The organism is Massilimicrobiota sp. An105 (assembly GCF_002161155.1).
GTDB lineage: Bacteria > Bacillota_I > Bacilli_A > Erysipelotrichales > Coprobacillaceae > Allocoprobacillus > Allocoprobacillus merdigallinarum.
In genome coordinates this window covers 1-57,671 of sequence record NZ_NFLY01000012.1, presented here as the reverse complement: position 1 = coordinate 57,671, position 57,671 = coordinate 1, and the positions used below count along the sequence as shown (strand labels likewise).

Below are 57,671 nucleotides of genomic sequence, written 5' to 3'. Positions count from 1 at the left end.
ATTAACATTACTACGTTTAAGTAAATCTACACATTGAGCAGCATCTTTACGTTTTGTATCTTTAGCAGAAACAACAAAAATTGTTCCATCAACAGCATTTCCTACTGGTATTGCATCTGAAATAGAACCGATAGGTGCACAGTCAATAATGATAAAATCAAAATTTTGTTTTAAAACTTTCATATATTCTTTAAAAGTGTCTGAACTTAATAACTCAGAAGGATTAGGAACATGAATACCAGCTGTTAGTACATAGAGTAATCCAGAAAAAGATTGGTCATTAATTGTTTGGAAATATTCATCATTAAAACGATGTGTTTTTCCAAATTCAATAAGGGCATCAGTAAGACCATGTGAATTGGATAATCTCATATATTTATGTAACATTGTTTTTCTCAAATCACAATCAATAATAAGAACTTTTTTATACTTTGTTGCAAATATATATGCTAAATTCATTGATGTTGTAGATTTGGCTTCTCCTGATTGAGAAGACGTAATTGCAACTGATTTAATAGGATTATCAACATTTGAGAATTCAATGTTTGTACGAATATGTCTAAAAATTTCTGTATAATCAAATTGTGATTGTTTTTTTGATTTTTCTAAAATATTTAAAGTTTTACGATATTTTTTCTTTTGAGCCATAAATTATCTCCTTTTGAATAACTTTTTGAAAAATGATTGGTTGACTTGAATCATTTCCACGCTTTCATTTTGTAATATGTGTAATGGGTTATCATACATTAACGTTTTCAATGTTTGATAATCATATTTTTTTGAAAGTAATTGATAAATTTCCTGTAAACAAGGAATACGATGACCTTGACTGCGATGAGTATCCGTTGCAATAATATGAATCAAACCATTATTCAATAATTGATAAGCATTATTTTTAACAGTTTTTCCATGTACACCTAATAGACTTGATGCATTGACTTGAATCACATAACCACTATCAATCCACTGTTCAATTCTTTGTAAATCAATACCATGAGGGAAATATCTTTCAGCATGAGCTATAATTGGTGTATAACCCTTGATATCAATCTCATAAAGATAATCTTCAACTTCATATTCTTTCCCAATTTCTTTTCTAACATCAAATTCAACGAGAAGGTATGATGTATTTTCAATAGGTATAAACAGTTGTTGATTTATTGAATTGATATAATCATGATTTAAGAATAATTCACAACCTTCATAAACTTCGATATTTTCATTTTGAGCTAAGGCTTTGAGCTTAGCTATTCTTTCTTTAAAATGTTGGATGTCTGTTTCATTATGCGTACCAGGTACAACATGAGGTGTTGCTACTATTGTACAGATGTTATTCTCTTTAGCCATTTGTAAGGCTTTTATTGCTTCATCTTGTGTTGGAATACCATCGTCAATACCCCAGGCATAATGACCATGAATATCAATAAATTGCATTTTAGTTATCAAAATAAGGAATAGAACCTAAACAAGGAATACCTAAGTATTTTTCAGCTTCTTCCCTATTATGAATATGAGTATCAAGCATAAATTTAATAAAAAGATATCCAACACTTAAGAAAGCACCAATAAGTGCACCAATAACTAAATTCATTTTTAAATTAGGAGATACAGGTGTATCTGCAATCTGTGCCTGATCAATCGTTGAAATATTGTTAATATTTAATGTTTCCTTAGCTTCTTTTTTAAAAGTTGCAACTAATTCATCTACAATATTTTTACTTAATTCTGGGTCAGTTGTAGTAGCTGAAATACTAATAATTTGTGTATTAGTTTGGTTAGAAATAGTGACACTATTACTTACTTCAGCAGTAGTCATACCTAAACTTTCAGCAACCTGACTTTGAATATTATTACCTTTTAACATTTCAATGTAGTTATTGACCATCAAATTGTTAGCATTGATTTGTGTGTAGTCAACCATACCTTCAGTGACTTCAGGTTTTGGATAGATACTGGCAACTGATTGATATTTTCTGTCAATAAAAAAGACTGTCAAAACTCCAGCAACAATCGTTGTAACTAAAGTACTAATAATAATGAGTTTGTATTGCGCTTTTAGTAAAGCAAATAATTCCCCTAAGTTAATTTCAATTTCATCTTCATTTTTCATCATTTCTTGTTCAGTCATAGAGACCTCCTTATTTGTTGTTAAAAAATTAGAAATATGTGTCATTTATCACAAAATTCTTGATTTATTGTCATATAAATGTTATTTTATGACTAGTCATGGATTTTGTGTGACCAGTTATATTTCAATATGTATTATGCTTGATTCATAAAAAAAAATCAAGTGATTATCAAATGTTTTCAACATATTGTAAAAATTGGTGAAAAAACATAAGTCCTGATGCAAAAATGGAAGGAAAGGGATGATTATGGAGCGTATAGGGGATAAATATCAACTACTTGTTCGTAGAATTATTCTGATAGTGGTAGATATTATGAGTGTATTGTTAAGCTACTATGGGTCAATGATGTTATATGACTATAATATGATGTCATGGACATTTGTGTATGAAACAATGCCAATAGTAGTATTGTTGATGCTTATCAGTCTTGGCATATTTACTTTTATGAAACTATATAGTAGTCTATGGCAATTTGCATCAATCAATGAACTTATGAATATTGTCATTTCTACACTATTCAGTACGTGTGCTTTGATAGTTATCAATATGATAACAAATGCTCATTTACCAGTCAGTGTTATATGTGGTTATTTTATGATGAGCACATTATTGGTGGGAGGAACACGTTTTAGTTATCGCTTTTTAAGATTGTATGCCAGTCGCCATGATTTATTTGGAAGAACTGACGTACAAAATAAACGAGTTATGGTTGTTGGAGCTGGTTCGGCTGGCGAAAAAATATTAAGAGAAACATTGAATACAAAAAATTTACATAAAACAATTGTTTGTTTTATTGATGATGATCCTCATAAAATAGGAAGAAGAATACATGGTGTTCCTATTGTTGGGGATAGAAATACTATTTTGGATCATGTTTCAAAATATAAAATTGATGAAATATATATTGCTTTACCTTCAATTGATAAAAAAGAAGTAGCAAAGATATTAAATATTTGTAAGGAAACAAAATGTAAATTAAAAAGATTACCTGGTATCTATCAGTTTATTAATGATGAAATTATCTTGAATAAATTAAAAGATGTGGAAGTACAGGATTTACTTGGTAGAGATCCAATCAAAGTTAATCTAGATGAAATTATGTCTTATGTTACAAATCGTGTTATTATGATTACAGGTGGAGGCGGATCTATTGGTAGTGAGCTATGCAGACAAATTGCAGAAAGATCACCTAAACAATTGATTATTGTCGATATCTATGAAAATAATGCGTATGATATTCAATTGGAGTTAAAACGTAAATATCCAAAATTAGATTTACAAACTATGATAGCATCATTACGAGATGTTGGTAAAATGAATGATTTATTTGAAACATATCATCCTGATATTGTCTATCATGCAGCAGCACATAAACATGTTCCATTAATGGAAGATGCACCACATGAAGCTATAAAAAACAATGTTTTTGGAACATTGAATGTAGTGAAAGCTTGTGATCAGTATCATGTTAAGAAATTTATTTTGATTTCAACAGATAAAGCTGTAAATCCAACAAATATTATGGGAGCATCAAAAAGAATATGTGAAATGATTGTTCAAGCTTATGATCAATTATCAAAAACAGAATATGTTGCTGTTCGATTTGGAAATGTTTTAGGATCTAATGGTTCTGTTATCCCATTATTTAAAAAACAGATACAAAATGGTGGACCAGTGACAGTCACACATCCTGATATTATCAGATATTTTATGACAATTCCTGAAGCTGTGTCTCTTGTCTTACAGGCTGGAGCATATGCAAAAGGTGGAGAAATCTTTGTCTTAGATATGGGTAAACCTGTAAAGATATTGGATATGGCAAGAAATCTTATTAAATTATCCGGGTATGAACCTGATGTGGATATTAAAATTCAATTTACGGGATTGCGTCCTGGAGAAAAACTTTATGAAGAAATGTTAATGAAAGAAGAAGGAATGCAAACAACACCAAATAAATTGATTCATATTGGGCATCCTATTGAAATGGATATTCCTTTATTCTTAAAGGAATTAGATGAATTAAAGACAATTGCTTATGATGAAGACAGTGATATGAGAAGTGCTGTTAAACATATTGTGAGTACATATCATTATGAAAATGGAAAACAAAGAGTGAAAAGAAAAATGAAACAAGATGCTGTTTTATCTTAAAAAAGATTATTCATCAATAATCGTCGCATTGTCGCGTTATTGAAGTAATATTTGAGAACTATCTTATATAGTATGCTTTAGAGATTTATATCAAGTATAGATAATTAAAATGTAAAAAGTAGTATGAATGATATAATCCCAATAAAGTAGACACACGAAATAATTAAAATTATCCCATCGATGTGAAACTACAAAGGTGGGATTTTATTATGGGAAGAAAAGCAAAATATACAAAGGAACAAAAGGTGCAGACTTGTGAAGATTATTTAAATGGAAAAAAACAACTCGTCAAATTGCTGTTGAATTAAATATGAGTAAAAATGGAAGTGACATAGTTTTAAACTGGGTCAAAAGTTATCGTGCAAATGGACATTCAATTTTTGATAACAAAAGTACAAACAATAAGTACTCCAAAGAGTTTAAGGAGATGGTTGTTCAAGAATATCTGCAAGGTCTTGGATCTACTTATGATTTAGCTGTTAAATATGGAATACCTGAACATAGTACTGTTTTAAATTGGATAAACAAGTATAATAGTCATAGAGAACTTAAGGATTATATTCCTAAACCGGAGGTTTATATGGCTAACACTTTAAAAGTAAGTAGGGAAAAGAAAATCGAAATCGTAAAATACTGTATAGATCACAACCATGATTATAAAGGGACAGCTGAATTTTATGGAGGAAATTATGCTCAGATATATAACTGGGTCAAAAAATATGAATCCAAAGGTGGAGGTGGTCTAGAAGATAGACGTGGTAAACGTAAATCTAGGGAACAATTGACTGATTTGGAAAAAGCACAACAAAGAATAGCTGAACTTGAAAGAATCAACAGGCGACAAGAAATGGGGCTAGAACTATTAAAAAAAGACGAAGCCTTCGAAAGAACCTGTTTAGCGAGTCTTCCGAAGGCTAAAAGAATTTATCTTATAAGAAAACAAAAGATAAAAGATTATTCGCTAATACAATCATTACATAGTAATCGCAACTGGCCAATAAATGAGATGTGTTCGATTATGAATATCAGTAGAAGTGCTTATTACAAGTGGCTACAATCATCACCATCTCCAAAACAAATTGATAAACAACACGAGGATGAAAGAATTACAGCTAGAATAAAGGAAATATCTAATTCAAATAATTCTCTTTTTGGAACTATGACCATGTACTACACACTAAGAAATGAAGGATATGGATGCGGTCATAATAGAGTTTATCGATTGATGTGTATCAATGATATCAAATCTTCTTATAGACGTAGACCCAGATATAAATACATCAAATCAAATGCAGAACATACTGCAGAAAATATTCTAAACAGAGATTTCAACACAACTGGTCCGAATCAAAAATGGTGTACGGATGTCACAGAAATTAAAGTTCCTGTGACTGGAGAAAAACTATTTATATCACCTATGATTGATCTATATGACAGATTTCCAGTCTCTTTAGAAGTATCCGATAAAAATGATACAATTTTAGTTAATCAGACATTAGATAATGCTCATGGTGCATATCCAGAAGCGACACCACTCATACATTCGGATAGAGGATTTGCCTATACAAGACAAGTATACAAATCTAAACTGGATGAATATGGTATGTCACAATCCATGTCTCGTGTTTCAAAATGCATTGATAATGGAGTATGTGAAGGTTTCCAAGGGCAATTTAAAGATATGTTGTTTATCTTATATCTAAACATATCTTCAAAGGATGAAATGAGAGAAGCCATCAAAGGGACATTAAATTATTATGTCAAGCATTATCCTCAAAAAAGGGCTAAAGGGTAAGAATTGTGGGTAAGTACAAAAAGAATCTTTAGAACAAAACGAAATTACGCAATATCCAATTATTCCAGCAGCAAAGTATGTAAGATACTGGAATGAAATTAAAACAAAGAAAATATGACAAAAAGAAATGATTATTGAAGAAATAAAAAACTACCCAAACCAATATAGAATGGGTTGTTGATCGATGAGATTTTTAAATATTTCCTTTGTCTACTTGACTAGGGATATATCAGGGTAACCTACTTTTTTTATTTAAGTAAAAAAGTTAGTAGATATTGAAAAATATTGACAAATTCATATAATATTTTATAATATTTCCTAGATTAAATAGGTATGTTGGGGTATTATGCTATCAGTGAGTTTTTGCTCATAATCTTAATCTTTTGATTAGGTAGATGGTATATTTGTCTTATGCTGGTTATTTATAGCGTATTAATTATATTAATATTCTGTTTAGCATGAAAATGATTTATAGGTGATGTGTGACATTATGGGAGGACTCATGGGGAAATTATTGATTGTTGGTGCTGGTGGACATGGAAGATGTTCTGCTGAAATCGCAAGAAGGATGAATAAATTTGATAAAATCTCTTTTATTGATGATAACTTATTAGAAGCAATAGGAAAAATTGATGAATTGGAGAAATTTGTTGGAGAGTATCAATGTGCTTTTGTAGCTATCGGAAATAATAAATTAAGAGAAAAAATATGTCATAATGTTAGAAAATTAGGATTTGAGTTAGTAAACTTAATTGATCCTTTATCTTTTCAATCTATTGATGCATCTTATGGAGAGGGGTGCATATTTTTCCCGTTTAGTGTTGTTGAATCCAATTCTAAATTAGGTGACGGTGTTATTGTTTGTGCAAATGTAGTGATAAATCATGATGCTATTGTTAATTCTTACTCTCTAATTAATTCAAATTCGACGATAAGGCCTAATGCTTGTTTGGGACAAAAAGTAAAAATTGGTAGTAATTATTTAGTTAAATTTGGAGAGATTATTAATGATGATGAGGAAGTGGGGAAATTTTGATGTATAGAAATTATATTAAAAGAATGATAGATCTTATTTTAAGTAGCATAGGAATTGTTGTTTTAATTCCGTTTTGGATAGTAATAGGAATAGCAATAAAAATGGATGATCCAGGACCGATATTTTTTAAACAAAAAAGAATTGCAAAAGATAAAAATGGAGAAAAACAATTTTTTCAAATATATAAATATAGAAGTATGAAAATGTGTACTCCTCATGATACACCTACACATTTATTAGAAAATCCTGAACAATATATAACAAGAGTTGGAGGATTTTTAAGAAAAACAAGTTTAGATGAACTACCTCAAATCTTTAATATATGGAAAGGTGAAATGTCAATTATTGGACCTAGACCAGCATTGTGGAATCAAGATGATTTATATGAAGAAAGAGCAAAGTACAATGCTAATGATGTTCTTCCAGGATTAACAGGTTGGGCTCAAATCAATGGTAGAGATGAATTAGAAATAGATGTTAAAGCTAAACTTGACGGTGTGTATGTAAAAAAATGTAGCTTTGTAATGGATGTAAAATGTTTTCTTGGAACTATATTTAGTGTTTTGAAAAGCGATGGTGTTGTTGAAGGTGGAACCGGAATGATGAATAAAAGCGAGGTGAATAAGTAATGAAAAAGGTACTTATTACGGGAGCAAATTCTTATATAGGTGTAAATGTTGAAAAATGGCTAGCCCAATGGCCGGATAAATATCATGTAGAAACAATAGATATGATTGATGGCAATTGGAAAAATAAAAGCTTTGAAGGTTATGATTGTATTTATCATGTAGTTGGAATTGCTCATTCTGACAATGGGAAAATTAGTGTAGAAAAAGAAGAATTATATAGATCGGTTAATACTGATTTAACATTGGAAGTTGCAAAAAAAGCAGAAAAAGAAGGAGTTAAACAATTCATATTCATGTCATCTGCTATAATCTATGGAAAAAGTGCACCATTAGGTAAAACTAAGATGATTACTAAAGATACTGTGCCAACTCCAGACAATTGCTATTCTGATTCTAAATGGCAAGCTGAGTTAGGATTGAGAAATATAGGTGGGAATATGAAAATTTGTATTCTTCGTCCACCAATGATTTATGGTAAAGGTAGCAAAGGAAATTATCCTATTCTTGCTAAATTAGCAAGAAAACTTCCTATATTTCCTAAGGTAAATAATTGTAGAAGTATGCTTTATATTGAAAATTTATGTGAATTTGTTAGATTGTTGATTGATAATGAAGAGTTTGGAATATTTTGGCCACAGAATAGCGAGTACAGCAATACGAGTGAACTTGTAAAGATGATTGCTGAGGTACATGGAAAGAAGATTAGGATTGTTCGTGGTTTCGGTTGGGCACTAAGAATTATGAGATATGTAACTGGACTCGTTGATAAGGCATTTGGTAGTTTGAGTTACGAAGCTGGAATGAGTGAATATAAGGATAAAAGCGGTAAGGCTGTGAACTATAGAAAAGTAGGGCTGGAAGAGAGCATTAGAAGGACGGAGATATAATATGGAAAGATACAGCGTATTAATGTCTGTATATGCAAAAGAACATGTGGATTATTTGAAAATGTCGATTGATAGTATTTTAAATCAAACTATTCGGCCTGATCAAGTTGTAATAGTTAAGGATGGTCCGCTAACAGATGCGTTAGAGCACACAATAGAAAATTATAAGAAGCAATACAATGATATTTTTACTATAGTTAAATTGGAAGAAAATGGTGGATTGGCAAAAGCATTGAATACTGGCCTTCAATATTGTAGAAATGAACTTATTGCAAGAATGGATACAGATGATATATCCTTGCCAGAACGTTGTGAAAAACAGTTATTAGCATTTGAAAAAAATAATGATTTGTGTATGGTTGGAACTCAAATTAATGAGTTTGTAGATGACCCAAAGTGTGTTGTTTCCTCAAGAATAGTTCCTACAACATTTAATGAAATAAAGCGTTTTGCTAGACGAAGAAGTCCTTTTAATCACCCTACTGTAATGTTTAAAAAATCGAAGATATTGGAACTGGGCGGATACAATGAATACGGAAGAAAAGAAGATTTAGATTTATTTATTAGGATGGTAAATCAAAACTACAATTCGATTAATTTGTCTGAATCATTATTACTTTATAGAATAAGTAAAGATAATTTAAAAAGACGAAAGACGTGGAAAAATTGTTCTGAATACATTGCAATTATGTATAAATTCTATAAAAAAGGATATTTGGGATTTAATGACTTAGTGTATGTTATTGTGGGACAGATACTGATGTATATTACCCCAGTTTTTATCACTAAATTATTGAACAATATTTTTTTAAGAAAAAAACCTAACGACAACATATAATCATAGGAAAATCTTATTGATTTTAAGCGTCTTGAGTTGGCATATTATTAAGACATTTATATTAATAGAAAAAAATGTTTACGAAGTAGATAGAAATGAGGAAAATAATGAATATTAATGAAACTTACATATTTCAATCGGACTCACCATTAATCAGTGTGATAATTCCTGTATATAATGTTGAACTTTATTTGGATAGGGCGGTGAAGAGTATACTATCACAAACCTATCAAAATTTAGAAATAATTTTGGTTGATGATGGTTCGACTGATAAATCGCCCCAAATGTGTGACAAATATAAGATGTGTGATAGACGAGTTCGAGTTGTACACAAAGAAAATGGGGGTCTCAGTTCTGCAAGAAATGCTGGATTAGATATTGCAAGAGGAAAATATATATCTTTTTTAGATAGTGATGATTGGGTTGCAAATGACTTATTTGAATATTGCCTATCTCTTATTGAATCAAAGCCAGTAGATATCGTACAATATGCAACTGTAATTACTTCTGTTGTAGGGCAAAGTGTGACAAATCAAGAAAAAATTCGTATATTACGCGGTAAAGATATTCTTGATTATTTGATGATACAATCAACAAAAAGCGATAGATATTATGCTGCTTGGAATTGTCTATATACAAGGGATATTATTGGTGAGCTTAGATTTCCTGTTGGAAGAATTAACGAAGACATTGTATGGAAATATCAGGTTCTAAGTAAAGCTAACATGATGATAGATTCAACTATTGTGAAGCATTATTATTATCGTAATGATGGTTCAATAACTAAATCTGGGCTAAAAAAACGTGATTTTGACTTAATGATAGCTGGGGAAGAAATAAAAAAATTATCATCGTGTGAGACGTATGGTAGAATCAGACAAATGGGTGCAGTAAAGTGTGCTAGAAGTAGTCTGTCTTTACTTTGTAAAATTGCGTATTATGGTATTTCTGATGAACAACTTAAAAAGAAAGAAATAGTTAAGGAACTGACAAAGCGTTTAAGGAAAGATTATTTTGTTTTAATTGTTGCTCCGATGGCTTTTAGTAGAAAAATATTAGCAACGTTGTTTTGTATTAATTATAAGATGACAGAATTAATTGTCTTTTTTGTAAAATGTTTTCAAAGGAGTAGTTGGTTATGAAAAAATTATTGATCGTTGGAGTTTCAAGCATTGTAGGTGGAATAGAAACATTGTTCCACAAGCTTTTTGAAGATGGTAGTGAAGTATTTGATATTACTTTTTTATGCATGGGTGAAAAGTGTGCTTATGCAGATGAATATATAGCAAAAGGGTATCATATAGATGTTATTCCGTCTAGAAAACAAAATCCATTGAGATTTTCTTCTAATGTGAAAACTTATTTTAAGGAGCATCCATGTTTTGACTATGTGTGGATTAATACTTCTTCAACAAGTATGTATCAATTTCAACTATATGGAAAAAAATATACTTCAGCAAAAATTATTACACATTCTCATGGCACTAAGTTTGAGCGTACAGGGAAATGGATTTTTCATTGTGCTAATCACGTTTTGGATATTTTGAACTATCGGAAGGTGATTGATAATACAGATCTATTTTTCTGTTGTTCCAAGGCAGCTGGGATTGCTCTATTTGGTAAGAAAAAAGAAAAGGATTTAATTATTATAAATAATGGCATCTCATGTGATCGTTTTGCGTTCCAAAAATCTTATGCAGACAATATTCGAAGAGAATTTGAAATAGATGATACGACTTTGTTAATAGGTGTAGTTGGCCGTTTATCAACACAAAAAAACCCTTTAAGAGTTGTGGAAATATTTAATACTGTGTTACTAAAAGAACCAAACGCAAAACTTTTATTCGTGGGAACAGGTGATTTAACATCTCGCGTTAAGGAAAGTGTTGCTCAGAAAGGAATTGAGGAGCATGTGATTTTTGCAGGATTGCGTTCGGATGTAAATCAAATTTACTCAGCATTGGATGTTTTGCTTATGCCCTCATTGTTCGAAGGCCTTCCATTAACTGCAATCGAGGCACAATGTGCGGGAGTGCCATGTGTTTTGTCTAGTGAAATCACAGACGAGGTTGCTGTTACGGATATTGTCCAATTTGTTGATTTAAAGTCCAATGATGATTTATGGGCTGAATTTGTTGTAAATAGTAAAAATGAGTTTGCTCGGGATAATTATTGCAATATACTAAAAGTAGCAGGATATGATTATTCAAATACAAAAAATATGATAGAGAGGTTGCTTGGGTGAAAGATGTATTGTATATGACTAATTCGATCAATCATAAAAAAGTAGATAATAGAGTACGTTTAGGAATCTGGTTTTTGTTTTTGGAAATTTCAATGTGTGTAGTAAACAATCATAAAGCACTGTTTATTGCTGATTATTATGTTTTCATAGTTCTTTATATTGCTGCAGAGTTATTTCGTAGAAGATTTAGGCTAGTGGTAAACAAGATGTTTATTCCGTTGTTTGTGATGCTAACAATGTCGGTTTTATTTATTAATAGTATAGATAGAGGAACATTACTGAGTTATGTTATATGGATTATGTTCATGATAATAGGATTGAATTCTAAACTAAATAGTAGAGAAATATGTCTTTTGAAGTGGGCATTTATTGTGGGATCCGCCATTATGGCTTATTTTGTAATTACACAGCAGCATCATTTTTATTACCCTGGTTCTTACCGATTTACAATACAGATGTTCAATAATATGGAAATTGACCCTAATTACCTTTCTGCATTTATGTATATTGGAGCTGTTTTTGCACTTGACTTCATATTGAATCAGAAAGTAAAAAAATATAAAATTGTTTTTATTTTACTCGAATTAATTATCTTGTTCGCAATCTTTATGGCAAGTTCACGAGCTGTTTTCGTTGCACTGTTGATAGCTGTGTTTGGTGTTGTGACAAATAGTAAAGGGAAGTTTAGAACACCGATACTTATATTATTGATAATAGTTTTTATTGCAATACTTCCAAACGTGCTTTCAGAAGAGTCGATAGCGCGCTTTGATTTTTCTTCTTTAAGAGATGAATCCAATGCTAAGAGGTTGAGCCATTGGGGGGCAGCTTTGCTTGCGTTTGTCAAGAATCCTATTTTGGGATATGGAGCAACGCATACCATGGATATTCTTACTCGCTATGCCGGGCATGTGAGTGATGCTCATAATACTTTATTTACGTTGTTATTGCATTTTGGTATAGTTGGTTTTGTGCCGATTTGTCTATTGTTTTTAAAGATTATTCGCAATTTAAGAAAGCAAAAACAACATGAAATGTTATTCTATTTCTTTGGCTATATTTTTATTAATCTAATTATTGCGAATCATTTGGGGATTTCCTTTTGGATTCCATTATTGTTGTTTTACCAAATGGGTTTGAAAAAGGAAAATATCCCAAATATTTGAGTATAAGGTTACTGTATGTTTAACTTTAAAATGTAAATTCGTTTAGAGAAGAACAGAAATTATGGAGACGAGGTAATGTGATGAATATGTTAAGTATAATTGTACCAGTATATAATGTTGAAAAATATATTGATCGGTGCATGGAGAATCTTTTACATCAGGAGATTGATAAATATGAAATTTTGCTCATTGATGATGGTTCTACGGACAAAAGTGGCGATATATGTGACAAGTATGCAAAAGAGAATAATTGTGTTCGGGTATTTCACATCGAGAATGGTGGAGTGTCAAATGCAAGAAATTTTGGTATAGAGAAAAGCACGGGTGAATATGTAGCTTTCGTTGATTCGGATGATGGTGTAGCTCCAAATATATTTGCTGAAATGCTAAGATTAGCGCGTGATTGGGATTACGATATTGTACAGTGTAATTTTATTGAATCGAAGTCTGCTCAATCAGAAGTTGTTCAGGTAGTTGAAAAAGATCAGGTTATTGATGGCGGGATTGCTAGCATACGGTATATTTATTATCCCAAGTTGATTCACAACTCTGTTTGTACAAAAATATTCAAAAGATCTATGCTCAAAGAGATTAGATTTGATAATCAATTGAGTGTATCTGAGGATTTGAAATTTACATTTGAGTGTTGCATGCAGAGTAAAAAAATAATGCTTTCTCAGTTAGGTGGGTATATCTATTATATTAGAGATGATTCTGTAACACATCAAATTGTTAACGAAAAGCACTTGGACTGTTTCAAAATGAACGATTGGGCTTTAAAACAAGTCGGAGAATCGAAAGAATTAGTAGATATGATCAATAGTCTTGATCTGTATCAAGCAACGCAAATGTTTTATTCTGTATCCGTTCATAATTCGAATAAAAAATATTTGGATTATATCAAAAAAAGAATTCAAAGTAACCCAATGAAAGTTACTAGTGTGTTCGACAAAATTTTTGTTGCGTTGATAAATTTTAGTGTCCCATTAGCTGTTGTTGTGGCGAAAATATACTATACATTAAAGCATCTCAGAGATGGCAAAAGGACAAATGAAAAGTAGTACAGAAGGGATTGAAAAAATTATGAATGATTGTAAGATTTCTATTATAATTCCTGTTTATAATGTTGAATCATATATAAAACGATGTGTGGATAGTATCATAAATCAGACATATAAGAATATAGAGATAATCTTAGTGGATGATGGTTCAAGGGACAAAAGCGGAGATATATGTGATGAATTGGCCAAAACAGACACAAGGATTAAGGTACTGCATAAAAACAATGGTGGTTTATCAGAGGCTCGGAATTTTGGAGTGGAATGTTCAACCGGAGAGTTCATTACTTTCATCGATTCAGATGATTATGTATCTCATGATTATATAGAATATCTATATTCGTTAGTTTTCAATTGTAATGCTGACATAGCTACCATCTGTTTTTATCGTACTGAGAAGGATATTTTCGAAGGAAAAACAAACGATGCTTTACCTGAATTAACTGAAATGAGTGGTCGAGAGGCTTGCTGCAAACTGTTGGAACAGAAACTGTATTATGTTCCGTTAGTCATTGCTTGTGCGAAATTAATTCGAACGAGCATAGTGAGAAAATATCCATTTCCCGTTGGGAAAAAACATGAGGATGAGGCAACAACAGCAAAATTCTTATATTCTGCTGACAAGGTTGTTGTATCAAATAGGGAGTTGTATGCTTATTATCAAAATCCACACAGTATTACACATACTAAGGGTACTTTAAAAAATAATGATGCCATTTGGGCACTTTATCATCGAGCTCAGTTTTTTGATGCACTTTTGGAAAAAAAGTTGGCAAAAATGTCATATACTTTTCTATTTGATTATTTGGCTCGTGATTCTTTTATGTTTGATAGAAGATGTGATAAAGAAATACACGCTCTTGTAAAAGGGAAACAATTGACTTTTAGAGGAGAGCTATATCGATTAGGCTACAAGATATCTCCAAGGATATACATAGCAATACGACGTTTTTTATGATGATAAAGGAGAGATTAACAATGTGGATAATTAGAATATTGCGAAGCCTTAAATGGCATTTTAAAATCTGGAGTTTGTTTCGAGTGAGAAAAGATCAGGAAAACGTAATAATTATGCTTGCAACACCAACACACGGTAATTTGGGTGATCAGGCAATAGTATATGCAGAACATCAATTTTTGGCAAAAAAAATTCCAAATAAAAAAATTATTGAAATTCCAAATAATTATTATGTTTCGTATCGACATATTGTGAAAAAGTTTGTTCATAACGATGATGTGATAATAATTGATGGAGGAGGAAATTTAGGTACACTTTGGAAACATGAAGATGATAAAATCACATCAATTATAGAAACTTTTTCTGAAAATAAAATTATAGTGTTCCCACAAACTTGTTTTTATGATGGGACAAAAGAAGGGCAGTTACGCAAAGAAAAAAATAGAATAGCATACCAAAAAGCATCAGATTTAACTGTAATGCTTAGAGATAGAGCATCATTTGATTTGTTTCAATCAATTTTTCCGTTTGTCAATGTAGTGTTTGTTCCAGATATAGTACTCTCGTTATCGCCAGCGGTACAACAAAAAAAACGTGATGGGATAATGATGTGCTTTCGCCAAGATAAAGAAAAAAATGTTAGTGAAATTAGTTTACAAAAAATTAAAGATATTTTTAAAGAAAAGAAATGTCGGGAGTTTACAACAATTGTTAATCATGATGTTGGATACAACACAAGAATATCAGAGCTTGAGGAAAAATGGAGTGAACTTGCTGGTGCCGAGCTTTTAATATGCGATAGACTCCATGCTATGGTATTTGCATTAATTACCAAAACACCATGCATTTGTTTCGATAATGTTAGTAAAAAAGTAAGTGGTACGTATGAATGGATAAAAGATGTACCATATATTTGTATCGTTAACACGGTTGATGAGATTGAAGATGCTATAGAAAAATTAGTAGACATGAATAATTATGAATGGAATTTCCAATATCCATTAGAAAAGTTATATGGTGTAGAATGGGATTCTAAGCAATGAAGTTAGATAATCAAAATAAGAAAACTATGCTAAGTTTAGCATCAAGTTTAATAGCAATGATATTGTCTATGGTTATTAGTTTTGTTTTGTCACCATATATTGTAAGTAACTTTGGTGAGGAGGCAAATGGTTTTACACAACTTGCAAATAATTTTATTAATTACGCGACTTTGATTACAGTTGCATTGAATTCTATGGCAGGTAGATTTATTACTGTTGCGTATTGTAAGAAACAGTTTGATGATTGCAGAAAATTTTATTCATCTGTTCTCGTGGGAAATATTATCATTATTGCTGTTTTATTAGTACCCGCTATGTTTTTTTCTATAAAGTTAGACAATTATTTGAATGTTGAAACGGCTGTTGTTAGCCATATAAAGTTATTATTTGCATTGGTATTTGCTAATTTCTTTGTTTCTCAAATCAATGGTGTTTTCTCTATAGCATTTTACGTCAAGAACGTACAATACTTACAAAATATAATTAATATGGTTCGTACAGTAGTAAATGCAGGAGGGTTGATAATTTTATTTACTGCCTTTTCGCCTAAGATTTATTATGTAAGTTTAGTAGCAGTTGTACTGTCGTGTGCTCTGTGCCCTGTATTTTTGATTTATAAGAAAAAAATAATGCCAGATATTTCTTTTGATATAAAATATTTCGATTTAAAGGCAGTATGGGTAATGGTATCATCTGGGGTGTGGAATACAGTTACACAATGCGGAAATTTGCTAATGACGGGATTAGATCTTTTGCTTTGTAATTTGTTTATCAGTCCAGTTCAAATGGGAGTTTTATCCATTGCTAAAACAATACCTAATACAATAATTCAGTTGGGAGCAACAGTAAACACAAATTTTTCACCAAACTTAACCATTGCATATGCAGAAGGGGATAAAAATAAAATAATATCTTCACTTCGTTACGCTATGAAGTGTTCAAGTATATTAACGTGTATTCCTATTGTAATTTTATGTGTTTACGGACTGGAATTTTATTCATTATGGGTTCCATCAATGGATGCATCACAATTAACAGTATTATCGTTCTTATCATGCATGATGCTTATTCCTTTTGCAGGTCCGCAGGTGTTGTTCAATGTATTTACTACTACAAATAGGTTGAAATTAAATTCTATTAGTGTTTTGTTAGGCGGTGTAGTTAATTTTGCAGTCGTTTTTTTATTACTTAAGTACACTGATTTAGGGTTAGTGGCAGTTACGGGGGGAAGTTCAGTAGTGAGCATAATAAGAAATCTTGTGATAACGGTTCCGTATTCAGCAAAATTACTTAATTTGAAATGGTACGTATTCTACCAAGATGTATTACAATCGTGTGTTTTGTCTGTGTTAGTTTTTGTAGTTTGTATGTTGGTAAAAAAAATTATTCAACCTAGTGGATGGTTTTTACTTATATGTTCAATTTTAGTGGCTGGTATTATAAGCGTGATTACTGCATTGATGGTAATACTGAATGCTTCTGAGCGTAAATTACTATGTAAAAAGATATTAAGGAGATGAAAATTATATGGATAAAATTAAAAAGATAGTATTATGTGCAATTCCTACATCAATCTGTAATTTCCGATGTAGATATTGCTATTTGACGCATCGAGATGAATATTATCAAGGAAAACAAGCGGATATTAAGTATTCGCCTGAATATATTGCAAAGGCTTTTTCGAAGGAGCGTATGGGTGGAGTGTGTTACTTTAATTTCTGTGCAGATGGAGAGACTTTGCTTACAAAGGATATTGACAAATACATCTATGAGATTGTCAAACTGGGGCATTATGCCGAGATTGTGACTAATATGACAATAACTCCTGTCTTGGAAAAAATCTTTGAGTGGGATAAGGAGCTTCTTGAAAGAGTTACGTTTAAATGTTCTTTTCATTATTTGCAATTGTTGGAAAAGGGCCTGTTAAATGTTTTTGCAGAGAATGTTAAACGAGCATGGTCATGTGGTTGTTCTGCAAATGTTGAAATTACCCCAGATGATGAGTTGATTCCTTATATTGATGATGTAAAAGAATTTTCAATGGAACACTTTGGTGCGTTACCTCAATTATCAATTGCACGTGACGATAAATCTGAACATGATTTCTTGACTTCAATGACAATAGATGAATATAAAAAGACTTGGGAGCAATTTGACAGTGAATTTTGGAAATTCAAAATGACAATATTTAATGAGAAGAGATATGAATATTGCTACGCAGGTGCGTGGTCAATGCTTGTAAATTTTGCAACCGGAGATACAACGCAATGCTATTGTGGTCGAGTTAGCTATAATGTATATGATGATATATCGAAACCAATCAAGTTTTATGCTATAGGGAAGTGCCGTGAAACTCACTGTTATAATGGACATGCGCTTTTAACACTTGGATGTATCCCAGGATTTACAGATGTGTGCTATGGTGATATTCGTGATAGGGAACGATTAGATGGTACACATTGGATACAACCTAAAATGAAGGCATTTCTGAATTCAAAATGTGAGGAGAGTAATGAGACATTTTCTAAAATGAAAAAGATTGTTAATGAAGGGAATATATATTTTGAAAAGTTTAAAGAAATCCTTCACAAATAATTTCTAATGGGCGCTGGATCTCGCTTGTAAAGTAAAGCAATATCCGAACTTTATTCGGGATTTTTAGTTTTTTTTTGAATAGAGTTTGATGCTAGAATAAAAAATAGACTAGTCAAATGGAAGAAAAGCAATTCATATGGTACAATGTTATAAGCTTAAATCGAAAATTAGAGAGAAGAATATGACAATGAAAAAAAACAGCATTTGCAGATGAATTTAGACAAGGAGTCGTACAATATGTAATTGATCGTCCTGAAGAATCTAAAATTTTTCATTGCTAAACAATTTGGTATAGCTGATAGTATTTCCATAAATGAATCAAAGAAGCTCGATGGCATCATTCATTCTCGTGGTAGTGATAATTACGCTAATGATGAAGCAAAAGGAATTGCTCGTTTAAAAAAAGAACTTAAAGATACCCAAGATTCCTTATATGTCTTAAAAAAGGCTATTGGCATACTTGGAAAATAAATAAGCAAGATTTATATAAACAAGTTAAACAAAAAGCTTTGAATGATAAATCAGTTTCTATTTCCGGTATGCTAAAAAATTAAAATTAAGTAAATCAGGATTTTGTGCTTATTTAAATAGAAAAGTATAAAGAAAAAAATTAGAAAAGCTAAAGCAACAATCCGAATCAAGGAAATATATAATGAATTAAAACAAATATATGGAGCACCTAAAATCACCAAGATACTTCAAAATGAAGGAGAAATAATAAGTGAAAGATATGTAAGTAATATAATGCGTGAAAATAAGATCAAAGCGCATTATATAAAACCATATACTATCACTACAAAAGATTGCGATTATACAAATAAATAAAAAAATATTTTGATTGACCATCAAGCACATGATGCAAAATATTGCTTAGATAATTCCAAAATATAAGATAATTTTTTTGAATTTACTGGGAATGATTTTCTAATAGAGTTTGCTATTTTATTTAATACATTATGACCTATTGTTTGCGTTTAAATCTCCACTCTTGTTCATGTAAAAATAAAGGTAATGCTTGTTTTGTTACACCATGGTAAATACCTTGTAATTAATCTTCTCTGATTTAAGTTGAATATCATTGGATAACTCACTAAACGTTGTCTTACCATCAGTGTTAAGAACTCTATCGTTAGACAGGTTTGCATTCATTTTAACAAATTTAGTCATATAGCACTTATTATCTGTAGGGATAACAGCTAATTTGATATATTTAGGATAGCTGTTTTCCTTATTTGTTGACAACATAACAAAAATGGACTGTTGATCAGTCGACAGTCCAGGTTTATTCGATGTTTTTGCACCAATATATGCTGTATCAGCCTCATAAAACAAACTATCAAGTATATGTTCGCTATTAGACAATGTCATCAATACACGACATTTTCTATATAGTTTAAGTGCGCTCTTATAGTTAATATCAAGCCAAGAAGTAAGTTCTCGTGCTGAGATACCTTTATTAGATGAAAAGAATAAATACATACCGAGTATCAATTTAAATAATGGCAATTTATTACCTTCAAAAATTGTATTAGAAAACAAATAATGTGTACATCCACATTTTTCACAATAGAAACCAGTTGGCCATTTAAGATTAAAGAAAAATGAAATACATGCATCTTCGTCATTACTGTATGTATTGATAATTTCAATCATAGAATCTTTTTTTGGTTTACGTTTATATGTTGCCATGATCATCACCTCTTGATGATATTTTAACATGAAAACGATACGTAAAATCTTTAAGATATAACAATAAATCCTATGTATTGGATTTATTGTGTGATTATGTTCTTTTCATAAAAAGTTTGAAGAACATGTGGGAAGTGGTCAATCAAAAAATATTTTGGATAGAGATTTTAATCCAAAATCACCTAATGAAACGTGGTGCACTGATATAACTTATATTTGGACCAATAATGATGGTTTTTTATATTTAAATAGTGTAATGGATCTTTATTCAAGAAAAATAATAGAATGGACACTAAGTAGAACATTGGAAGTAAGCGAAATATTAGAATGTGTAAAAAGGGCTAAAACAATCAGAAGTAGCGCAGATCCAGTTATTATTCAAAGTGATCGAGGAATACACTATACTTCAAATTATTATAAAGAATTAACTAAGGGATTGGTTTGCAGCTATTCTAGAAAAGGTAATCCTTGGGATAATGCTTGCATCGAATCATATCATTCATTACTTAAGAGAGAATGGTTAAATAGGCTTAACATCCAAGATTATGCACAGGCATATAGATTGGTATTTGAATATCTAGAAGGTTTTTATAATGCCAAAAGGATACATTCACATTGCAATTATCAATCAATTCGTTAACTAAATTTCTTATGTTTAATTAGTCTGAAATATTGACAGGCTACCAGGTATAAAAATATTGCAATATTTTTATACCTATTATATACTTACCATATATTCGTTTTCCGCTAATGAGGAAATCTAGGATAATAATTTAGAAGAATTAAAATCTTTTTACTCGTTTTAATATTTATATTGTAATGTTAATAGTAGCTTTTGTGATAATTAACATTATATTTGAATTTTGTATGATAATCTGATTGATGTGCTATTCTGTAGTAATAACTGCAGAATATTTTAATTATATAGAGGTATAGATATTTGATTTAATATTTGAGATGAACTATAGACAATTATATTTAATCAAAAATAACTTATTTTTCTTGTGATATTTTGTTTGGGCATACTTAAATACGGATGAAATCTTGTATTAGAGTTTTATGTTTTAAATTATATGTTATAAGAAGATAACTAATTTATTTTGTATATTTCATTTATTAAATGATTGTCAATTTATAGTAGTGTTTGTTAAAACGTGATATAAGAATTGTATATTATTTTGTCTAGCTAATAATTTACCTTTATTTAAGGTTTAGCTAGATGAATATTTTTAATAATTATACCATTGTAAAATCGTTATCATTATGCTTCAGTTTATTGAAATATTCAAACTATTATAAAATGATAATGGGTTGTAAAGACTGCATAAATCATGTATGATAGATTTGTTTATAATGAGAAAGGGAAATTAACTATGTTAAAAAAAATAATAAAAAACTTTGTGCAATGGAAAGTAATGTTAATAATTCAAATCATTATTTCAGTTATTTTTACAATTTTTTTAATACAATTAAATGTATTGCCATTATTATATAATGTTTTGATTATTATAGCTGAAATGTTATGTGCATTAGGTGTGTGTTTTCTTATAAAAAATGCTCAAAAAATTCGATTGATAATAGGACATGTATTAAGTATTTTAATTATTATTGTTTTGATTATGGGATGTTTTGTAGTTAATAAAGGACAGAGTACATTAAAGAATGTTACAAGTGATAATGTTCAAACAAATCGTATTTCATTATATGTGTTAGATGAAAGTTCATATAAGGAATTAAGTGATTTGAAAAATCAAAATATTGAAGCTAATGTTAATGATGAACATATGGCTGAAGCAATAGATGCATTAAATAAAGAAGTAAAACTTTCAATTCAAGGTCAAGAAGATTATGTACAGATGTCTAATGATTTATATGATCAAAAGACAGTTGGTATCTATATGAATGAAGCACAATCAGCATTGTTTGATGAAATTCATGAAGATTTTCATGAAAAGACAAGAGTTTTATATACATATGAAATTGAAGAAAAAGTTGAAGATTTTTCAAAAGATGTAAGTGTAACACAAAATACATTCAATGTTTTTATTAGTGGAATAGATACAACAGGTCCTGTTTCTACTGTATCTAGATCAGATGTCAATATGATTGTAACGGTAGATCCAACAAACAAAAAAATATTAATGACGAGTATTCCAAGAGATTATTATGTAACACTTGCAAATATGAGTAAAAAGGATAAATTGACACATGCAGGACTTGCAGGAGTTGAAAACTCAGTTAAGACTTTAGAAAATTTCTTAGATATTGATATTAACTATTATGCAAGAGTGAACTTTACTTCATTAATTCAAATGGTTGATGCACTTGGAGGAATAGAAGTATATTCAGATCAAGATATTCCAAAATTAGGAATTCATGAAGGTGTAAATCAGATGGATGGAAAAAAGGCATTATCTTTTTCTAGAGAAAGATATTCATATAAGAGTGGAGATAATCATCGTGTTCAAAATCAACAAAAAGTATTAGAAGCAATGCTTAATAAAATGATGTCACCAGCAATTATTACAAATTATTCATCTATATTAGAAAATATTAATGGTTCATTTGAAACAAACATGACTTCTCAAGAAATTACAAGTCTATTAAAGATGCAGTTAAGTGATATGGCTAAGTGGGACATCCAACAAATACAGTTAGAAGGACATGGAGCTATGATGACAGGTGGAGCTTATATGCCTAATCATAAATTATACTATATGATTCCTGATCAAAGTAGTGTTGATAAATGTGTATCAATAATTAAAGATATGGAAGATTAGGAGAATTATTATGGATAAATATCTTCATTATATTAAAACATCTATTCTAGCGAAAATAACATTTGTATTATTATTCCTTTTTGTAGTATTAGGATTATTTAGTTTGACACAAATCAGTATATATTTATCAACGATGTTATTTATTGTAAGTTTGATTGTATTTACTGTAATTGTTGTTTTATTAGCTTTAGCACATTATAAGATACCAAAAATAGCACTTGTTTTAGAAATTGTTCTAAATCTATGTTTAGGTGTTGTTATTTTTGGTATCAATAAAGTAAATACTTTTACAGATAAAGTAACTGATGTTAAAGAATTTGAAACAGTTGAAATTGTGGCTTTAAAAGATTCAGATATTACACAAGATCAATCTTTTTCTGATCTTATCTTGGCTTATAGCCAAGATGATAATCAGGCATATAAAAAATCAACAGAAATATTAAAAGAACATTCAAAGTCTGTAAAAAAAGAAAAACCATATCAAAACATGGAAAAAGCTTATAGTGATTTAAAAAATAAAAAAGTTGATCTTTTAGTTTTAACAAATATTGGAAAAAGTGATTTATCAGTAATAGATGAAAACTATAATCAAAATATTAAAGTTATATTATCAAAAGATTATGAAATAGAAGCAGCCAGTACAAAACAAGTAGATATTTCTAAAGAACCATTTACTATTTATTTCCAAGGATCAGACTTGTCTTCTGGAGATAATATCAATTCAACAGGAAGAGGAGATGTTAATATTTTATTAACAGTTAATCCTCAGACAAAAAAAGTCAATATGCAAGTCATACCAAGAGATTTATTTGTTTATATCCCATGTAAAGATGCAAGTAGTAAATTATCTTATAGTGGATGGTGGGGAGGTATTCAATCCTCTATTGCTAGTATTGAAGATGCTTTAGATATTGATATTAATTATTATGCAAAAATTAATTTTGATGGACTGACTGACCTTGTGGATGCTTTAGGTGGAGTTCAAGTCTATAGTCATTATACATATGATGCAGGTGGCTATCATTTTACAAAAGGATATAACGATGTGGATGGTGAAAAAGCTTTAATATTTGCAAGAGCAAGAAAAATGCTTCCTTTAAATGAAAGATCTAGAGGATATCAACAAATGGAGCTTATCAAAGGAATCTTTACAAAATTTGCTCAAGAGCCAACATATGATCATGCTATGAGTGTTATTGATTCTTTAGAAAACAATTTTACAACAAATCTTCCTAAAGAAGATTTTATCAAAGCTTATCAAATTGTAGTTGATTTATTACCTCAACTTCAAACAATGGAAAATCACTCTATTGAGGGAGAATACCAATGGCATTATGATGAAGTCAGAACAAATTATTATCAATATTACTTCTATCCTGCTGATGGTGAATTACAGGCAGTCAAAGAAAGAATTGATAGTGTTTTAAATGAACAATAAAAGAGAATATGTACAACAATCACTATGGAGATTTAATATCTGTAGTGATTTTTTTTATCTTATGAAATGAAGATTTTTGTTGTTTAATCATGAAATTTGTATAATAAGACAAGAAATGCTATATGCATGAGGTTTTTGTTTTATGATAGTAGTATCAAAGATATATCATTGATAATCAAAAATAAAGGAGAAGATTTATATGAAAAAAATAAGTGGAGAAGAATATGATGTTCAACAATTTCAAAATGTCTATAAGGATCATTGTACAAAACATCCTTCATATGACCAATTTAAAGAAAAACTTCATTTAACAGATAAAGAAGCGTAGGAAGTGTGGAATTTACTTACTCAAGGGGTCATGAGATAAGATGAGTTAAATAATGAAGCAGAGAAAATGTTTGATGTGAATGATCGATTTTGGAATAAATATTGCCAGGATGAAGAATAAAGACTTATATGCCAGAATATTTATCAGAATTTAGAAGATGACAAAAAACAGGAATATATCAGAACAGTGGTTAGAAATTCCAATGAATATTATTTACAGTTTGCTGATAAATTGGCAGAATCTCTTAATGTTTTATCTGAAACTGAATTAGCTTTATGGTCAGGTGGAAGAGATTTAAGTGATCAATATATTCATGAGCAAAGACCAGATTATGATTCTTTTTCTAGATTAAAAATGGAAATAGAAGACATTAAAAAACAAATTAGTGCTTATGATCAAGACATCAATAATATTCATCAGCAAATCAGTTTTGCTATCAAAGACATTACTTATCTGACAATCTTACAAAATCGTGTAGAAGATACACTTGCAAATAGTCAAAACATAGGTAAAGTCTTGCAGATGTTAGATAAAAGTCCACAAACTATCCACTATGATAAGGATGATATTTATTTTGATATGTTGGAGAAATGGAATCAGAGTCATGATATGAATGTTTTTCAAAACTATATTATGCAAAGTGAAAATGAATTTTTTTAGTGCATAATCAAAGATAACTATAAAGCAACCTTCATGCAATGGTTGCTTTTTGTTACAAGTTGAGTACAAGATGATCACTCTTATCAGCATATTCTCTACTGACTTGTAAATGTTCATTATTTGTCAATAATATCAATCGTTTCTTATCGCCAATAATTTTAATAGAGACAATGCTATTTTTGTTAACAAGTACAGAATGACTGATTCTATAAAAATCTTTACTTTTGATTTTTCTTTGAAATTCTTTTAATGATGTCATATGTAATATATATTGTTGATTTTGTGTATATGCAAATATTTTTCGATCAACGATTTCAATATAGAGAATGGAAATCAAAGGAATAGGATACATATTATTTTGATCATCGTAGACTTGAATGAGCTGAAAGGATTCTCGTATTTTTATTTTAAAGTTTTTACATATATTTTTATAGTTAGGATGAATAAATAATATAATTTCATTTCTAGAAATATTTCTGTCAAAATTAAAAGTAATTTTCATTTTTTCCCCCTTAAAATGATTTATATCATTTTAAGGGAATTCATGAGTTGTTTGATAAATCTATGAGTTTTTTGCACATTTCATGTTTATTTTACAAATTTTGGATATGGATATACAAAAAATCAAAAGTATTATTGATCAGATACTTTTATTGTCGATTTAGTTTTATAGATTTTGTCTCATATTGTACAAATAGAATAAGAGAATATCAAATAAAGATAAAAAGAAGACATTACTGCTACTAACCAAAGAAGTATATAATTTGGAAGATAAAAAAATGTTTGAAATAATTTCTATAATATAAAAAATTTTAGAAAAAGAATGAGATTAACTTTAGTTGGATTACTAAAATATAGGATATTTGTTAAAATGCTTTTTAAAGTGATTACGCAAAAAAAAACAAAGTACTACTTTGTATTGAACGTTGGTAAATGCCTTGAATTTTACGAATTTAAAATGATTATAAATAAGTGGAAAATAGCCATCAAGCATAAGTCGTTTTTTGGTGATGTTATATATCTACTATTTTTAATACTAAAGTGGGAAAGAAAAAATGTAGACTTCTTCATTTTTTAAAGCTTGTTTTTATTATAAATTTATAGGATGATAATAGCTAATTTATAGTTCGACTTTTATGATGTATAGGAAGGAGTTAAATATGTTTATGGTTCAAAAAAATATGTATTTTACAGTTTCTATACTTTCTTCTCAAAATGAAAAAGTATATGGAAACTTACATAGTTCATTATTAAAAAATAGTCTTGAATTTCATGATTTAACACAATTAGTATTGATAATGGATCAGTTGATAAGGGAATGGCATATTCTTGATTTGGAAAATATGAGAACATTTTTAACACAAAGCCAAAATATTGTAGAGAATTTATCTTATCAACAAATCAATCAAGATAATATAAAAGAGTATTTAAATGCTTTTTTATATTATCCTAAAGAAAGTCAAAATGTATTTTTGATTAAAGTGATGTATTATCAGAATTTTACATGGCAAGGAGAAGTTCAGTGGATTAATCAAGCTGAAACACAGTATTTTAGAAGCACTTTAGAATTATTGAAAATGATTAACTCTATTTTATAGTTTTTAATTATTATTTACATGATAAAATGTGTTATAAGTTTTCAAATAAAAAAACAAAACAGAAGAGCAATGTCATTAGGTTAAAGGGGTATTGGATTTAATGGTTAAGTTAAGGTACTGATTCAATTGAGAGGTAATCCAAAAAAATACAGGTTCGTGGAGATTTGGATTACCTTGATTTATAATCTTAACTTAATGACTTTGATGTACGACTAAGTCTTCAAGTAATTCTTTCATATTCATTATATATTCACGGAGAGTATTTAATATATTGACTTATCCTTTTTTAATACCTCTTTATAGAAAATAATATTATATGATTCATATTAAGAAATTCTTAAGAATAAATTTCTTGATATTTATGATAAAGATCATTATAATGCTATCAAGATAGGAGGGATATAATGAATCCCAAAGTAAAAGTAAGGTTAAGAATTATTGCAATATTAACAACATTAATATGGATGATTGTTATTTTTAGATTTTCAATGGATACGGGTGTTTCATCGCATGAATTGAGTGATTTTTGTGTACAGGTCTTTAATAAAGCTGTTTATCATTTTACAGGTAAAGATTTAAGAATATCTATTACACCTGAACATTATGCATTAATAGAATTGTTTTTTAGAAAACTGGCTCATATGAGTATCTATTTTATATTAAGTATAAACGTTATGATTGTTTTATTTACATTTAATATGAAAATGACATTAAGAATGTTTATATCAGCTTTATTTTGTTTTATTTATGCTTTATCTGATGAATTTCATCAGATGTTTGTAGATGGTAGAGGAGCCAGTTTTACAGACTGTTTAATTGATACAAGTGGAGCATTATTGGGTATCGTTGCAGCATTAATTATTTATTGTATTATGTATACAATCATGACAAAATATCAAAAAAATAAGGGTTTAATTAAAGGTGCATATGAAATTAATTAGGTAAGAATTATGTGATTCTTACCTTTTGTTTTTGTTATTTGACAGCTTGCATAATCAATAATAAAGTTATGAATTATGAAGATAGAAAAGTTGTTTTTATATAAAATAAATAAGTCAATATATAATCTGTTTTGTTCTTGAAAAATAAAATAAATAATTTTATTTTATTGATATATGAATGCTTCAAATGTTCAAATACGGGAAGATAATGAAGTAAAAGGTAAGTGAAAAATAGTGAAATTAATTCTCGGCAGGTAGTTAAAATATTATGTATCTTTCAAAATACATTTCTAAGGTGGTCATACGAGCAGTCACACAGAGATGTGAATTTATAATTTTGCATGCAAAAAGTTGACATTATCGTTCAATAGATTTTATAATAAAATTGAGTTCAAAAAGGGCTTAAAACTAATAAAAATGTAAGATTTTATACAAAAAATCATGTAAAAAATAACGCTCGAAAATGTTCAACTTTATCGTTCATTTTTTACTTTATATTGAGAGGAGTTGGGAAAATGTCATTTGTTACAAAAGATATGTATTTTATAATTGCAATATTTCCACATGAAAAATGTGAAATATGTGGAGATCTGCATAGCCCAGTTTTAAAGGAAAGCGTACAATTTCATGATTTAACAGAGTTAGTCCTTATTATGGACAAAATCATGCAAGATTTTAATATTCCAAAATATGATAAAAAAAATCGAAGCTTTGTCTCAGATTATAAATCAATCAATATTCCATTAGAATATCAAGATTTAAATTCAGGTAATTTTGAAAGATATTTGGATAAATCATTGAAATTTCCGATGGAAAGTCAAAACATTTTTACAGTTAAGGTTATGTATAGACAACATTGTACATGGCAAGGACAAATTGTTTGGATTGGACAAGATAAAGTGCGATTTTTTAGAAGCGATTTGGAGCTTATTGCATTGATTTATTCAACTTACAATGAAGATTATCAGTAATGTTTTCTTTCTTTGATGACTATTGTAGCTGTTTTTTTGATCATTCTATTTATGGGAGTAAAACTGTTAGGTGATAGTCTATAAGTTGTAACAAGTTGAAATATGATTTCTCATTATCAAAGGAGGGTTAATATGTGTATATGATAACTTTAATTGCAGAATTTATCATAAAAGTTATTTGAGTTGATTTGTGTTGACTCTTGTTTTTTTGATATTTGTTTGGTTAATGACATTCACAATGAGCATATATTCTACTCATGTTGTAAAATCTTTCAATATATTCAAATGCCAATTGATATGCTTTTCATAATTTCTAATCTTATAGAATTTTAACCATTCTCTCTTGATTAATGCATGAAATGATTCAAGATATACCCATGGTATCCCTTTTCTTGAATAGCCTCTTATAAATTCTTCTGTCATTTCTTGATATTGTATTGATGTATACTGTACAACTTTTATGAATTCAGGATATTGTGACATGCATGACAACCACTACATAAAGTATTACAGTTTCATGTGATAAGAATGGTTGCTCTGGTGATACTCTTTTTGGACTTGATTAAGTAAAAAAGCTTAATGGAGTCATTCACAAATATGTTGAGCGAACTTAGTTTGGGGCAAGAACTTGGTTAGTGAGAGGTATAACATTTATGAATAGAATAAGTTTGGAATCAGATTGTCAAAAAATCATCAAGTTGTTATATCTTTTGAGTTGGTCAAAAATAGGAAAATGAATAACTAAAATTTAAAATACATTCATTAAATAATCTTTGGTTGAAGTTAGTAGTGTTTTAAATATCAATGATTTAGAGAAAGGTATATCTAATGTATTTAAAGAAAATTATGTGTCATACTTAGCGGGAAACTATATCAAGAGTTGACAAAATAAATCAAAGTTTTTTAAAAGTGCTTTAAAATTATTTATTCGCAGTTATAAAGGAAAATAATTAAACAAAGGGGGAGAAAAATATTTCTGTTAAAAAAAATTTAATTTATCAAATGGGATATCAATTTTTTATGATGATGATTCCTTTTATTTTATCTCCATATTTAGCAAGAGTTTTTGGCCCTGAAAATATTGGAAGAACATCTTTTATATCTAATATTAATAATTATTTTATATTGTTTGCCTCTTTAGGAGTTTCTGTATATGGGAATAGAGAAATTGCATTTGTGAGAAATGATAAAAAAAAGCTTAGTCAAATTTTTATGGATATATTTTTTGTTCATTTTATTGTAGGAAGTCTAATATTCGTCATATATTTATTTTTTTGTTTTTATTACAAAAATGATCAAATTTTATATTTAATAAGTTCATTAAATATTTTAGCAACTATTGTTGATATTAGTTGGTTTTATGCAGGTATTGAAAAATTTAAAATTACTATTTTTAGAAATGTTTTGATGAAAGTATGTTGTATTATACTTATATTTTTATTTGTTCATAGCAATCTCGATATAGGATTATATTTATTTATTAATGCATCCACTTTATTAATAGGTCAACTATTAACATGGATAGCTTTAACCCAATATATAACATTTATTAAACCTGACCATAGAAAAATTTTGTATCATTTAAAACAAATGATAATACTATTTGTACCTATAGTGGCAATGAATATATATCATCAAATGGATAAAACGTTACTAGGTATTATGTCTACAAATGCAGAATTAGGATTTTATGTTTATGCCGAAAGAATTATTGCTATACCGGTTGCATTATTTAGTGTCGTTTCAACAGTTATGATGCCTAGAATATCACATGTTACGCATCAAAAGCAGTATGAGCAGCAGAATCAATATATAAATATAATGTTTAAATTAAATACATTTTTAAGTATAGGTTCTTTTTTTGGATTATTAGCCATAAGTCATATATTTGTTGAACTTTTTTTTGGAATAGATTTTTATAAAGTTTCTGACATAGTTAAATGTTTGTCTTTGACATTACCAATTATTGGTTTTTCTAATGTGATTGGAAATGGATATTTATTACCAAATAAAAAGGATAATATATGGATATTATCTTTAGTTGTAGGTGGAATTGTAAATTTGGTTGCAGATATGTTTTTAATCCGTTATTGGTATGCTCTAGGAGCAGCATGGGGAACTGTACTTGCAGAACTTTCTGTTTTGATTGTTCAATTTATACTATGTAAAAATAATTTTGAATGGAAAGTTGTATTTAAATATATTTTTAGAAATAATATTTCAGGAATAGTTATGTTTTTAATTGTTTATCAAATTTTATTCTATGGAGAGACTTGGCAATTTTTAATTTTATCAGTAAGTATAGGATTTATTGTTTATGCATTTCTTAGTTTTTTAATTTCAAAAATATTAAATAAGGAGGTATAAGATGAAAATAAAGTATAGTTTTATAATACCTGTTTATAATCGTGAAAAATATATAGATAGATGTTTAGATAGTATTCTTAAACAGAAGATATTTAATATTCCTTTTGAAGTTATTATTGTTGATGATGGATCGATTGATCAAACGGAGAAACATATTAGAAATTATTTATCACCTCATATTCACTATTTAAAAATTAAACATAGCGGACCTTATATTGCTAGAAAAATTGGTATAGAGAATGCTAAAGGGGAATATATATTATTTGTTGATTCAGATGACTGTATTACAGAGGAATATTTAAAGATTATAGATCAAAATATTAAAGATTATGATATTTTGGAATTTGGATTTTATAGTAAAGACGCCAAAAAAAATTTTTTACCTTATGACAATGATTCTTCTATTTATTTAAAGCATTTAGTTTCTTCGCGATATAAAGGGTATGGTGGTTCTTTATGCACACGTGCATTTCAATCAAATTTATTTAAAAAGTTTCTTTTAGAAAATTATCATTATTATTATATAGAGGATTATATGCTTCTGGTACATGTTTATCAACATGCTAAAAAAGTTGGGAATATTAAGCAAGTTTTATATCACATTTATCCATCAGATAATTCTCTTACACGATGTCAATTTGATGAGAGAAGATTTTCTACAATAGAGATAGAAGAAAAAATTTTGCAACTTTTAAAAGAATATAATCAACATTATGATATGAAAAAAGAAATTATGTATTCTAAATCTTTTGTATTACAAGAAGTATTAGTTTTGTCTTCGCATTTATATTTAAACAATTATAAGGTTTGGAATAAAAATAAAAATAGATTAAAAACATATGTTCATCAGTATAGTTCTTTTGCAGCGTTTTATTATCTATCTTGGAAGATGAAAATAGGCTATTTCATTTACATAATAAGTCCAACTCTTTTCTTTTTTATCTTTAAGCATTATATATTATTGAGAAAAATTCATCATGAAAAATAAGATACCTTTAATTAGTGTAATTGTCCCTGTATACAACGTTAAAGATTATTTAAAAGATTGTTTAAATTCTATTATATTACAATCTTATAGTCATATGGAAATTTTGCTTATAGATGACGGGAGTACGGATGGTAGTGGTGACATTTGTGATGAATATGCAAAAAAGGATTCTCGAATTAAAGTTTTCCATCAAAAAAATTTGGGTCTATCTGCTGCAAGGAATATGGGATTAAATCATATGAATGGTGAATATCTTACTTTTGTTGATTCTGATGATACTATTTCTAAGTTCTTTTTAGAATTATTATTGAAAGAAATATTAATGTATCAAGTAGATATGGTTGTATGTGATTATTTAAGATATGTTCATGATGATGAAATTATAGATCAATATATTGATTCATATCAATTATTCTTTTTAAGTGGTACCGATGTTTTAAAATCTTTAGGAAAATCATATCATTATTTATTTATACCATCATGGGGAAAATTATATCATAAAGATATATTTAAACATTTACGATTTAAAGAGGGAAAAATACATGAAGATGCTTTTATATTTCATTTGTTATATGAAAATGTGAATAGTATTTGTTGTTTAAATACTAAATTATATTTTTATAGATTATCATATATGAGTATAACGAGAATAAAGGGGATATATTATGATCATTTTGATATTATAGATGCATTAGAAAGTAGACTTCGTTTTTATCAACAAAAACAATGGGGTGAATGTGTAGATGCAACTATTAATGAGATTATTTATAAATTGATGAATGGTTATGATGATGAAAGATGGGATAAAAATTTCATTAAAGAGAAAATAAAATATTACAAAAAGAAGTATTCTAAAAAAAGAAATTTAAGATTATGTATTGAGTTGTTTTTATTTTCTATATCTCCAAATTTAAGAAAATATAGTATTTTACTTTTAAAATATATAAAAAAATTAATACATATTTTTAAAAGGTGAAATTTTGAAATGATATTTCAACAACTTTTGAAGAATACTTTGTTCTTTTCTACAATATCTGTAAGTCCTGTCTTTGGGAATTAACGTTAAAAAATAGTGTTAGTTTTAAGGATGATGAAACGGTGCTCATTTAAAATGATTAAGATAATTAGGTTAGTTATTTGTTATAGATTTTATATATTGATGATTTATAGTACAGAATTGTTTTGAGTTTAATAGAAATGATTATATGTAAGAATTTAAAATATGAGAAATAATATATGACCATTTGTATATGAAAATTGGAGAAGGAATTAAGTTGAATCTCAGTTACTCTCCAATTTTATTATAGAGATTATCTATTCTGATATTGAGTGGTTTTTATTGATTGTAAGTGAACTCAAGCACTTTGAAATTCTTATTTCATATATTAAATGAAAACATTATCATTAAGAATTCTCATCTGGTTTACTTTCTTTGATTTCCATATCAAACTCAATATAATTTGGATCGATTTGTAGATGAGGAATTGGAACAATTGTACGCAATGGGGCATCGATGTTTATATCTTTATTAATGATTGTTTCATCAGGATTCTCATTTTCTTTTGTATAATCAAATTGATCATTTCTGATTTCCTTTTGTTTTTCAAATTCAACTTCTTGAATGTATTCTGTTATCATTTGGTCAAACATTATTTTAGCGTCATCTTTAGCCTTTAATGGTTTACCAATCAATTCTTCCATATCCAGTCCTTTAAATTGACTATTTATTGACATTTTTCATTATCCTCTCATTACTTATACTTAAATATATTATAAACAATCAATGGATAGTAATCAAATATATTGAATATTTCAATAAGAGTTCCTTTGGCTTAGACATCATCACTTGTATAGATGAAACTAATATACTTGTGATAAAACTTTTAATAGTGATATAATAAAAATGATACTGAGGATGTGAGAAAAATGAACTATTATAAAACAGGTGAATTTGCTAAAAAAGCCAGTATATCTATAAGGACAGTTCGCTATTATGATAAAAAAGGATTGTTAAAACCATCATTAATTGATACTAATGGGTACCGTTTATATACTGATAAAGACTTTGAAAAGCTTCAAAAAATATTATCTTTAAAATATTTAGGATTTTCTTTAGATGATATTTTTGCAATGACAGCCAATGATAGTTATTTATCTTTGAAACAGTCCTTAGACTTACAAATGAAATTGATTCAACAAAAAATAGAAACATTGCAATCTATGCAATCTTTTTTACAGGAAGCACAAAATACTCTCATTCACAATGAAAAAATAGAATGGTCCGAGTTTATGAAGAATATCCAAATGGATGAAATGGAAAAAGAACTTGTAGAGCAGTATCGTAATGCGACAAATATAGATATTAGAATGAGGTTGCATGATAAATATTCTATAAATCCAATATCTTGGTTTCGTTGGTTGTTTTCTTATTATTGCTTACATGAAGACAGTTGTGTTTTAGAAATTGGTTGTGGGAATGGTCAATTATGGAAAGAAAATCAAGAATTGATTCAAGGACATATTGTTTTATCAGATATATCACAAGGCATGGTTGATGATGCTAAAAAGAATCTTGAAAATATATCAGATATCAATTATCAATGTTTCGATTGTTTAAATATCCCTTATCCAGATGAATCGTTTGATATAGTGATAGCAAATCATGTTTTTTTCTATTTGAAGGATTTAAATCAGGCATTGAAAGAGATTCAAAGAATTTTAAAACCAGGAGGTTATTTGTATTGCAGTACGTATGGTAGTCAACATATGAAAGAAATTACAGATTTGGTCAAAGAATATAACCCTAAGATTGTATTATCAAATAGACAATTATATGACGTATTTGGATTAGATAACGGTAAAGATATTCTATTGAAATATTTTACTGAAGTTAAACAAGAAAAATATGAAGATCATTTAGAAGTAGATAATATGGATGATATTGCTAATTACATTTTATCTTGTCATGGCAATCAAAGTGAGTATATTTCTAAAGATTATATGGCTTTTAAAAAATTCCTTGATCGTAAATTATCATCACATTCTCATTTCTATATTACAAAAGATGCTGGTATGTTTATTTGTCAAAAATAGGTATTGACCATGACGTAACGTCATGGTTTATATTTTATTTGTAGAAAACGGAGGAAAATGAATATGAAAGGAATTATTTTGGCAGGAGGAAGTGGGACAAGACTTTATCCTCTTACACAAGTGACAAGTAAACAATTATTACCTATTTATGACAAACCAATGATTTATTATCCATTAAGTATCTTGATGAATGCGGGGATTAAAGAAATCTTGATTATTTCTACTCCTGATGATACACCAAGATTTCAGGAGTTATTAGGAGATGGACATCAATTTGGAATTGAATTACAATATAAAGTACAACCTTCTCCTGATGGATTAGCTCAAGCATTTTTATTGGGTGAAGAATTTATTAATGGAGATAGCTGTGCTATGATTTTAGGAGATAACATTTTCCATGGTCATGGACTTACAAAACGCTTAAAACAGGCAGCATCTAAAACTTCTGGAGCGACTGTTTTTGGTTATTATGTGGATGATCCTGAAAGATTTGGGGTTGTTGAATTTGATGAAAATGGAAAAGCTATTTCTATTGAAGAAAAACCAGAACATCCAAAATCAAATTATGCTGTTACTGGTTTATATTTCTATGACAATAAAGTTGTAGAATATGCCAAACAGATTAAACCAAGTGATAGAGGAGAGTTGGAAATCACAGATTTAAATAAAATTTATTTAGAAAATGGTGATTTAGAAGTCACTTTATTAGGGCAAGGCTTTACATGGTTAGATACAGGAACACATGAATCATTAGTAGATGCAACAAACTTTGTAAAGACTGTAGAAACACATTCACATAGAAAGATTGCATGTCTAGAAGAAATTGCTTATCTAAATGGATGGATTTCAAAAGAAGAGTTAGAAAAAGCATGTGAACTTTATAAAAAGAATCAGTATGGAAAATATTTAAAAGATGTATTAGAAGGGAAGTATATTGATTAATGAAAGTTATTGAAACAAAAATACCAGGAGTTTTGATTATTGAAACAGATGTTTTTGGTGATCACAGAGGTTATTTTACAGAAACATATTCTAAACCAAAATACGAAAAGTTAGGAATCACAGTTGATTTTGTACAAGATAATATGTCATTTAGTGCACAAAAAGGAACATTAAGAGGATTACATTGGCAAAACCCTCCTTATGCACAATCAAAACTTGTATCTTGTACAAAAGGAAAAGTGATTGACGTTGCTGTGGATATTAGAAAAGGTAGTCCTACATATGGTGAATGGGTATCTGTTGAATTAAGTGCTGAAAATCATAGACAGTTCTTTATTCCACAGGGATTTGCTCATGGGTTCTTAACTTTAACAGATGATGTGGAATTTAGATATAAAGTGGATAATGTGTATAATAAAGAATCTGAAGGTGGTATGCGTTATGATGATCCTACTGTTCATGTGGATTGGGGAACATTATTAAATGGTATTGAACCTGTATTAAGTGAAAAAGATCAAACAGGACCAACTTTAGAAGAATCAAATAATCAATTTGTATATGAAGGAGAAGAAAAATAATGAAAATATTAGTCACAGGTGGAGCAGGATTTATTGGTGGAAACTTTGTTCATTATATGGTGAATAAATATCCTGAAGATATGATTGTGAATTTAGATTTATTAACTTATGCTGGTAACTTAGAAACATGTAAACCAGTAGAAGGAAAACCTAATTATAAGTTTGTCAAAGGTGATATTGCTGATAGAAAGTTTATCTTTGATTTATTTGAAAAAGAAAAGTTTGATGTTGTTGTGAACTTTGCAGCAGAATCACATGTTGATAGAAGTATTGAAGATCCTGAAAGTTTTGTCAGAACAAATGTTATGGGAACAACAACATTATTAGATGCATGTAATCAATATGGTATCAAAAGATATCATCAGGTATCGACTGATGAAGTCTATGGTGATTTGCCATTAGATAGACCAGACATGTTCTTTACAGAAGAAACACCATTACATACATCTAGTCCATATAGTTCATCTAAAGCAGCAGCAGATTTATTTGTACTAGCATACCATAGAACATATGGTTTACCAGTGACAATCAGCAGATGTTCTAATAACTATGGACCATATCATTTTCCAGAAAAACTTATTCCATTAATGATTTCAAGAGCGTTAGCTGATGAATCATTACCAGTTTATGGAACAGGAGAAAATGTCAGAGACTGGTTACATGTTTATGATCATTGTGTTGCTATTGATTTAATCATTAGAAAAGGAAGAGTTGGAGAAGTCTATAATGTAGGTGGACATAATGAAAGAACAAATCTTCAGGTTGTTAAAACAATCTTAAAAGCATTAGATAAACCAGAATCATTAATCAAGTATGTAGAAGATAGAAAAGGACATGATTTAAGATATGCGATTGATCCAACAAAATTGGAAACAGAACTTGGATGGAAACCAAAATATAATTTTGATACAGGAATTCAACAAACAATTCAATGGTATTTAGATAATAAGGAATGGTGGCAAAACATTCTTTCAGGAGAATATCAAAACTATTTCCAAAAAATGTATGTAGATAAAGGTAGAGTGGAAGAATAATTATTTTTATAAGGAAAAGAGGGTATTTAATCCCTCTTATCTTTTATGAATTATATCATGATTTTAATTTGGAGGGAGTTTAGATGGAGTTTAATTCTGTTCTATTTTTATTTGTATTTTTTCCATTAGTATTTATTAGCTATCAATTTGTCAAAGATAGCTTTAAAAATTTATGGCTATTATTGTTTAGTATGCTTTTTTATTCATGGACAAGTATGAAATGTTTAGCAATAATGCTTATTTTGACGATGATAAATTATTTGATTGGTTTATTTTTAAGCTCAAAATATAGAAAGATATTAGTTGTTTTGGGTATTTTAGTCAATGTAATGAGTCTTGGATATTTTAAATATACAAATTTCTTTATAGATAATATCAATAAATTATTTGGACAACAAATTGAGGCATTGGAAATATTGGTTCCATTAGGAATTTCATTTATTGTTTTTAAATCAATTTCATATTTATTAGATGTTTATTGGGGAAAAGTAGATGCGGAAAAGAATATTATCGATTTTTCACTATTTACTTTATTTTTTCCTCAAGTTTTATCAGGGCCAATTGTTAGATATATAGATATGAAAAATGAGTTAAAACATAGAAAAGAAAATATTGATGATATTAGATATGGAATTATGAGATTTGTTATTGGACTAGCCAAGAAAATATTTATAGCTAATAATCTAGGTATTCTAGTTGATTCAATATGGGCTATACCATCTAATGAATTGAGTACAATAGTGGCTTGGTTGGGAATGTTGGGTTATACACTACAGATTTATTATGATTTTTCTGGTTATAGCGATATGGCAGTAGGCTTAGCTAGTATGTTTGGTTTTCGTTTTAAAGAAAATTTTGATTATCCGTATTTATCAAAATCAATTACAGAATTTTGGAGAAGATGGCACATTTCATTATCTTCATGGTTTAAAGATTATATTTATATTCCTATAGGTGGTAATAGAACTGGAAATGTTTATTTTAACATTTTTGTAGTGTTTTTAATTACAGGAATATGGCATGGGAGTTCATGGCATTTTGTTCTATGGGGATTGTGGAATGGTTTGTTCAATATTTTAGAAAAATTTATTTCTACAAAAGGTTACAAAATGGGTACTGGTAATAAACTTCAAAAAATATGGAGTTGGATTTATACAATGATTGTAGTGAACATCGGATGGATTCTTTTTAGAGCTCCTGGATTAAGTAGTGCAGGTAAATATTTATTATCTGTTCTTAATATTAACTCTAATATAACCAGTGGATATAATTATTTATGGTATTTAGATGATTTTTATATTTTTATTTTTGTTTTAGGATTTTTGTTTTGTGTTCCATTTATTAAAAACAAATATAATGCTATAGCAAAACAAAATAGTACTGTGTCTCTTTTGCTAGAAAATGTAGCTATTTTATTGTTGCTAATTCTTTGCATAATAGGACTTGTATCATCTTCATATAGCTCATTTATTTATTTTAATTTTTAAGGAGGAGATTATATATGAAAAAAGCAATAAATTTTGTTTTGATAGTTGCGATGTTTATAATTCTATTTATTCCGTTATTTTATATAAATACTGTGAGTAATGCGATTTCATTAGCAGAAAACAGAACGCTTGCACAATTTCCTCATATATTTGATGAAAATGGTAATTATAATCATAACACAAAACCAGAATTTACAAGTTGGATTAATGATAATATAGGTTTTAGAGACCAAATGTTAAAATTTAATGCCGAATTTCAATATAAAGTATTTAATAGAATTTCAAGCAATAGTGTTATTTTAGGGAAAGAAGATTGGTTATTTTATAAGGGAGAAGGAAGCATTTCTATAAATGATTATCAGGCTAAATCGTTATTATCAGAAAATGAATTAGATATGATTTTAAAGAACGTTCAAGATTTAAATGATTGGTGCAATGAAAACAATATGGATTTTGTGTTGATGTTAATTCCAAATAAAGAATATATTTACAAGGAATATATACCCGATAGCATAGAAGAAATCAATGAGATAAAAAATATAGATTTAATAGTAAATTATATAAGAGAGAATAGTGATATTAAAGTTGTATATCCAAAAGAAATATTATTAGAAGGGAAAAATAATCATTCTGTCTTTTATAAATATGATACACATTGGAATCATTATGGTGCATATTTGGGATATGTTGATTTAATGAATACATTAAATATGTCTGTAAAATCTTTTGAATCGTACAATCCAAAAGAAGTATCTATAAATAGTGGTGATTTAGGAGGAATGGCAATACTTCAAGATGTATTAAAAAGTTATAAAGATTTACAGGTTTCAGATAGCAGTGAATGTATTTATGATGATCAAATGGGAAATGAATCATATCAAAAATATATAAACAATCAGGGTGAAAAAAATATCTTTTTTATGGGGGATTCTTTTAGAAATGCAATGAAACCTTATTTAAATGATACATTTAATCATTCAAATTACGTGCATAGATCCAGACAAAATTTTGATGATGCAGTTAGAGAAGATACAGATATATTTGTTTATCAAATGGTAGAACGATATGCAACAGGCCTTGTTAATCCCATTATAGATATGAATAATGAATAAATATATAAGAAAGGTAGTGAAAGTGTGAAAGTATTAGTAACTGGAGTTAAAGGACAATTAGGATATGACATTGTTAAAGAATGTCAATCAAGAAATATTGAGGCTATTGGTGTCGATATTGATGAAATGGATATCACAAATGCTTCGCAAGTTCATGATATTATTTGTAATGCACAGGTTGATGCAGTGATTCACTGCGCAGCATGGACAGCTGTAGATAAAGCAGAAGATGAAGTAGACATGTGTAGAAAAGTGAATAAGGATGGTACAGAAAACATTGCAAAAGTCTGTCAGCAATTAGATATTCCTCTTATGTATTTTTCTACTGATTATGTCTTTGATGGTCTAGGTGAAGAACCATGGCATGAATATGACAAAAGAAAACCTTTGAATGTTTATGGACAGACAAAATATGAAGGTGAATTAGTTGTTGAAAAATTGCCAAAGCATTTCATTATTCGTATTTCTTGGGTGTTTGGAGTCAATGGGAACAACTTTATTAAAACAATGTTACGTTTAGGAAAAGAAAGAGGAGAAGTCAGTGTTGTTGATGATCAGATTGGTTCACCAACATATACATATGATTTAGCTAAGTTATGTGTTGATATGATTCAAACGCAAGAATATGGAACATATCATGCAACAAATGAGGGGATCTGTTCATGGTATGAATTTGCTTGTGAAATTTTTAAACAGGCTAATATGAATGTCAAAGTCAATCCTGTAGACTCATCAGCTTTCCCAGTTAAAGCAACAAGACCAAAAAACAGTAGGATGTCTAAAAAAGAATTAGATAAACATGGTTTTAATAGATTACCTGCATGGCAGAATGCATTGAAAAGATATTTAAAGGAAATTTTATAAGGTATATAACAAAAAAGTTATATATCTTTTTTGTTATATATTGACAAAATGTTTCGGGGGGGGGGGAGGATAAATAAGTAAGATATCAAATAAATTAATGATAAAAATTGGAAATAGTATCTTTGATAAAAATGTTGACATTTTGGTTATATTGACATATTATGTTGATTACAAAAGGGAAAAATGATATACTGATTATATCTTAGTCATATAAAGGGAGAGGGAATATATGAAAGAAAATCTTTTTGCAGTATGTTTAATATGTATTGAGATAGCTTTCTTTTATTTACTTTATTATTTTGTCAATTTACCGTTATCTTTATATATTCAACTTGGCGTATTATGGCTAATTATTATGTTTGTAAGTAAACATTATAAAATTCAATCTACTCTTGTATGGGATGAAATTAGAAGTGATTTAAAAGCTTTTATATATTTTGTATTAATTGCTTTTGTTTTTGTATATCCAAAAACATATTTCTATTGGAAAATATTGGGAGTAGGTTTTTTTATGTCTATATTTGCTATTATTTTGAATAGAATGATACGTATTGTGTTTAGAAAACAGTTATCAAGGAAAACATTGATTATTGGGACAGGTAGTGAAGCATATCGTGTTGGGTGTATAGCCAATAATAATCGTTTTGCTTTGACTGAAGTATTGGGGTTTGTGAAAATCGATGATTCTATTGATGAAGAATTAAAAAAAGATTTGAGATATCCTATATATGATTATTATGAATTAAATGAATTATTGGATCAACATGTTGATCAAGTTATTATTGCATTGCCTGAGGCTTCTAAAGAGGAAATAGATGTCATTACAAGACATTTATTTGATAGAGTGCGTTATATTAAGATATTACCTCAATTAAATTTTACAATGACTTTTAATTCTAGAATTGATGATTTTGATGGAGAATTACTTATATCAACATCAAGAGGTAGATTAGGAATCTTTGGTAAAGTGTTAAAACGTATTATTGATGTTTGTGCAGGGTTGTGTGGTTGCTTGTTACTTATCCCATTAACTATATATGTTTCTAAAAAGAATAAGAAAAGCGGCGATACTGATCCAATTTTCTTTAAACAAAAGCGCATTGGTGAAAACGGAAAAGATATATATATTTATAAATATCGCTCAATGGTACCTAATGCTGAAAAAGTCTTAGAAGAATTAATGGAAAAAGATCCTGTTATTAGAGAAGAATATCTAACAAATAAAAAATTAGTTAATGATCCACGTATTACCGAAGTCGGACATTTTTTAAGAAAAACATCTTTAGATGAATTTCCACAGTTTATTAATGTCCTTAAAGGAGATATGAGTCTGGTTGGTCCAAGACCATATTTGCCTAGAGAAAAAGATGATATGGATATCTATTATCATTCTATTATCAAATGCAAACCTGGTATAACAGGAATGTGGCAAGCTAATGGTAGAAGTGATGTTGGTTTTATTGATAGATGTAAATTAGATGATTATTATTATAAAAACTGGAGTATTGGTTTAGATATTATTATTATTTATAAAACAATTAAGAGTGTGATTTATGGAAAAGGTGCTTTATAATATGTATCTATTTCGTAAAGTATGCTCATTTAGGAAAGGGAGATTATTTTGAAAGATATATTTATCATAGGTTCAAAAGGTATACCAGCAAATTATGGTGGTTTTGAAACTTTTGTCGATGAACTTGTTACAAGACAACAAAATAAAGATATTCAATATCATGTAGCATGTCTCAGTGACAATGATAAGGAAACTGAATATCATGGAGCACATTGTTTTAATGTTAAGGTTCCCAATATTGGTCCTGCAAAAGCTGTCTATTATGATGTTGCTGCACTAAAGTATTGTGTTCATTACATTCAACATAACCATATAGATAATGCTATTGTTTATATTCTTGCATGCAGAATTGGACCATTCGTTGGAAAATATGTCAGAAAACTTCATAAATTAAATTGTAAAGTTTATGTCAATCCTGATGGACATGAATGGAAACGAGCAAAATGGAATTACTTTATCAGAAAATACTGGAAACTATCAGAAAAGCTTATGGTCAAACATGCAGACTTATTGATTTGTGATTCTAAGAACATAGAAAAATATATTCAAGAAGATTATAAACAATATTCACCAAAAACAACATTCATTGCTTATGGAGCTGATACTTCTCAATCAGTTTTAAAGGATGATGATGAAAAACTATGGAATTGGTATAACGAAAAACAAGTGAGACCAAAAGAATATTATCTAGTTGTTGGAAGATTCGTGCCCGAAAACAACTATGAAACAATGATCAAAGAATACATGAAAAGTGATACAAATAAGGACTTTGTATTAATTACAAATGTAGAACAAAACAAGTTCTATGAAAGCTTGAAAAATGAAACACATTTTGATCAGGATAAAAGAATCAAGTTTGTCGGAACTGTCTATGATCAACAACTATTGAAGAAAATAAGAGAAAATGCCTATGGATATTTACATGGACATGAAGTAGGAGGAACAAATCCATCTTTACTAGAGGCACTAGCTACAACAGATTTAAATTTATTACTTGATGTAGGATTCAATAAAGAGGTAGGGGATGATGGAGCAGTTTATTGGAATAAAGAAAATGGTAATCTTTCTTCATTGATCAATAAATTAGAGAACATAGAACAATCTGAGCTTAAAGAATTATCAAGAAAAGCCAAGGAAAGAATAGACAATGAATATAGTTGGGATTTGATTGTCAGAAAGTATGAGGAGTTATGGAATGAATAACTTAAATATTCTACATTATACATTTGGTTTACCTCCCAAAGCTACTGGTGGATTACCTTTATATGTTAAAGATTTATCCGAATCACAAAAAAAAGCGGGCCATATTGTAAATATACTATTGCCAAAACAAAGAATTATTGGAAAAGATAAAATATATAAAAAAAATGGGATATATTATATAAATAACAGTTTACCAGTTTCTTCGGTTTTTGGAATGAAAAATCCAAATGATTATATGCGATCTTATTCTAAAGATGCTATATATAGTTTTCTAACATCAGTTCATCCTGATATCATACATATACATACATTGATGGGCTTACCTAAAGAATTTTTGGAGATAGCTAAAGATAAAAACATCAAGATCATATATACTACTCATGATTTCTATGGTCTATGTTTAAAATGTAATTTTATTGATGCAAATGGAAGAGTATGTGAAAATCATGATTGTGTAAAATGTACTAAATGTAATATGATAAATGGATTAGATAATAAAATTCCTTATTTAATAGCAACAAATTTCTACAGAAGATTTAAAAAAAATAAATTAATTAATTTTTTAAAAGTAAAATATCGCAATAGAAATATTGAATATGGGCATAGAAAAACTGTTGACAAACATAAAGTTACATCATTTGAAGTAAGCAAGTTCGAAGAACTACTATCTTACTATAGAACGATGTTTTCTATGATTGATAAATTTCATTTTAATAGTTCTTTAACAAAACAAGTTTTTGAAAGCTATTTATCAAATATTACAGGTAAAGTCATCTCTATTACATTGGAACATATAAAAGATTGTAGAAACTTGAAAAATAAAAAAATTGGTGACAAAATAATTTTTGGATATATAGGACGAACAGAGCCATATAAAGGTTTAGATATGCTGATGAATGCTTTAAAGAAAATTGACGATAAAGGTTATGATTTTGAGTGTTTGCTATATGGAGATGATTTCACACTTTATGATAATTTACTAAATGGAAAAATTAAAAATATGGGGATATATAAAAATAATGAGTTATTAAAAGTTTTTAATTCATTTGATGTATTAATTGTACCCAGTATTTGCAAGGAAACTTTTGGATTTATAGTTCTAGAGGCTTTATCATATGGAACTCCTGTAGTAGTTAGTGAAAATACTGGCAGTAAAGATCTAATTAAACACGATTTTGAAAAATATATAACTACTAATGATAGTATTATAGAAATTATATTAGAAATTATAAATAACTCTACGATAATAATAAAGTATAGCAACATGATAAAAAATATCGATATAGATTTTGATATTCACGAACACGAAAAAAAATTAACTGAACTATATTTAAATTTGTAAAAAATTAAATGGATATTCAAAATACTAGTAATGTTTTATCCATAAAGAGGAGGAAAATGGTTTGAAAAATAACTATATGGAATATATTGTGGCTTTATTTTATTCATTTCGACAAGCTGCAAAATTTTTATCAAAAAAATATTGGAATTTTTTGGGAGGTAATTTGGATTTGTTTTATATACCTGCTCTTTTCTATATAAACGATAATTATAAAGATAAAAAGAAAGTAATTCATATATTGAAGGTTATAAGTATTTTTATCATATATTCTATAATTCAAGTAATCTTTAATAAACACATATATATATTAAAATTAATAATTAATCTATTAAAAATATTTATATGCTATTTAGTTTTTTTATATGTTAAAGAAAACTACAAAAGGTTTAATTTATTTAAGATTACTCTATATACAACAATTATTATATTAATACTAACTTTATGTGCTTTTATTTTTAATAATTCTACATTTTTTTGGAGATTTAATGATGGGGTAAACTTATTCAGTTTAACTAGGTTGCAATTATTTTACTTAGAGCCTAGTGAGCTAGGTTTTCATTTAATGCCATTGATTTTTATTTTTGTGACAATTTTTCTAAAATCTAAAAGTTTAATAGTAAAAAATATCTCTGTTGTGTTTTTAGTTATTTTGTTAATTCCTCTTTATTTAGCAAAATCAATGGGAGCAATAGGTATTGGTTTGTTAAGTATTGTATTTATGGTGTTTTATGATTATTATCTTGAACCATCTATTTTTAAGAGAAACACAATTTTTATTTTGGTGATAGTAGGAATATTAACAATGTGGATTTTATATATTACCCATAATCCATTAATGGATAGATTAATATATACATTAAATGGAAATGATGGATCCAATAATTATAGAATAAGCGTAAGTTTAAATGTTTTAAAAGAAAGTTTTTTTGATTATAAAATGGTGGGTTGTGGTTTTGGAAATTTGCATACAGATTCATTCATTTCCAGATATACTTCACTAGGTCTAACTACAGTAGTTGTAAACTCGTTTATTTATTTCATTATTGAGACAGGAATATTTGGTATTTTAATAGTTGCTGGCATTATATTTATGCTTTATAAATATTCTTTAAAGAGCAAAAGCATCTTAAAATTTGGATTAACAACATTTATAGTATTTTATTCTTTTGTAGGAGGCCATTTCACAAGTGGTCTTACGTGGGCTTTTTATGGTTTAATAATTTCTGATTTAGATGATATACATATTTTGGATCAATGTAATTCTACAATTTTAAATATAAAAAATAGATTAAATATATTTTAATTATTTAAGTTTTTATTTCAATAGAAACCAAAAGAAACAATAAGAATGTGAAAGATTATTAGTTAATGTAAATTTTAAGATTAATAAAAATAAAAGGTACGAAATTTCAGTTAATTTTATGATGGAATAAAATGTTTAAAGTTGAGTTAGACATATGTTTTGACAATATTTAGAAAAAAATAATAAAAATTTGAGAGAGTATACTCGATTAGATAGTTTGAAACATAGAAGTACGGTGATATATATCATAGACTTACAAATAACTATATTTACGTTTTAAACACACTCTCATTAAGCATTATACTCAAAGTGCTAGAGATAATTACGCATGTTTAAAGTTTATATTTCGATATTTAGAATAAATATTTTTTAGATAAAAACACGAAAATCCATGAGATCAAAGATATTTTGGGCACCAATTATCACCGATTTTACAAGCAGAAAGGAATGATAAATTAATATGAAAAGTAATTATTTAGTAAGCATTGTTGTACCGATATATAATGTTGAAAAATATTTAGAACGTTGTCTCAATTCCCTAATTAATCAAACATATAAAAATATTGAGATACTTCTTATTAATGATGGATCTACAGATGAAAGTGAAAGTATATGTTTAAAATATATTAAAAAAGATTCTCGAATTAAATACTATAAAAAAGAGAATGGTGGATTATCTTCAGCACGTAACAAAGGAATTGCTGTTTCAATGGGTAAATATATATCTTTTATTGATTCAGATGATTATGTAAGAAATGACATGATTGAAACATTACTATATTATATGGTAAAAAATGATGCAGATATTGTTGAGTGTAACTACTATGAAGTAAGAATTAATGGTAAAATTACAGAAAAGAAAAAAAATTATGAAATAAAGTCATATAATAGTGGTGAAGCTATCAAATCATTGATAGATAACGAATCAATAACTCCAACTGCTTGGAATAAACTGTATAATCGTCAATTATTTAATAAAATAAAGTATACAGAGAATATCTTTCACGAAGATGAAGATATTATTATTAAATTGTTAATAGAATCTAAAAAAATCGTTTCAATTCCTGATTGTTTATACTTTTACATTACTAGAAATGGAAGTATTATTAATTCACCTTTGAAATTAAATCATTTTGATATAATTAAAATTATGCAAGATCGAATTCAGTTACTTAAGAATGAAGGAGTCGCGAGTGAATTAATTGATAAAACGAATGCAAGACTATCAAATATTTATAATGAGTTATATGCGAGAATTCTCCTTTCATTAGATGGCAAATTTGATAAAAAATTAGAATATATAAAAAATAAAAGGCATAAACAAATAAAAATGGTGTTATTAAGCAGTATTAAATTAAATAGGAAAATTCGATGTTTGATTTTTTATTTGATGCCTAAAATATCATATAAAATAACGATTAGAAGAAGATAAAAATTTATAAAATATATATTTTCATTTTTTAAAAAAAAAGTATTCAAATTCAACCTAGAAAATAATTTTTTAGATTACATATAAAGTTAATTGATTAGAGATGGAGAGATTTATGGATAAGATATCAGTTATTGTACCAATATATAATGTGGAAAAATATTTAGATAGATGTATTGAGTCATTAATAAACCAGAATTATAATAATCTAGAAATTATATTAATAAATGATGGATCAAGTGATTCAAGTAAAAATATTTGTCTAAATTGGAAAAATAAAAGTTCCAAAATAAAATATATAGAAAAAACAAATGGTGGACTATCTAGCGCAAGAAATGCCGGTTTGGATGTTGCAGATGGAAAATATATTTTATTTGTAGATAGTGATGATTACATAGAAAAAGATGCAATAAATACATTAATTAATAATATTGGAGAATATGATTGGTTAATATTTAATTATAATGAAATAAGATTATCACGCATGATAAAAAAATCTCAATTTCCAGAAGGAACATATAATATTTCTGATTTTAATGAAAAACTCAATTATATGCTGAACTGTTTCTTTAATAGAAAACATGGATGGGAAGCCTGGAATCGTTTATATAAAAGAAGTATTATAGAAGATAATAAATTGAGGTTTTATGATAACAAAATTATATTTGCTGAAGACATTGAATTTAATCTTCGCTATTTATATTATTGCAATGATATAAAAATTATTAAAGATACATTATATAATTATATAATTCGTGGTGACTCTATAATGGGTAAGAATAGATATACGAATAAATTAAATGAATTTACAAATTTGTCAAAAAATATATTTAATTTTTATTCAAAATATGAACAAAAATTATATCTTGAAAATTTTTATCTAATACACTTTGGCATAATTAGAACAGAATTACAAAGGATTTATCATAATAATCCATCAAATATAAAAAAATTTATTTTGAGCATAGAAGATTACGACTTTTTTAAAAATAATATAAATAAATTAGTAATTCACCTAATTAAAGTGAAAAAATATTACGGTATAAAAAATGTGATTTTAGTTATACTCACAAAGATAAAAAAATACTGTATTTGACTAGTTTTATGATATATCATCTCATAGAGAAAGAGGAAAAAAAATGAAGCAAAAAAAACAGACATTTATAAATTTAACTTCGACGATTATATCATTTTTAGTAACATTTTTTATTAGTTTTTTTCTTACACCAAGAATTTCAAATGTACTTCCAGGATCATATGGTTATGTAAAATTAGCAAATGATTTTGTTTCATACATTTCTATTATAACAATTGCTTTAAATTCAATGGCAAGCAGATTTATCACAATTGAATATAAGAGAGGGAATAAAGAGAAATCATCAAGCTATTATTCATCAGTATTTTATGCAAATATTTTTATATGCCTTATCTTATTAATTATTTCAATATTTGTGGTTATTAATTTAGAAAAATTAATTTCGGTTGAAAACTCATTGGTACCTGAAATAAAGAAATTATTTTTTGCAACTTTTATTGGTTTCATACTTGGTATTTTCGGGAGTACGTATTCCATTTTTACATTTGTTATTAACAGATTGGATATTAAGGCATATATTGATATTATATGTAATTCTGTAAGGATTATAATGGTCATTTTCTTCTTTTTTATAAAAGTTCCAAAAATATCTTATTTAGGCTATATAACAGTATTCATATCTTTTTTAACATTAATAATCCAGTTTTTTCTTAGTAGAAAATATCTACCAGATTTAACAATTAAAAGAGAATTATTTAAAATAAGAAGAGCATGTGAAATGATTAAATCAGGTATTTGGAATTCAATTGTTAAGTTAAGTCAAATTTTATTAGATGGTTTAGATTTAATAATATCAAATATATTTATATCTGCCAACGCAATGAATATTATGGCCTTTGCTAAGACATTACCTAGCTTTGTTGGTAATATGATTGTTACTATTGCAGGCGTATTTATTCCTAAAATGTTAGACAACTATGCACAAAAAAATAAAAAAGATTTATTTGAGCAGTCGTATCTTTATATGTTATATCTGTCGATATTTACGTCAATTTTTATTGGCGGACTAATAATATATTCTTTAGACTTTTATAAATTGTGGTTACCTGGTGAAAATATTAAGTTAATTACGATTATTACTATCATTAACATTATACCGTATATAATTTCATCTCCATTAAATATTGTGTTTAACTATTTCACGATATACAATCAGGTGAAGAAACAATCTATGGCTTTTTTGATTTCAGGTATCGCAAATACAATTATAGTATTTGTTACATTGGAAAATACAAAATTCGGGATTTATACAATTGCAGTTATTCCATCTGCTATATCAATATTAAGAAATATTATATATATTATTCCTGCAATAAAGAAAATGACACAATGTGATTATGGATTACTTATAAAACCTATTATTTACTGCACAATGAGCAGTTTTGCTTTTATGATTATTGGGTTGTTTTTAAAACAATATATCGTAATAAATAGTTGGGAAACATTAATATTATTAGCAAGTATAAATACGATGATATATTTAATGTTTATTTTTATACTTATTTATATTAAAAGGAGAAAAAAATGTCAAAAATTAGTTTAAAGTCAATTAGAGTTAATAAAAATTATATTGAATATGAATATGATAAATCAAAAGATTTAATGGATTACATTGATGATAATATACCTTTTTTTGTTGAGTATCAGACTGATATTAATTTTAAAGAAGTTCCTAACTCAATACTAGCAATTCCGTTTTTATTAAATTTTTTACCATTAGCATTAGTTACTGGTTCAAAAATTTATATTGATGAGATTGATCAAGATTTATACAATTCTCTACCAAATATGATTAATGAAATATGTAAAATATTTCCTGATGCAAACTTAAAATGTGACTATGTTTTTAAAAAAATATGCAAAAATAATTATTTACCTTCATCAAATTGTTGTGTTCTTTTTTCTGGTGGTGTAGATGCCATAACTACAGTAATAAGACATAAGGAAGAAAAACCTATTCTATTTAATGTGTGGGGTGCAGATATTAAGTTAGATGATAAAGAAAATCATAAATATATTGAAAAAAATTGTATTGATTTTGCAAATAAATTAAATTTGAATTTTGCAACTATCAAAAGTAGTTTAAGATACCATTTTAAAGAACCATTATTAAGTAAAATTTTTTATGATAGAATAAAAGAGACATGGTGGCAAGGAATGCAACACAGTATAGGGTTATTGTCATTACTAGCACCATATAATTATTTGATGCATACGCACACAAATTATATAGCTTCATCATTTACTTTAGATGATTATAGAAACAATATGAGAAGTTTATCTTATCCATTTGTAGATGAGAAATTTGTTGTTGGAAATACTAAAACTGTTCATGATGGATTTGAATTAAGTAGGCAGCAAAAAATTGATTATATAACAAGTAAAATAAAAGACATTAATTTAAATGTATGTTATTATCCTAAAGAAGGAAAAAATTGTAATCATTGTGAAAAATGTTATAGAACTATTATGGGAATTATTGCAACGAAAAACGACCCTAATAGATATGGGTTTATTGTTGACAAAGAGTTAATGGAGGAAATAAGGCTATTTTTGAAAAAAAATGTATTCACAGATGGTGTGTCTGTAGATTGGAAATTAACGCAAGATAGGTATAAAAAAGAAATAGACTTTTGGGAGAAGGCTGGTTTTGGATGGTTTATTAACGCAAAGTTTAAAACAGTTAAATTTAAAAAATTAAGAAAACTTTATAACAAGATAAGGAGATTAATTTAATGAAAATAGGAATATTGACAGTACATGATAGTATAGTAAATTATGGATCATTTCTACAAGCTGTTTCATTATATGAATTTCTTGAAAATGAAGGACATACTGCATATTTTATATATAAAGATAGTAAAGAATCTTTGCTAAAAAAATATTATTATAACAATCATCGAAATCCTATAAAAAAAATTAATACATACTTAACAGAATCATCAAAATTGAAAAAAAAATATAATTTGTTTTATAAAGAGTGGAAAAATTATAGATTATTGTATTATCAAGATATTCAAATATTAGATCTAGTTGTTTGTGGTAGTGATGAATTATGGAATATAAGAAACAAAGATGTTTATGATAATTATTATTATGGAGAATTTGTTCAAAGTATGCCCAAAATAGCTTATGCGATTAGTATAGGAGATTCCTCTAAAATAGATTTTATTAATAATAAAGATAAAGTAAAATTAATTAAAGAATTTAATTCCATTTCAGCCAGGGATATAAATACTAGTAATACTTTACAGGAATTCAATATTATAACAGCTGAGAATGTTTGTGATCCTACTGTTTTAAGAATACAATCTTTTTATAAGAATGTTACACCATGTACTGGTGAATATATTTTGGTATACTCATACGGATTTGATAAAAGAATCAGCAAACTAATAAAGAAATTTGCAACTAAGAATAATCTAAAAATAATTTCTCCACTAATGGATTGTTCTATAGCATCAGAGGTTCCTTATGTTTCTTGCTTAGAGTTTTTATCATTAATAAAAGGTGCAAAATATGTTATAACTTCAACTTTTCATGGAGCTCTGTTATCAGCGTTATTGAATGTAAATGTATCTGTCTATTGCACAAAATCTAAAACAAAAGAAATATTAAATAAATATAGATTAGCCCATAAAGAAATAACACTTAATATGAGTGACGAAGAATTTAAAGAAGTGTTAAATCGTCCAATAGACTATATAATAACTAATAAATATATTAATGAAGATAGAATTAAATCTCAAAAAATTCTAAGAAAGCAATTGGAGGAGATAACTCATGGTTAAAAGAATTTTAAACAAAATATTAGCTACTATAGTTCCTTTATCTGTTCACTACAATAATGAACGGTTAAGATTTTTAAAATACTCAATAATGAAGAAAGCTCAATCTGATAAAAATTATATTTTAACTAATTTAGCTATTCTTACACATGATATTGAGAAGGGAATGTCTTTAAAAAATCCTAGGAAAGGCTTCGGAAAGAAAAAAATTGAACAAATAATGCTTTTGTTAGATTTGTATTATAGAAAATACAAAGATAATAATTTTATAATTGAAAATGCCAATAAAATACTATTAACTTATTATGAAAATAAAGAATTATATAAATTTGATGAAGAGTTGTGTAAAAAATGTTTAGAGTTTACAAAATCAAATGAAAGTGATCTTGGAACTATAACTAAAAGCACTATAAATACAAAATTTACAAACTTTAGTGATTTTGCAAAAAGTAGACATAGTGTTAGATATTTCTTAGATAAGAGCATTGATATTGAATGTATAAGTAAAATTGTTGACATAGCTAAAAGTGCACCGAGTGCTTGCAACAGACAAAGTGTGCGAGTGATTGCGATAATAGACGATTCAAAAATCAATAAGATTTTGGAATTACATGGAGGAGCAAAGGGGTTTGAAAACTGTAAGGTATTATTTTTAATAACATCTATTATATCTAAATACACATATCAAGGTGAAACATCAACTCCATATATAGATGGTGGTATTTTTGAAATGAATTTATTATATGCTATGCATTCAGAAGGAGTTGGAAGTTGTCCTTTAATATGGAATGATAATGATGGCCGAGATAAAGCTTTAAGAGAAATTATTAGTATAAATGAAAATGAAATAGTAACAGGACTGATAGTTGGAGGTTATTATACAGATTACATAAAATATGCTGTATCAAAAAGATTGCCGACAAGTGAGATTCTAACTATAATTAAATAAAAAGAATATATAACCTGCCTTTAGAGGTTCTTGTATAAAATGTGTTGCGCGAAATGAATGGTAGTAAAAAGAAAGTTGTGTAATGAATATTCCGGGGTAACAGGGTTTATCCTCATATTTGCGTATATATTGTAGAATTCAATTTAATGGTAATTTAAAATCTGGTGTTGTGGATTCTAAAAAGTTTTAAAGTTCACACGTTGTGGTTTTGAAAAAAACTTTAAAGTAATTACGTTGTATTGATGAAACGACCTAAAGAGGCTCTGTGTCAAGAGTGGAGGATAAAGGAATAACTATTGAAAAATAGGAGTTCCTTTTTTTCTATCTTTGTAAGTGAAAGTGGTAAGCGTCAAATAATAAAGCCCTATAAATAATGCTGAAGAAACACTATAATAGGACTGTAATTATTTATTAGATTTCAGTTCATGACTAAAAGATCGTATTTCTACGATTTTTGAATATTCCACTCACCCTGACCAACTATTCCGATCAGATTGACCATGTATTCCGATAGGCCTGATCAAGAATCTATTTTATGATAATTCCGATGGCTGAGATCAATGATTCCGATAAAACTGATCAATTAAAATCCTGATTAGTTAATTAATAAGGTAATCTAAAATAACATGGGGTTTTGGGGTTTTAGATTCTAAATTAATACGGGAGGAACTACCTTCCCGTTTTTTAATACCTATAGTCGAGAATTTAGCATGTTTAATAGTAAGCGTAAAATGAAAAAGCCCTATTATCAATCAACGACATTGATTATAATTAGAGCTGTAATAAATTGACAATTTATATATGTATGAATTACAGTGAATATTTCACTTTAAAAATCGAATAGTATTACTTGTTTGATGGTAAGCGCCAAATAATAAAGTGTATTTAAAAAAGTCGATTAAACTGATAAGATAATGAAGATCAATTTAGTCGACTTTTATTTCAAATTCCTCTTTTATTTCTTCACTCCATGGTAAGAACCAATCTATTTTCTCTGGATGTTCAATTAAATCTTGTTGTGGTAAATAATCGAGGATAAATTCTATATAGCCATATGGATCCAGCTTGTTGGCTTTAGCTGTTTCGATTAGACTATATATTGCTGCACTTGCTTCGGCCCCTTTTGTTGATGTTGAAAATAACCAATTTTTTCTTCCAACTGTAAACGGTCTGATTGTTCGTTCATCTAATGAATTGGTCATTGGTATTAGACCATCTTCTAAAAATGTGCGCAATCCTCCCTCATAATTTAAGGCATATTGTATTGCCTTTCCTGTTTTTGACCCTGATAATACTTTATTTTGATTATCAGTGCACCATAAAAAGAAGTCATCTACTAATGGCTTTGATTTTTCCTGACGTATTTTTATCTTTTGCTCAGGTGTTAATGTCTCAATCTCTTTTTCTATCACAAATAGTTTAGCTATTTTTTCAAGCGCTATATTTGCTAGGCTACCTGATGTACTTTTCATATCTACTGGCAATGCATCATAGAACTTTCTTCTGGCATGTGCCCAACAGTATGCATTCGTTATGCCTTCTATATGGTTATATCCATAATATCCATCCGTAATGATGGTCCCATTAAATCCTTTCAAGAATTGCTGTGGATTCGTCGCTTTTCTATCAGGCTTATATTCAAATATTTTAATAGGTCGTTGACTTTCTTTGATATTTGAATATACCCACATATACGATTTAGAAGTCGCTTTCTTTCTTGGTTCATTCAACACTTGAACCGGTGTTTCATCACAATGTATATGTGATTCCTGTACCATCATTTCATGCATCCTATTCACTATAGGAATGAAATATTCCTTAGCGGCAATGATAATCCAGTTGGCCATTGTTGTTCTAGATAGTTCTAGTCCTAATCGTTTCCATTCTGATTCTTGTCTATATAACGGCATATGATTAACATATTTATCTATGATGACTTGTGACAGTACACTTGGTGATGTAAATGAATGTGGAATAACCGGCTTAGGTGTTCCTGCTTTAAACATTACACCTTTGCCTTTTTTTCTACAGCTACGACATTCATAGGTTTTTCTATAAATATCTTTTACATATAATTTTGCTGGTTCATAAACGACTTCATGTCTTACAAATTCTTCACCTACATAAGATAATTTAAAACCACATTCATCGCATATTCTTTCTCCTTCATCAATATCATAAACTTTTTTGACATGTTTAAGATTGTCCAATTTAATGTCGAGTGTACCTTTCTGTTTCTTTTTGGCTCTGGTATATGAAATATCTTCAAGCAGCTCTGGTTCACATTCATTTTCTGTTTCATCAAAAAGAGAAAGTTGATCTTTAGGATATGACATTTTCTCACTTTTAGTACCAAATAACTTTCTCTTTAAATAAGTATTTTCTTCACGTAAAAGATCATTATTATTTTTTAAATATTCATTGTCAGACTTTAGACTATCAATAGTATTGTTTAAAGATGCAATGATAGTATCTTGAGATGCAATCGTAGCTTTTAATTCCTCAATAGACTGTGATAGATCAGTGATTAATAAAGCTAAATCTTCAGCTGTATTTATTGTAGAATTCGCCATCAAAAGCACCTCCATTTCATGATTTTATTATACCACAAATAGGCATATACTTCTATGAAATGAAGGATTTACAATACAACTTGTGGATAACTCTTTTTAATGGTTTTAGGTTGTTCAATAGACAGTCCTTCAAGTAACCATCTGAATTGTTGAGGTGTGATTTCTCGAGCTTCAGATTCATTTCTGGGCCATTTGAATTTCCCATTTTCAAGTCTTTTATAAAGCAAGACAAATCCATCACCTTCCCAATACAGCGCCTTCATGATTCTTGAATTTCTTCCACAAAAAAGGAATACAGAATTAGAAAAGGGATCAAGATTAAAATTGTGTTGAACAATGGCAGATAAACCATCGATTTGTTTACGCATATCTGTATAGCCAACAGCTATGTAGATATGTTCAGCTTTTGAAATATCTCCAATCATAATAATGATTTCAAAAGAGGTTCAACAGATGAATAGGGAGTATTGGAATCAAGTTCTATTTTAATACCACCTTTGATAATCAATATTCTTTCATTATGACACTCCTGTTTGTCAACAGGGATAAAAGCAACCTCATTTTTAAGTTCAGTTTCATTGTTTATATGATCACACAAAATCATTTTAATCTTTTGCTGATATCTGTAATAAGTTGATACCTTAATATTGTTTCTTTCGCAAAAATCTTGAACAGACAAATCACTCTCTTTACATTCCTTGATTTTCAAATACCAGAACTTATATTTTTCATTTTGGGTTAATTCATGGATTGTCATATAGTCTCTCTTCCTTTCTTTATAATTCTTAGAGAATATAAAAACTATAATATAGTTTTGGTAGTCTCCATATTCCATATTATAGTTCATTGAGTTCTATATTTTTATCCACTATTTTATTTGGCGCTTACGTTTGATGTCGTCATCACACCTGTGTGATGACGATTTTTCTTTTATTTTTGTTTTTCTTTGTAAGCACTAAATAATAAAGTCTATTTGTAAAGTTGATTGAATTGATAAGATAGATCCTATAATTTA

At 28.1% G+C, this 57,671-nt stretch carries 54 protein-coding genes (1 of these 54 running past the window's edge); 44 read left to right on the top strand and 10 right to left on the bottom strand.

The window, feature by feature from the left end; genetic code table 11:
• The 3 genes in view from B5E48_RS05090 to B5E48_RS05080 are tightly spaced (at most 3 nt apart) and all read right to left on the bottom strand, a layout consistent with a single transcriptional unit that may run on beyond the window.
• Nucleotides 1-648: the 5' portion of a CpsD/CapB family tyrosine-protein kinase gene (locus tag B5E48_RS05090; protein WP_087304299.1), read on the bottom strand. Its footprint begins 63 nt before the window's first position; only the first 648 of its 711 coding nucleotides appear in the window; it begins with the start codon at nt 646-648; the stop codon falls past the left edge of the window.
• A gap of 3 nt (nt 649-651) precedes the next feature.
• Nucleotides 652-1,434, bottom strand: coding sequence for a tyrosine-protein phosphatase (locus tag B5E48_RS05085; RefSeq protein WP_087304298.1), 783 nt, complete (start codon nt 1,432-1,434; stop codon nt 652-654).
• 1 nt (nt 1,435) lies between these two features.
• Entirely contained in the window at nt 1,436-2,128 is a 693-nt protein-coding gene (locus tag B5E48_RS05080; protein WP_158093971.1) for a YveK family protein, read from the bottom strand.
• 241 nt (nt 2,129-2,369) lie between these two features.
• Here B5E48_RS05080 and B5E48_RS05075 point away from each other — a divergent pair, with 241 nt between their 5' ends.
• The 16 genes from B5E48_RS05075 to B5E48_RS14085 all read left to right on the top strand — a co-directional run bounded on the left by B5E48_RS05075 (nt 2,370) and on the right by B5E48_RS14085 (nt 19,355).
• Nucleotides 2,370-4,280: a nucleoside-diphosphate sugar epimerase/dehydratase gene (locus B5E48_RS05075; RefSeq protein WP_241146927.1), complete on the top strand. Its 1,911-nt coding sequence runs from the start codon at nt 2,370-2,372 to the stop codon at nt 4,278-4,280.
• A gap of 310 nt (nt 4,281-4,590) precedes the next feature.
• Entirely contained in the window at nt 4,591-6,075 is a 1,485-nt protein-coding gene (locus tag B5E48_RS05070; RefSeq protein WP_087304296.1) for an IS3 family transposase, read from the top strand.
• A 502-nt stretch (nt 6,076-6,577) separates the two neighbouring features.
• Nucleotides 6,578-7,111 (top strand): PglD-related sugar-binding protein, encoded by a 534-nt coding sequence (locus B5E48_RS05065; protein ID WP_158097261.1) that lies wholly within the window; start codon nt 6,578-6,580, stop codon nt 7,109-7,111.
• The gene (locus B5E48_RS05060) at nt 7,111-7,740 is read left to right on the top strand and encodes a sugar transferase (protein WP_206407316.1); all 630 of its coding nucleotides are present in this window, start codon (nt 7,111-7,113) and stop codon (nt 7,738-7,740) included. Before B5E48_RS05065 ends, B5E48_RS05060 begins: the two co-directional genes overlap by 1 nt.
• Nucleotides 7,740-8,627 (top strand): NAD-dependent epimerase/dehydratase family protein, encoded by an 888-nt coding sequence (locus B5E48_RS05055; RefSeq protein ID WP_087304293.1) that lies wholly within the window; start codon nt 7,740-7,742, stop codon nt 8,625-8,627. The genes B5E48_RS05060 and B5E48_RS05055 overlap by 1 nt, the downstream gene beginning before the upstream one ends.
• 1 nt (nt 8,628) lies before the next feature.
• Nucleotides 8,629-9,465: a glycosyltransferase gene (locus B5E48_RS05050; RefSeq protein WP_087304292.1), complete on the top strand. Its 837-nt coding sequence runs from the start codon at nt 8,629-8,631 to the stop codon at nt 9,463-9,465.
• 107 nt (nt 9,466-9,572) lie between these two features.
• Nucleotides 9,573-10,607, top strand: coding sequence for a glycosyltransferase family 2 protein (locus tag B5E48_RS05045; RefSeq protein ID WP_158097260.1), 1,035 nt, complete (start codon nt 9,573-9,575; stop codon nt 10,605-10,607).
• Nucleotides 10,604-11,710, top strand: a complete 1,107-nt coding sequence (locus B5E48_RS05040; RefSeq protein WP_087304290.1) for a glycosyltransferase — start codon at nt 10,604-10,606, stop codon at nt 11,708-11,710. Before B5E48_RS05045 ends, B5E48_RS05040 begins: the two co-directional genes overlap by 4 nt.
• Nucleotides 11,707-12,876: an O-antigen ligase family protein gene (locus tag B5E48_RS05035; RefSeq protein WP_087304289.1), complete on the top strand. Its 1,170-nt coding sequence runs from the start codon at nt 11,707-11,709 to the stop codon at nt 12,874-12,876. The genes B5E48_RS05040 and B5E48_RS05035 overlap by 4 nt, the downstream gene beginning before the upstream one ends.
• An 80-nt stretch (nt 12,877-12,956) precedes the next feature.
• The gene (locus B5E48_RS05030; RefSeq protein WP_087304288.1) at nt 12,957-13,937 is read left to right on the top strand and encodes a glycosyltransferase; all 981 of its coding nucleotides are present in this window, start codon (nt 12,957-12,959) and stop codon (nt 13,935-13,937) included.
• Nucleotides 13,927-14,892: a glycosyltransferase family 2 protein gene (locus B5E48_RS05025; protein ID WP_206407315.1), complete on the top strand. Its 966-nt coding sequence runs from the start codon at nt 13,927-13,929 to the stop codon at nt 14,890-14,892. The genes B5E48_RS05030 and B5E48_RS05025 overlap by 11 nt, the downstream gene beginning before the upstream one ends.
• Before the next feature lie 20 nt (nt 14,893-14,912).
• Entirely contained in the window at nt 14,913-15,935 is a 1,023-nt protein-coding gene (locus B5E48_RS05020; protein WP_158097259.1) for a polysaccharide pyruvyl transferase family protein, read from the top strand.
• The gene (locus tag B5E48_RS05015; RefSeq protein WP_087304286.1) at nt 15,932-17,455 is read left to right on the top strand and encodes a lipopolysaccharide biosynthesis protein; all 1,524 of its coding nucleotides are present in this window, start codon (nt 15,932-15,934) and stop codon (nt 17,453-17,455) included. Before B5E48_RS05020 ends, B5E48_RS05015 begins: the two co-directional genes overlap by 4 nt.
• A 7-nt stretch (nt 17,456-17,462) precedes the next feature.
• Nucleotides 17,463-18,530: a radical SAM protein gene (locus B5E48_RS05010; RefSeq protein WP_087304285.1), complete on the top strand. Its 1,068-nt coding sequence runs from the start codon at nt 17,463-17,465 to the stop codon at nt 18,528-18,530.
• A 243-nt stretch (nt 18,531-18,773) separates the two neighbouring features.
• The gene (locus B5E48_RS13780; RefSeq protein WP_206407314.1) at nt 18,774-19,001 is read left to right on the top strand and encodes a hypothetical protein; all 228 of its coding nucleotides are present in this window, start codon (nt 18,774-18,776) and stop codon (nt 18,999-19,001) included.
• A gap of 126 nt (nt 19,002-19,127) precedes the next feature.
• Nucleotides 19,128-19,355 carry an IS3 family transposase gene (locus B5E48_RS14085; protein ID WP_087304284.1) on the top strand — a complete coding sequence of 76 codons (228 nt, stop codon included), beginning with the start codon at nt 19,128-19,130 and terminating at the stop codon, nt 19,353-19,355.
• A 198-nt stretch (nt 19,356-19,553) separates the two neighbouring features.
• On the opposite strand, the gene B5E48_RS13775 is transcribed toward B5E48_RS14085, so the two are convergent.
• Nucleotides 19,554-20,219, bottom strand: coding sequence for a transposase (locus tag B5E48_RS13775; RefSeq protein WP_206407313.1), 666 nt, complete (start codon nt 20,217-20,219; stop codon nt 19,554-19,556).
• Between the two features lie 127 nt (nt 20,220-20,346).
• On the opposite strand from B5E48_RS13775, the gene B5E48_RS04990 reads away from it, so the two are divergent.
• From B5E48_RS04990 to B5E48_RS04975, 5 genes are all read left to right on the top strand, one after another.
• A complete protein-coding gene (locus tag B5E48_RS04990) occupies nt 20,347-20,859 on the top strand; it encodes an IS3 family transposase (RefSeq protein WP_087304283.1) in 513 nt (170 codons plus the stop codon).
• A gap of 733 nt (nt 20,860-21,592) precedes the next feature.
• A complete protein-coding gene (locus B5E48_RS04985) occupies nt 21,593-22,999 on the top strand; it encodes an LCP family protein (RefSeq protein WP_241146926.1) in 1,407 nt (468 codons plus the stop codon).
• Between the two features lie 10 nt (nt 23,000-23,009).
• Nucleotides 23,010-24,437 (top strand): LCP family protein, encoded by a 1,428-nt coding sequence (locus tag B5E48_RS04980; protein ID WP_087304281.1) that lies wholly within the window; start codon nt 23,010-23,012, stop codon nt 24,435-24,437.
• A 199-nt stretch (nt 24,438-24,636) separates the two neighbouring features.
• Nucleotides 24,637-24,765 carry a hypothetical protein gene (locus tag B5E48_RS13950; RefSeq protein WP_255376262.1) on the top strand — a complete coding sequence of 43 codons (129 nt, stop codon included), beginning with the start codon at nt 24,637-24,639 and terminating at the stop codon, nt 24,763-24,765.
• Between the two features lie 186 nt (nt 24,766-24,951).
• Nucleotides 24,952-25,425 (top strand): hypothetical protein, encoded by a 474-nt coding sequence (locus tag B5E48_RS04975; protein WP_087304280.1) that lies wholly within the window; start codon nt 24,952-24,954, stop codon nt 25,423-25,425.
• A gap of 52 nt (nt 25,426-25,477) precedes the next feature.
• Here B5E48_RS04975 and B5E48_RS04970 read toward each other — a convergent pair whose 3' ends face one another.
• Nucleotides 25,478-25,927: a LytTR family DNA-binding domain-containing protein gene (locus B5E48_RS04970; RefSeq protein ID WP_087304279.1), complete on the bottom strand. Its 450-nt coding sequence runs from the start codon at nt 25,925-25,927 to the stop codon at nt 25,478-25,480.
• 658 nt (nt 25,928-26,585) lie between these two features.
• On the opposite strand from B5E48_RS04970, the gene B5E48_RS04960 reads away from it, so the two are divergent.
• The 3 genes from B5E48_RS04960 to B5E48_RS04950 all read left to right on the top strand — a co-directional run bounded on the left by B5E48_RS04960 (nt 26,586) and on the right by B5E48_RS04950 (nt 28,935).
• Complete coding sequence (locus tag B5E48_RS04960; protein WP_087243405.1) at nt 26,586-27,023, top strand: hypothetical protein; 438 nt, start codon at nt 26,586-26,588, stop codon at nt 27,021-27,023.
• A gap of 404 nt (nt 27,024-27,427) precedes the next feature.
• Nucleotides 27,428-27,964, top strand: coding sequence for a VanZ family protein (locus B5E48_RS04955; protein WP_087304277.1), 537 nt, complete (start codon nt 27,428-27,430; stop codon nt 27,962-27,964).
• Nucleotides 27,965-28,479: 515 nt separating this feature from the next.
• On the top strand, nt 28,480-28,935 hold the full coding sequence (locus B5E48_RS04950; RefSeq protein WP_087304276.1) for a hypothetical protein: 456 nt from the start codon (nt 28,480-28,482) through the stop codon (nt 28,933-28,935).
• A 255-nt stretch (nt 28,936-29,190) separates the two neighbouring features.
• On the opposite strand, the gene B5E48_RS04945 is transcribed toward B5E48_RS04950, so the two are convergent.
• Entirely contained in the window at nt 29,191-29,418 is a 228-nt protein-coding gene (locus B5E48_RS04945) for a hypothetical protein (protein ID WP_087304275.1), read from the bottom strand.
• 489 nt (nt 29,419-29,907) lie between these two features.
• Between B5E48_RS04945 and B5E48_RS04940 the strand changes: the two genes are divergently transcribed.
• From B5E48_RS04940 to B5E48_RS04930, 3 genes are read left to right on the top strand one after another with little or no spacing between them, the layout of a single operon-like run.
• Entirely contained in the window at nt 29,908-31,302 is a 1,395-nt protein-coding gene (locus tag B5E48_RS04940; RefSeq protein WP_343286327.1) for an oligosaccharide flippase family protein, read from the top strand.
• A gap of 1 nt (nt 31,303) precedes the next feature.
• The gene (locus B5E48_RS04935; protein WP_087304273.1) at nt 31,304-32,290 is read left to right on the top strand and encodes a glycosyltransferase family 2 protein; all 987 of its coding nucleotides are present in this window, start codon (nt 31,304-31,306) and stop codon (nt 32,288-32,290) included.
• Complete coding sequence (locus tag B5E48_RS04930) at nt 32,280-33,266, top strand: glycosyltransferase family 2 protein (protein WP_087304272.1); 987 nt, start codon at nt 32,280-32,282, stop codon at nt 33,264-33,266. Before B5E48_RS04935 ends, B5E48_RS04930 begins: the two co-directional genes overlap by 11 nt.
• A gap of 428 nt (nt 33,267-33,694) precedes the next feature.
• Here the strand turns inward: B5E48_RS04930 and B5E48_RS04925 are convergent, their stop codons facing one another.
• The gene (locus B5E48_RS04925; RefSeq protein ID WP_087304271.1) at nt 33,695-34,024 is read right to left on the bottom strand and encodes a DUF2589 domain-containing protein; all 330 of its coding nucleotides are present in this window, start codon (nt 34,022-34,024) and stop codon (nt 33,695-33,697) included.
• Nucleotides 34,025-34,216: 192 nt separating this feature from the next.
• On the opposite strand from B5E48_RS04925, the gene B5E48_RS04920 reads away from it, so the two are divergent.
• From B5E48_RS04920 to B5E48_RS04840, 17 genes are all read left to right on the top strand, one after another.
• Nucleotides 34,217-35,383, top strand: coding sequence for a MerR family transcriptional regulator (locus B5E48_RS04920; RefSeq protein ID WP_087243398.1), 1,167 nt, complete (start codon nt 34,217-34,219; stop codon nt 35,381-35,383).
• Between the two features lie 63 nt (nt 35,384-35,446).
• Nucleotides 35,447-36,325 carry a glucose-1-phosphate thymidylyltransferase RfbA gene (rfbA, locus tag B5E48_RS04915; RefSeq protein WP_087304270.1) on the top strand — a complete coding sequence of 293 codons (879 nt, stop codon included), beginning with the start codon at nt 35,447-35,449 and terminating at the stop codon, nt 36,323-36,325.
• Nucleotides 36,325-36,903 carry a dTDP-4-dehydrorhamnose 3,5-epimerase gene (rfbC, locus tag B5E48_RS04910; protein ID WP_087304269.1) on the top strand — a complete coding sequence of 193 codons (579 nt, stop codon included), beginning with the start codon at nt 36,325-36,327 and terminating at the stop codon, nt 36,901-36,903. The genes rfbA and rfbC overlap by 1 nt, the downstream gene beginning before the upstream one ends.
• Nucleotides 36,903-37,937 (top strand): dTDP-glucose 4,6-dehydratase, encoded by a 1,035-nt coding sequence (rfbB, locus tag B5E48_RS04905; protein WP_087304268.1) that lies wholly within the window; start codon nt 36,903-36,905, stop codon nt 37,935-37,937. The genes rfbC and rfbB overlap by 1 nt, the downstream gene beginning before the upstream one ends.
• 83 nt (nt 37,938-38,020) lie before the next feature.
• Nucleotides 38,021-39,424, top strand: a complete 1,404-nt coding sequence (locus tag B5E48_RS04900; RefSeq protein ID WP_087304267.1) for an MBOAT family O-acyltransferase — start codon at nt 38,021-38,023, stop codon at nt 39,422-39,424.
• Nucleotides 39,425-39,438: 14 nt separating this feature from the next.
• On the top strand, nt 39,439-40,536 hold the full coding sequence (locus B5E48_RS04895) for an alginate O-acetyltransferase AlgX-related protein (protein ID WP_087304266.1): 1,098 nt from the start codon (nt 39,439-39,441) through the stop codon (nt 40,534-40,536).
• A 24-nt stretch (nt 40,537-40,560) separates the two neighbouring features.
• Nucleotides 40,561-41,400: a dTDP-4-dehydrorhamnose reductase gene (rfbD, locus tag B5E48_RS04890; RefSeq protein WP_087304265.1), complete on the top strand. Its 840-nt coding sequence runs from the start codon at nt 40,561-40,563 to the stop codon at nt 41,398-41,400.
• A 229-nt stretch (nt 41,401-41,629) separates the two neighbouring features.
• Complete coding sequence (locus B5E48_RS04885) at nt 41,630-42,973, top strand: exopolysaccharide biosynthesis polyprenyl glycosylphosphotransferase (RefSeq protein ID WP_087304264.1); 1,344 nt, start codon at nt 41,630-41,632, stop codon at nt 42,971-42,973.
• Between the two features lie 48 nt (nt 42,974-43,021).
• On the top strand, nt 43,022-44,176 hold the full coding sequence (cps2T, locus tag B5E48_RS04880; protein ID WP_087304263.1) for a beta 1-4 rhamnosyltransferase Cps2T: 1,155 nt from the start codon (nt 43,022-43,024) through the stop codon (nt 44,174-44,176).
• The gene (locus B5E48_RS04875) at nt 44,169-45,518 is read left to right on the top strand and encodes a glycosyltransferase (protein WP_158097257.1); all 1,350 of its coding nucleotides are present in this window, start codon (nt 44,169-44,171) and stop codon (nt 45,516-45,518) included. Before cps2T ends, B5E48_RS04875 begins: the two co-directional genes overlap by 8 nt.
• 61 nt (nt 45,519-45,579) lie before the next feature.
• Entirely contained in the window at nt 45,580-46,821 is a 1,242-nt protein-coding gene (locus tag B5E48_RS04870; protein ID WP_087304261.1) for an O-antigen ligase family protein, read from the top strand.
• Between the two features lie 460 nt (nt 46,822-47,281).
• A complete protein-coding gene (locus B5E48_RS04865; protein WP_087304260.1) occupies nt 47,282-48,253 on the top strand; it encodes a glycosyltransferase family 2 protein in 972 nt (323 codons plus the stop codon).
• Between the two features lie 112 nt (nt 48,254-48,365).
• Nucleotides 48,366-49,346 (top strand): glycosyltransferase family 2 protein, encoded by a 981-nt coding sequence (locus tag B5E48_RS04860; protein ID WP_158097256.1) that lies wholly within the window; start codon nt 48,366-48,368, stop codon nt 49,344-49,346.
• A 43-nt stretch (nt 49,347-49,389) separates the two neighbouring features.
• Nucleotides 49,390-50,889, top strand: coding sequence for an MATE family efflux transporter (locus tag B5E48_RS04855; RefSeq protein ID WP_087304258.1), 1,500 nt, complete (start codon nt 49,390-49,392; stop codon nt 50,887-50,889).
• Nucleotides 50,871-52,082, top strand: a complete 1,212-nt coding sequence (locus tag B5E48_RS04850; RefSeq protein WP_087304257.1) for a hypothetical protein — start codon at nt 50,871-50,873, stop codon at nt 52,080-52,082. Before B5E48_RS04855 ends, B5E48_RS04850 begins: the two co-directional genes overlap by 19 nt.
• Nucleotides 52,082-53,137, top strand: a complete 1,056-nt coding sequence (locus B5E48_RS04845; protein ID WP_087304256.1) for a polysaccharide pyruvyl transferase family protein — start codon at nt 52,082-52,084, stop codon at nt 53,135-53,137. Before B5E48_RS04850 ends, B5E48_RS04845 begins: the two co-directional genes overlap by 1 nt.
• Nucleotides 53,130-54,083: a nitroreductase family protein gene (locus B5E48_RS04840; RefSeq protein WP_087304255.1), complete on the top strand. Its 954-nt coding sequence runs from the start codon at nt 53,130-53,132 to the stop codon at nt 54,081-54,083. The genes B5E48_RS04845 and B5E48_RS04840 overlap by 8 nt, the downstream gene beginning before the upstream one ends.
• A 926-nt stretch (nt 54,084-55,009) precedes the next feature.
• On the opposite strand, the gene tnpC is transcribed toward B5E48_RS04840, so the two are convergent.
• From tnpC to tnpA, 3 genes are all read right to left on the bottom strand, one after another.
• Entirely contained in the window at nt 55,010-56,656 is a 1,647-nt protein-coding gene (gene tnpC / locus B5E48_RS04835) for an IS66 family transposase (protein ID WP_241146925.1), read from the bottom strand.
• A gap of 68 nt (nt 56,657-56,724) precedes the next feature.
• Nucleotides 56,725-57,081: an IS66 family insertion sequence element accessory protein TnpB gene (tnpB, locus tag B5E48_RS04830; protein WP_087304254.1), complete on the bottom strand. Its 357-nt coding sequence runs from the start codon at nt 57,079-57,081 to the stop codon at nt 56,725-56,727.
• Nucleotides 57,078-57,413: an IS66 family insertion sequence element accessory protein TnpA gene (tnpA, locus tag B5E48_RS04825; protein ID WP_087304253.1), complete on the bottom strand. Its 336-nt coding sequence runs from the start codon at nt 57,411-57,413 to the stop codon at nt 57,078-57,080. The genes tnpB and tnpA overlap by 4 nt, the downstream gene beginning before the upstream one ends.
• Nucleotides 57,414-57,671 lie beyond the last annotated feature (258 nt).

Bases quoted from the DNA above. Each gene is read 5' to 3' on its own strand.
- B5E48_RS05080 (WP_158093971.1), bottom strand. From the start codon at position 2,128: ATGACTGAACAAGAAATGATGAAAAATGAAGATGAAATTGAAATTAAC.
- B5E48_RS04970 (WP_087304279.1), bottom strand. From the start codon at position 25,927: ATGAAAATTACTTTTAATTTTGACAGAAATATTTCTAGAAATGAAATT.
- rfbB (WP_087304268.1), top strand. From the start codon at position 36,903: ATGAAAATATTAGTCACAGGTGGAGCAGGATTTATTGGTGGAAACTTT.
- B5E48_RS13950 (WP_255376262.1), top strand. From the start codon at position 24,637: ATGAAAAAAATAAGTGGAGAAGAATATGATGTTCAACAATTTCAAAAT.
- B5E48_RS05075 (WP_241146927.1), top strand. From the start codon at position 2,370: ATGATTATGGAGCGTATAGGGGATAAATATCAACTACTTGTTCGTAGA.
- B5E48_RS05030 (WP_087304288.1), top strand. From the start codon at position 12,957: ATGAATATGTTAAGTATAATTGTACCAGTATATAATGTTGAAAAATAT.
- B5E48_RS05065 (WP_158097261.1), top strand. From the start codon at position 6,578: ATGGGGAAATTATTGATTGTTGGTGCTGGTGGACATGGAAGATGTTCT.
- B5E48_RS04840 (WP_087304255.1), top strand. From the start codon at position 53,130: ATGGTTAAAAGAATTTTAAACAAAATATTAGCTACTATAGTTCCTTTA.
- B5E48_RS05085 (WP_087304298.1), bottom strand. From the start codon at position 1,434: ATGCAATTTATTGATATTCATGGTCATTATGCCTGGGGTATTGACGAT.
- B5E48_RS05060 (WP_206407316.1), top strand. From the start codon at position 7,111: ATGTATAGAAATTATATTAAAAGAATGATAGATCTTATTTTAAGTAGC.
- tnpA (WP_087304253.1), bottom strand. From the start codon at position 57,413: ATGACAATCCATGAATTAACCCAAAATGAAAAATATAAGTTCTGGTAT.
- rfbC (WP_087304269.1), top strand. From the start codon at position 36,325: ATGAAAGTTATTGAAACAAAAATACCAGGAGTTTTGATTATTGAAACA.
- B5E48_RS05040 (WP_087304290.1), top strand. From the start codon at position 10,604: ATGAAAAAATTATTGATCGTTGGAGTTTCAAGCATTGTAGGTGGAATA.
- rfbA (WP_087304270.1), top strand. From the start codon at position 35,447: ATGAAAGGAATTATTTTGGCAGGAGGAAGTGGGACAAGACTTTATCCT.
- B5E48_RS05055 (WP_087304293.1), top strand. From the start codon at position 7,740: ATGAAAAAGGTACTTATTACGGGAGCAAATTCTTATATAGGTGTAAAT.
- B5E48_RS04935 (WP_087304273.1), top strand. From the start codon at position 31,304: ATGAAAATAAAGTATAGTTTTATAATACCTGTTTATAATCGTGAAAAA.
- B5E48_RS05025 (WP_206407315.1), top strand. From the start codon at position 13,927: ATGAAAAGTAGTACAGAAGGGATTGAAAAAATTATGAATGATTGTAAG.
- B5E48_RS04945 (WP_087304275.1), bottom strand. From the start codon at position 29,418: ATGTCACAATATCCTGAATTCATAAAAGTTGTACAGTATACATCAATA.
- B5E48_RS04845 (WP_087304256.1), top strand. From the start codon at position 52,082: ATGAAAATAGGAATATTGACAGTACATGATAGTATAGTAAATTATGGA.
- B5E48_RS04860 (WP_158097256.1), top strand. From the start codon at position 48,366: ATGGATAAGATATCAGTTATTGTACCAATATATAATGTGGAAAAATAT.
- B5E48_RS13775 (WP_206407313.1), bottom strand. From the start codon at position 20,219: ATGGCAACATATAAACGTAAACCAAAAAAAGATTCTATGATTGAAATT.
- B5E48_RS05020 (WP_158097259.1), top strand. From the start codon at position 14,913: ATGTGGATAATTAGAATATTGCGAAGCCTTAAATGGCATTTTAAAATC.
- B5E48_RS05010 (WP_087304285.1), top strand. From the start codon at position 17,463: ATGGATAAAATTAAAAAGATAGTATTATGTGCAATTCCTACATCAATC.
- B5E48_RS05045 (WP_158097260.1), top strand. From the start codon at position 9,573: ATGAATATTAATGAAACTTACATATTTCAATCGGACTCACCATTAATC.
- B5E48_RS04875 (WP_158097257.1), top strand. From the start codon at position 44,169: ATGAATAACTTAAATATTCTACATTATACATTTGGTTTACCTCCCAAA.
- B5E48_RS04960 (WP_087243405.1), top strand. From the start codon at position 26,586: ATGTTTATGGTTCAAAAAAATATGTATTTTACAGTTTCTATACTTTCT.
- B5E48_RS04955 (WP_087304277.1), top strand. From the start codon at position 27,428: ATGAATCCCAAAGTAAAAGTAAGGTTAAGAATTATTGCAATATTAACA.
- B5E48_RS04895 (WP_087304266.1), top strand. From the start codon at position 39,439: ATGAAAAAAGCAATAAATTTTGTTTTGATAGTTGCGATGTTTATAATT.
- B5E48_RS04930 (WP_087304272.1), top strand. From the start codon at position 32,280: ATGAAAAATAAGATACCTTTAATTAGTGTAATTGTCCCTGTATACAAC.
- B5E48_RS05050 (WP_087304292.1), top strand. From the start codon at position 8,629: ATGGAAAGATACAGCGTATTAATGTCTGTATATGCAAAAGAACATGTG.
- B5E48_RS04985 (WP_241146926.1), top strand. From the start codon at position 21,593: ATGTTAAAAAAAATAATAAAAAACTTTGTGCAATGGAAAGTAATGTTA.
- B5E48_RS04865 (WP_087304260.1), top strand. From the start codon at position 47,282: ATGAAAAGTAATTATTTAGTAAGCATTGTTGTACCGATATATAATGTT.
- B5E48_RS04950 (WP_087304276.1), top strand. From the start codon at position 28,480: ATGTCATTTGTTACAAAAGATATGTATTTTATAATTGCAATATTTCCA.
- B5E48_RS04900 (WP_087304267.1), top strand. From the start codon at position 38,021: ATGGAGTTTAATTCTGTTCTATTTTTATTTGTATTTTTTCCATTAGTA.
- B5E48_RS04855 (WP_087304258.1), top strand. From the start codon at position 49,390: ATGAAGCAAAAAAAACAGACATTTATAAATTTAACTTCGACGATTATA.
- B5E48_RS04980 (WP_087304281.1), top strand. From the start codon at position 23,010: ATGGATAAATATCTTCATTATATTAAAACATCTATTCTAGCGAAAATA.
- B5E48_RS04850 (WP_087304257.1), top strand. From the start codon at position 50,871: ATGTCAAAAATTAGTTTAAAGTCAATTAGAGTTAATAAAAATTATATT.
- B5E48_RS04920 (WP_087243398.1), top strand. From the start codon at position 34,217: ATGAACTATTATAAAACAGGTGAATTTGCTAAAAAAGCCAGTATATCT.
- tnpC (WP_241146925.1), bottom strand. From the start codon at position 56,656: ATGGCGAATTCTACAATAAATACAGCTGAAGATTTAGCTTTATTAATC.
- B5E48_RS05070 (WP_087304296.1), top strand. From the start codon at position 4,591: ATGAGTAAAAATGGAAGTGACATAGTTTTAAACTGGGTCAAAAGTTAT.
- B5E48_RS04885 (WP_087304264.1), top strand. From the start codon at position 41,630: ATGAAAGAAAATCTTTTTGCAGTATGTTTAATATGTATTGAGATAGCT.
- tnpB (WP_087304254.1), bottom strand. From the start codon at position 57,081: ATGATTGGAGATATTTCAAAAGCTGAACATATCTACATAGCTGTTGGC.
- B5E48_RS04925 (WP_087304271.1), bottom strand. From the start codon at position 34,024: ATGTCAATAAATAGTCAATTTAAAGGACTGGATATGGAAGAATTGATT.
- B5E48_RS05015 (WP_087304286.1), top strand. From the start codon at position 15,932: ATGAAGTTAGATAATCAAAATAAGAAAACTATGCTAAGTTTAGCATCA.